This window comes from Lacinutrix sp. YIN62, from assembly GCF_057219185.1.
Map to the genome: position 1 here is coordinate 1 of NZ_JBXVVH010000025.1, position 48,165 is coordinate 48,165.

Here is a 48,165-nt window from a genome sequence, read left to right on the forward strand (position 1 = left end):
GATTTACTTGGAAAAATGGTTATGCACGAGAAAGAATAACTGAAGGAAACCTTAGTCTAGAAGAAGGTGCGAGAGTATTTGAAGGAGTTTCAGCATTAACAGGAGTTGCTGAAATTGCCCCAGCTTTACGTGCAATAAAAATCGCAAAAGGTAGTACAGGAATTGTTGAGCAAGCTATAAAAAGTGCCAAAAGAGTTTATAGAGGAGAAAGGGCTTCAATGGACCCAGCTAAAGTCTTTAAGGAAGGGTTTAAGTCAAAAGGGACACATGGAGATTTAGTGAAGCATACAACTAGTAATACAACGGCAGGTGATTTTGTTTCCTCAAGTTCAAGTATTGATATAGCAGAAGGTTTTGCAGGTAAAAATGGTTATTTATACGTAATTGAAACTAAAAAATCATTAGATGTTAATAAACTTTTGGGAACCAAATCTCCATTTCCAGAGCAATTAGAACAAGCAATACAAGGAGGAGTGAAATCTAGTGAAATAATAGGGGCTTATAAAATGTCAAAAGGTAAATTAACGGATGAGTTTATAGCAAATCCAAACTATAAAAAATAGTTAACATGATTATATGTAAAATTAAATATTTTAATACCCTAAGTGGTAAAGAGAATGTTTCTAAATTATTTATTAAAGAAGATGAAGATAAAGATATTGTTTCTTTAAGTATTGATATTGATGATGTGAAATTTAACGTTGAGAATGAATTTCATTTTCTAGCATTACAGGAGCTTAGAATAAAGTTATTAAAAAATAATATTGATTTAAAATGTTATGGAGCTTTAGTGAATGTTTATCCATCTCCAATGATGATGAATACTTCTAATGCATATTTTCTAAAAAATGGGCAACAGGCAAAGAATGAATGTGTAGTAAGTATTTTTGAATTTGTAGAAATGGACAAGAGTTTACCGCCTATGGAACAAGATTTATTTTATAATAATTGGATGAAAAGTCTTTAATATTATGGATGAAAAAAAATTTTATTTTTTTTATAGAACAACCCCCCCCTGCTCGGGTAACACGTGTCCCCCGATGTAGCATAGGCTACTGCTAAGCTTTGCTTAGTAGCGTTTAGAGTAAATACAGTATAAAACTAAAGAAATAAAAATATAAAGCTTTTACAGAGATGTAAGGGCTTTTTTAATTTTCAATAAGCAATTATTTAGCTTTAGTAATACGTATGGTTACTGTTAAACTTAGTTTAGTAGCATATTCAGTAATTATAAAAGCAGTAACAAATGTGAAAGTGAGGTATTGTTTTGTGAATAAAAGAGCTAGTTTTTGATCACTAAGCAGAGTTTAGCACTAGCTTTTAGCATCACGTATTACTATTCAGCTACGACGATTTGTTTTAATTATTATAGACATGCATTTTTCAATAGGTCTAAGCTTTATTAAAGTGTTATTATATCACAATATAAGTAAGGATTCCTTGCTCAAAGTTAAACATTTCAGTATTTTTGAAGTCCCCCGATGGGTGATCAGGTGTCGCTACTGCTAACTTTTAGTTAGTAGCGGTAAGAGTAAGAAATAAGAGTAATTAAAAAATAAAGAATAAAAAGCTTTTACAGAGATGTGGGGGCTTTTTATTATTGAATAGCTTTAAGCTTCACATTTTTAATTAGCGCATCAAGAGTATAAAGAATATGTGCTTTATCTTCATTATCCATTTTTTGAATCTCAATAATACGTTTTAATAGGGTGTTATCAATTTCCACATCAACTTTACCAATTAAAAAATCAAGACTTACTTCGAGTATGTCAGCTATTTTAGAAGCCACTTCAATAGAAGGCTTAACTTCATCCCGTTCGTATCTTCCAATAATATCCCCCGCTAGGTTATCACGTATCGCTACTGCTAAGCTTAGCTTAGTAGCGTTACAGATTGGTATAAGAATAAGAGTAGAAATAAAAAGAGAAAAGCTTTTACAGAGAAGTAAAGGCGCCATATGCATTTAGTGAGAATAGAGTTATTGATGGAATTGAATTAGAAGGGTTGGAATTTAAATTCCCTAGATTCTTATGGAATCCTCTTAGCGGTTACCCCTGCTCGGGTAACACGTGTCCCCCGATGTAGCATAGGCTACTGCTAAGCTTTGCTTAGTAGCGTTTAGAGTAAATACAGTATAAAACTAAAGAAATAAAAATATAAAGCTTTTACAGAGATGTAAGGGCTTTTTTAATTTTCAATAAGCAATTATTTAGCTTTAGTAATACGTATGGTTACTGTTAAACTTAGTTTAGTAGCATATTCAGTAATTATAAAAGCAGTAACAAATGTGAAAGTGAGGTATTGTTTTGTGAATAAAAGAGCTAGTTTTTGATCACTAAGCAGAGTTTAGCACTAGCTTTTAGCATCACGTATTACTATTCAGCTACGACGATTTGTTTTAATTATTATAGACATGCATTTTTCAATATGTTTAAGATTTATTAAAGTGTTATTATATTACAATATAAGTAAGGATTCCTTGCTCAAAGTTAAACATTTCAGTATTTTTGCAGCCCGAAAAACATTGCTTTTTCAATAAACTAGAGTAATAATACGTTCTCAATGTCTTGAGAATGAAATAAATTTTTTTAATGAGTCCAAAAGGAAAATTAACGTTCGACGTTTTAATAGAAATACCAAAAGGGAGTAGAAATAAATATGAGTATGATTTCGAATTAAAGAAAATTCGTTTCGACCGTATGTTGTTTTCTTCTATGATGTATCCTGCAGATTATGGTTTTATTCCTGAAACTTTGGCATTAGACGGCGATCCGTTAGATGTATTAGTCTTAGGAACACAACCAACATTCCCTATGTGTGTTATGGAAGTAAAGCCTATAGGTGTTTTTCATATGGCAGATGAGAAAGGTCCAGATGAAAAAATTATATGTGTACCAGTTTCTGACCCTATTTGGAATCAAAAAAATGATTTGGCCGATATGAATCCACACCTTGTTAAAGAAATAGAACATTTCTTTCAAGTTTATAAGGATTTAGAAAAGAAAAAAGTCGATGTTGGCGGTTGGGGAGATGCAAAAGAAGCATACGAGATTCTTAATAAATGTGTAGATCGTTACGATACAAGTGAGCATAAAGTTAAAGGTAATTTTACCATTTAACAGCAAACAAAAAAATAGTTAACCCTTCGAAATATTTCAATTTTGAAGGGTTTTTTTATTTATATATTTTATAAACTATTAAAAACAACTCACTATATTTGTAAAGTGATACAGTTAGCAACATTTTTATTTATTAGTGGAGGAGAAATAGGGATTATTGTCCTTATAATAATAATGGTTTTTGGGGCAGATAAAGTGCCAGAAATAGCGCGAGGCTTAGGTAAAGGCATGCGTACATTAAAAGATGCCACTAACGATATAAAAGGAGAAATAACCAAAAGTGTTGAACAACACGGCATCGATACTAGCATTTCTAAAGATGTTAACGATGAGTTGAAAAAAGTAAAAGATGATTTAGAAGATTTTACAGGGTCTATACGACGAAAAATGTAAAAAATAAGTCTTTATAGTTTAATTCCTTTTAAACTTGAATATTAGAATACGAATCAATAACAACTTCCAACCATTCTTTTAGAAGCTTAGATGATTTTATCTCATTTACTTCAAAATCCTGACTCTCATTTATTTAAAATAATTAACTTATAATATCTACGCTGTTTATTTGTTGATATTTAATATATTTAACATAATTATTAATTAACCGTTAATTTATTATGAAAAAACACCTAGTATTATCAATGTTGTTGTTTGTGCTATTTTCTTGTTCAGAAGACGATGGGCATCATTTTCAAGAGTTAGAACAACAAACCCCCTCAACCCCGTTAACTATTAGTGAAATCAATGCGAAAATTGAAGCACAATTAAATGCAGGCAAAACGTTTAATTGGTCAAACGAAAGTGACCATATGCTTTGGAGTGCTGTGTATCATGGGAATCAGATTCTAACTATTGGCTATGGCGATAGAGAAGAGAGTTTTAGTGAAAAACGCACATCCAAATTACAAAACATAAAACAAAACCTTTTAAAAATTGTAGAAAATAATGAAGATTATAAGCATTCTAAAGAAACCTTTCTAGAACATGACATTATAAATGTTGTAGATGTTAAAGTGAAACATTATAAAACCATAAAAGCACTTCGGGAAACGAAAGGTGTACGTTACTTAGAACCTAATGGCTATAATCATTTTAATACAACTGAAGTAGAACGCTCAAGTTCTGGATGTGATAAAACGGGAGACAATATTAGTGGGACGCATTACACGACAATGTCACCTAATAATGTACAGGTGTCATGGCATTTTAATGCACATAATATTCCTCAGGCATGGCATTATAGCACAGGCGCAGGTGTGGCTATAGGTTTAATAGATACAGGCATTTCACAATCACAAGCATTATTAAATACATCAGGGTTTAATGATGGAGATTCTAATGGGCGTTATGTTCAAAAATATGGAACTTTTATAGATTCTGCGTGGTGGTGGTCCAATAACTATGATGGGCCTCATGATAAATGTGGACATGGAACTGCAATGGCTTCTACTATGGTTGCACCAAGAAATAATAACAGTATGCCTGTGGGCGTGGCATATAATTCAAGTTTAGTGGCGTATCGAGCTACAGAAGACGTGGTCTTAAACGATTATCATGAACGTAAAGGCGTTTCTAGTGCTTTGGTAGAGCTAGGCAATAGGAGTGATGTTAAAATTATATCGATGTCTATAGGTTATATGTGGTCTATCGGAAATATTAAGGACGCTATAAAATATGCCAATAGTAAGGGGAAGTTAATTTTTGCAGCAGGCGGGACATCTACAAATTTTACCAATTGGTATGGGGTTACTTTTCCTGCAACTATGAGTGAAACGGTAGCAGTTACAGGTGTAACTGACGGTAATAATTATGAAAAATGTGATGTATGTCATGATGGAGATAAGATTGATTTTACCATAATAATGGAAGGAAACAATAATACAAGTAAGCATCCGCCAGTTTTAGGGTTTTATAATAACCAAAGACAATATACAGGAGGATCTTCTGTTGCTACAGCAACTACAGCAGGAATAGCAGCTTTGGTATGGGCAAAGCATCCTTCTTGGTCTAAAGCACAAGTTTTAAATAAACTAAAACAATCTGCCGAGTTTTATCCTAATAGAAACTCTAATTTTGGTTATGGGAACATCGATGCGCTTCAAGCGGTTCAATAAATGCATATAAATAATGAAAAGCCTTTTAAGATAAGATCTTGAAAGGCTTTTATTATTTTAAAGAGAATTATGTAAGTTTGTTGCAAAAAAATAAAATTTAACAAAGTGTTATTTGTGAATTTTTTGCTTTTTTATGAAAAACAACTAATATGAAAAAAATAATATCTCTAAGTGTTCTAGGTTTGTTTCTATGTCTAGGGTATTCTCAAACAGAAACCGACCCTTTAAAGGTGTTGTTTGTAGGAAATAGTATAACGTATTTTAATAATTTGCCACAAACTTTTGAAGCTATAGCCGAAGAGCAAGGGTATCAAATAGAGCTAGAGCAACATACGCCTGGAGGAACAGGTTTTGTACATCATGTTAATAATGAAACACTATACCAGAAATTTAGAGATAAAATCTGGGATTATGTAATTTTGCAACCAGGGTCTAATGAATCACCAGGTTTCTCCTTTCCTATAAATGAAACGATTGAAAGAGGCGCGCAGTTAAAAGACTCTATATTGAAATATAGCCCATGTGCTTCAATATATTATTACGAGATCTCTTATGGTATCGTAAATAATTCAGAGGCTAGTTTCCAGCAATATCTTGAACGTACAGCGCTTATAAAAAATAATATAACACAAATGTCTAATGAGACAGGAATTCCATTTAGTCCCGTTGGAGAATGTTTTAAAACATCTATGTTAACCGATAATACAGAGTTTTTATGGGGAGGCTATGGTGATATTCATCCAAATGCTAAAGGCTCATTTCTGGGAGCATGCACTTTTTATAATGCTTTGTTTAAGAAAACAATTATAAACTCTAATGTAAATGCAGGATTGAGTAATGAGCAAGCCGATTATTTTAGAACTATAGCGCAAGAGGTAACGCTAAATAATTTAGGAGATTGGAATATTTCTACATTAACAGCAACCGCACTTTTCGATATGGCTGTAGCTTTAGATGGATCTGTGAATTTTATAAACCAGTCTACAAATTACGATTCCGTACTCTGGGACTTTGGTGATGGACAAACAAGTACAGCGTTAAATCCTAATCATATTTTCGACTTTAATATAGCAAATTCTTATAATGTATTATTAACGGCATACAAAGATTGTAAAGCACATCATCATTTGTTTACTGTAACAGAAAGCCTTTTGGGATTAGAAAAGGGAGCTACTGTATTTAAAGATTTAACAGTGTTACCCAATCCAGCAATAGATTTTTTAACTATAACCCATACTACAAAAGCACATTTAAAATTAGAAGTATTTAATTTAGCAGGAAGTAAAATGTTGGATATGGAAGTTGGAAGTAACGCACGTTTAGATGTTACACATTTTCAGCAAGGCGTCTATTTGTTTAGATTTTATGACGAAAATAAGGCAGAAGAGGTTGTAAAGCGTGTTGTTGTTATGTAAAGCTTTTATTCAATAAGTTTTTAATGTTGTAATCTGTTAATAATAAGTTTGATAAGGACGTTTTAAATTTATAAAAGTATTTCCTTAAACCGATATTATAGCGATTTATTGTCTTAAGTCGCTGCGTTTATAACTTTGTTTAAATACAAGAATAATACAAAAATGAAAGAATAAAATGTAGAAAAGCATAAATTTTCTTACATTTGCACTTGTTTTATTACAAATTTGAATTTTTTTATTCTGTAATAAAACAAGTTATTAATCAATAAAAAACAATAAATTATGAAAAAATTATTTTTAATGCTATGCGTAAGCGCTTTAATTTTTAGCTGTGATAGTGATGACGATTCTAGCTCAGACGATGCATTCGTTGGGGTATGGAAATATTCAAAACTTATAGTTGCGGGCGAAGAGCAAACTATTAATGATTGTGAGAAGCAAAGTTCATTTACAGTTAATTCTGACGGAACACTTTCTGAGTCTTCGTATTCTTTAGATGACCAAGATGTTTGTGAATTGGACTATGAAGATTCGGGTACATGGGAGAGTCTCGGAGAGCAAGCATATAGAATAACAATAGAAGAAGAAGGGGGAGGCACATACACAGAAAATATCGTTTTGAATGATGATGATACTTTTTCGGTGGTTTATGACGCTCCTTATATTTATGTTTTTTCAAAAGAGTAGTCTGTAAATTAAAATTTTTAAAAAAAAGCCCTTTTTGAGGGCTTTTTTTTTAGCTTAAAATGTTTATAATTCCTTCTTTAAAAGAAGAGATTTATATTAGGTATGTTAAAAAAAGACTGTCGCAATGCTATAAAACGTAATTTGAAGCAAGTTTTAAAGCAAAAAATAGTTTTGATTATAGAAGGAGTAGTCTAGCTAGTCTTCAGGTTGGATTTGAGGATAGAGGGTATTAAACAACTAAAATTTATTTAAATTTAGGCTAGGATGCTTGATTTAATGTATATGAATGTAATAAAGCGAATATTTAAATGGGGAGGATTCCTTTTGTTAATACCATTACTGTATGGTATTCTTTCTTTAACTATTTCATTAATTACTATAGAGCGTGTAGAGAATACGGATAATCTAAATAAAGAAATCTATTTAACCACTAATGGCGTGCATTTAGATATTCTTATTCCAATAAAAAATATAGATAGCTTAGTGCTATCCGGATTAAAATATAATCCAAAAGAAAAATATTTGTCTTTTGGTTGGGGAGAAGAGAACTTCTATATTAATACGCCAACTTGGAGTGATTTAACTTTTGGTAACGCTCTTAATGCTCTGTTCTTAAAAAACGAAACGTTAATTCATATTGTTCGTTATCAACAAAAACGTTCCGATTGGATTGAAATAAAAATAAGTGATTCTGAGTTGCAAAAACTAAATACTTTTTTGTTAAATACATTTGATCGTGATGCTATCGGAGCTAAAATAATGTTAGAAAACAAAGGGTATTCTTCTAAAGATAACTTTTATAAATCTAAAGGGAATTATTCCTGCTTTAACACTTGCAATAGTTGGGTGAATTTAGGATTTAAAGAAAGCGGATTAAAGTCTTGTTTATGGACACCTTTCGATTTTGGATTATTAAACAAATACCAATAAAGCGTAATTGTTTTTTTGTTATTGAAATCGTTTTAAAGGAGGCGAACACGGCTTTAGTATGCATTTAATGAACAAAAATAGAAGGGTGCCTTATTTTAAATTTGGGCTGTTGCAAGTTATTTAATAAAAAAAGAAGTTATGAAGTTGTTTTTTTTTGTTAAATTTAATGTGTAAGTGTTTAATTAACAGTATTAAAAGTATGAGCGTTGCAAAATACCCAAGATCCTTTTCTCACATAGGAATAACTGTTCCAAATATTCAAAAAGCTGTTCAGTTTTATCAGGAAGTAATGGGGTGGTATGTTATTATGCCACCATCTAAAGTGACAAAAGAAAAAGAAACAGCTATTGGTATAATGTGTATAGATGTGTTTGGAGAAGATTGGGAATCCTTCGAAATCGCTCATCTTGCAACTTCAGATGGCATTGGAATCGAATTGTTCTCATTTCCGAATATGTCCCCGAAAAAACCAGAGTTTACCCCTTTTAATACTGGCTTATTTCATTTTTGTGTTCAAGATCCAAATATTGAAGATTTAACAAAGAAAATCGTTGATCATGGCGGGAAGCAACGTATGCCAATTCGTGAATATTACCCTAATGAAAAGCCTTATAAAATGGTTTATGTCGAAGATCCCTTTGGGATCGTTTTCGAAATTTATACCCATAGTTACGAATTAACGTATTCGTCAGGTGCTTATCAAGGCTAAACAATAATAATACAACCTACAAGTATCAACCTAAAATCTGTTTCTTAAAGGTGTTTTTATAGGTCGTATGAGTCTGCTTTTATTTTCTATTTAGTAAAAAAGTCCAAGGTTTTTGTTTTAAATCAATATGAGCAATACATACGCCTAAAAGAATAATATCTTTTAATAAGAACGCATTTGCGACTAAAAGCCCATCAACATACTTAAACATTCCAGGTGTCGAGAATAAAAAAGTAATAGTTACAAGAAATGTTCCCGCACCAAGAAAATAGCCGAGTTGACCTAATGTTTTAAATTTTAAGCCCAATATCATAAGTAAAGCTGTTAATATTTCAAGAATTCCAATACTATTAGATATGGTTTGAATGTCCCAAAAGGCTAATTGCCATGAGAAAAAAGGGCTATTTTCTATAAAAGGTAATATCGCTTGTGCCTCTGTAGGTGTAAATTTAAAGATCCCAATCCATATTAATATTATCCAAATGCCAACAGAAGCTATTTGTAGTCCTAGTTTTTGTGTTTTATTCATAACGATTCTATTATTTATTTAAAATATTTATTTTATTATAGTTGTTTTTTTGTGCGCTAATAAAATAGAATCTAAAGACCATTTTCCACCTCCTTTTATAATTAGGAAAACGCTACCTAAAAGCATAGACCAATCGGTTCGAGCTGCATGTAGCATTACCCAAAAACCATCATTTATAAAGAGTTGTGCTTTCGTTGTTAATAATGCGACTATCATTATTATAAGCGTTTGAATACTCGCAATTCTAGTAAATAAACCTATAAAAATTAGGGCTCCGAATACAATTTCTGATGTGCCAACAAAAGTCCCAAGAACCTCAGGAAAAGGAAGTCCTATTTTTTCAAATCGTCCAGCGCCTCTAATTGCAGGGAATAGTAGTTTTTGAATCCCTTCAGATAAAAATACAGAGCCAACCATAACTCTTATTAATAATGTTGTTTTTGAGCGATTTGTTTTAATAATTAGATCTTTCATTTTTTTGCTTTTTCTGTTAGTACTACAGGTTATAAATAGCTTTTTTAAAGGGATTCAGTTGCTATTGCTTGTAAATTAAAATGAATTAACCATTCTAATTCCTTTTCATCATAAGGAAGGCGTTTCGTTAATTGAATGCCATTCCAAAAATTTAATAAAATAGTTGCGCTTTGCTCTGGAGAGGTTTTGGATTTAATTTGATTTTTCGCTAATGCACATCTTATGGCTAATGCGAACAATGCTTTTAATTTAAGAAGGTAGCGTTCTGCTATTTTAGCTAATTCTTCATCATTATTTATAGATTCTATTAAGGTATTACCTAGTATACAGCCTATCTGTCGTTTTTCGGACGTTTCCATACATATTGTGAAAAAAAAAGTCGAGAGATCGTTAAAAGGATTTTTACTGGTCTTTAGTTGATTTTGCATCTGTATAAACCAATCCTCTTCTAAAAAAATAAGGCAACTCTTAAATAGCGCTTTTTTACTACCAAAGGTGTGATATAAAGTCCCTTTATTAATATCTAAGGCTTCCAGTAAATCTGCTGTAGAACAATTATGGTAGCCTTTCTTCCAAAACAAATCACTTGCTTTTTTTAGCAATAAATGCTTACTGTATTTAGGGAGTCTTCCCGCCATTTTATCTAGAGTTCTTGATTTTAATGTAAAACTATGTATAGTTTTTGACTAATTGGTCAATAATAGCGTATTTTAGTATTGTTTTAACGTATTAGGCGTTATATTTCAGTGAATTGCCTTTTGTTTGGAGAGCGGTATCTTAATAAGGAAGCTATTCACGACTAGAGTTAACATGTGTAAATGTTAACTCTAGTCGCTTTTAAAAGCGAATATTTATAATACATTGCGTGCAGACTATAAAAATAGCCAATAAAAAGCTGGTTTTAAAGTCCTGAGTAATGCTTGCTTTTGTGAATTTGTTTAAAACACAAAAAACGTCTAACATTATCTAAGCAAAAAAGAGAAATAATGATATAGAATTAAACTTTAAAACATTCTATTAATTTTATATATTCCTGTTATGTGATGTTTATACTACACCTCGATTCCATACAGGAACCTTAAACAAGCGACTAAGTTTTATCATGTCACTTAAAATATAATCTTTATCACCATGGTTTAATAAATTATGGCGATCGGCTTGTTTGGTGATTAAATTTAATTCGTAAGCATAATAGCCTCCCGAAGATTTTCCTTGTATAAATTTTTCCAGTACTTGTAAAGCATATATATCTTGATAAGTTATTATTTTACCGTCAATAACTATTTTTCTTTTTCTAGTATGTATAAATACTTTAGTTGAAAACATAATAAGCATAATAATTCCTATTATTAAAAAAGGACCGCCAGAAGTAAAGAATAATTTGCCTGCCTTCATAAACGTAAGGCTGCCTTGAATTTGATTAAATTCAATAAAAGAGAGCACAATATAGTTTAATCCTATTAAGAAAAAGCTCCAAGCAAAAACCTTTGTAAATGAACTTGAAGTTATTTTGTAGCCTTTTGCTGTTTTTTTTAAGACTTCACTAGCAAAATTACTTCCAGAACCTTCTAAAGCATCCCAAGTAATTTGAGAACCAATAGCATCTGTTTCTGGGTTTCCAAAATTAAATGCTATTTGGGTGTTCTTAGCCGATTTTTTTCTTCTAGAAGAAATGTAGCTAGTCCCAATCATACCAATACCCATAAATGCTAAAATAGCAAGCATACCACCTGTTTTGTAGTAGGTGAATTTTTCTCTTTCAAAAATTAGTTTATGAACTTTTACAGTGGTTTCTAGTGATTTTATTTTGTGTAAATCCCGTGTACTTGGGGTTTTTAATAGCCTTAAAGAATCTAACTTCTGGATATCGTGTTGAAGAGTTAGTTGTCTATCATTATAAGCCTCATATTTTTTTTGTATTTCTGGGGTAACTACAAAAAAAACAATTCCAATAGGAATCAAAAGGAAAAGCCACGATAACTTTATATTTAGAGATTTCATAATAGGGTTTTTAAAACAGTATGCAAATGTGTTAAAAAAAAAGAACAAAATATATTTTAATTGTAAGAAAAACATTAATAAATTATTCTCAGTTGCATATTGTACAGTGAATAATGTTTTACGACTATAATAAGAATCAATTAAAGAGATTCATACGGGCTTCTATTTCACGAGCGCCTTTTTTTATAATAGTGAGGTATTCGTCTATACTTTCTAATTTAAACCTGCTTGATGGGCCAGAAACACTTATGCTGGCAATAACTTCCTTTTTTTTATTAAAAACAGGAATGGCAATACAAATGAGTCCCATTTCAAGTTCTTCCATATCCAAAGCGTATTCTTGCTCTTTTATTTTTTGAAGCTTTTCAAATAGTACGCTTGGTGTTGTTATGGTATTTGCAGTGCACTTTTCTAAAACAACTTCAGAGAGGTAATTTTGGATTTGCTTTTCAGGTAAAAAAGCCAAAAGAACCTTGCCTATTGCCGTACAATATGCTTTTTGATAAGAACCTATTTGAGTACTTACTTTTAAGCCTTGCGGGCTTTCTGTTTTGTTTAAATACAAGACCTTATTTTTACTTAATACCCCAAAATGTACGGTTTCCTTAATGTCTCTGGCTATATTTTCTAGCGGCGTTATAGAGTATTGACGTAACGATTTATGAATGGAAACTAAGTTTCCCAGTTCAAATAGTTTAAGCCCTAAAAGGTATTTGTCTTCATTACTCTTCTGTAATACACCAATAGATTCTAATGTATTCAATAAGCGATATGTTGTACTTTTATTATAGCCCTTTTGTTTCGCTAATTCTCGCACACCCCATTCTTGTTTATTTTCTGTAAAGGCGTCTAAAAGGCTAAAAGCTTTTACAACCGATAAATTAAGCGCTTTGATATCCTCATTCATAAACTTACAAGTGTTTTAAATCTATTAAAAAAAATGGAAAATAGTCTAGGCAATCTTTTAATAAGATACATTTTATTATTCAATAATTATTGTTATTTTTGAAACAGTGTTTCAATATATGAAACGCTTTTGAATAAACTCAAATAAAAACGACCTTTTTTCAAAATGAACAAAGCCACCTTAAGCTATGCCAAAGAACAAGATGAATTAGACGCGTTATCAGAATATAGGGCGCAATTCCATATCCCGAAAGATAAAAATGGAAAGGATCTTATTTATCTCTGCGGGAATTCCCTAGGCTTACAACCAAAATCTACAAAAGATTATATAAACCAAGAATTAGAAGATTGGGCAAATCTTGGTGTTGAAGGACATACCGAAGCTAAAAACCCATGGTTACCATACCATGAATTTCTTACCGAAAGTATGGCTAAGGTTGTTGGTGCAAAACCAATAGAGGTTGTAGTTATGAATACATTAACTGCTAACCTGCATTTTATGATGGTTAGTTTTTATAAACCAACACCAAAACGGTATAAAATTTTAATAGAAGCCGATGCTTTTCCTTCAGACAAATATGCTGTGGAATCACAATTACGCCATCATGGTTTTAATGATAAAGAAGGTGTCGTTTTGTGGAAAGCAAGAGCAGGAGAAGAATTAGCGCGTTATGAAGATTTAGAAGCCATCTTAGCGGCGCAAGGAGAGGAAATAGCACTAATCATGATTGGAGGCGTAAATTATTACACAGGACAATTTTTCGATTTAAAACGCATTACCGAATTAGGACATAAAAATGGTTGTGTCGTTGGATTCGACTGTGCTCATGGTGCTGGAAATGTTAATTTAAATTTGCATGACTCTGGAGCAGATTTTGCCGTATGGTGTACTTACAAGTACATGAATTCTGGTCCCGGAAGTTTGTCGGGGTGCTTTGTGCACGAACGTCATGCACACAATACAAGCTTGAATCGTTTTACAGGTTGGTGGAGTCACAACAAGGAAACACGCTTTAATATGCGTGGTGAATTTGATGTGTTACCAGGAGCTGAAGGTTGGCAATTAAGTAATCCTCCAATATTATCTATGGCAGCCATTAAAGCCGCTGCCGATATGTTTAATATGGTTGGAATGGATAAACTTATAAAAAAATCTAAAAAATTAACAGGCTATTTTGAATTCTTGATCAATGCATTAGATAATTCTAATATAAATATAATTACACCAAGCAACCCAAACGAACGCGGATGCCAACTTTCTATTCAAGTAAAAAATGCCGATAGAACATTACATGATAAATTAACGGAAGCAGGTGTTATTACAGATTGGAGAACACCAGACGTTATTCGTTGCGCTCCTGTGCCGCTATATAATTCGTTTGAAGATGTGTACCATATGGTAGAAAAACTGAAAGCTATTTTAAATGAATAAAAAAGACAATATACTCATTATAGGAGCTGGGCTTTGCGGTTCTTTATTAGCATTACGTTTAGCACAACGCGGTTATACCGTTACTGTTTATGAAAGTAGACCAGATTTAAGAACTACAGAGATATATGCTGGGCGTTCCATAAATTTAGCGCTTTCAGATCGAGGATTAAAAGCTTTGCGTTTGGCAGGCGTAGCAGATAAAGTAAAACCATTATGTATTCCTATGTATGGCCGTTTAATTCATGATATTGAAGGGAATACATTTCCTTCAAATTACTCAGGAAGAGCAGGAGAATATATCAATTCTATCTCACGAAGCGAACTAAATGGCTTGCTTTTAACTGAAGCTGACGCCTATGATAATTTAACCATACATTTTAATACTAAATGTAATACCGTAGATATAGAAAAGAATACTGCTTCTTTCTATAATTATAAGACAAAAACCAATATCGATATTTCTGCAGATGTCATTTTTGGAACAGATGGTGCAGGGTCGTCCTTACGAAAAGGATATTATTTAGAACGTAAATTTTTGTTTAGCTATTCTCAAAATTACTTAACACATGGGTATAAAGAATTAGAAATCCCAGCATCGGAAAATGGAGAGCATCAAATAAGTAAAGATTACTTACATATTTGGCCAAGGGGAAATTATATGCTAATTGCATTGCCCAATCTTGATGGTAGTTTTACTGTGACTTTGTTTTTAAGTTATGAAGATGATGAATATAATTTCAAGGATTTAGACACAGAAAGTGATATTAAAGCCTTTTTTAAAACCCAATTCCCAGATGCCTTGGCCTTAATACCCAATATAGCTGAAGAATTTGCTAATAACCCTACGGGAGCTTTAGGGACTGTAAAATGCTCGCCTTGGCACTATAAAAATAAAACGCTATTAATGGGAGATGCTGCTCATGCGATCGTTCCTTTTTACGGGCAAGGAATGAATGCGTCTTTTGAAGATGTAACCGTTTTTGATAGCGTTTTAGAACAATATGAAGGCGATTGGGAAACTATTTTCAAAACGTATGAGAAATCTAGAAAAGCCGATACCGACGCTATTGCAGATTTGGCTATAGATAATTATTACGAAATGCGTGATCATGTAGCTAATCCTATTTTTAAAGAAAAGCGTAATTTAGAGATGGCTTTAGAAAAAGAATTTCCTAAAACCTATTTTTCTAAATATTCTATGGTAACATTCAAGGAGGATATTTCATACAGTCAAGCGATGATAAAAGGAAGGGCGCAAGATAAAGCAATCTTAAATATGCTTACAGATAACATTATAAGTAAAACGGATAGTTTGAGTCAGGTTCTAAAAAAAGTACAACAAGAAACCAATACTATTCTTGAAGAAGATAATATTGCAGGATTAAAATAAAGATATGGAAGAAAAAAAAGTAACACCAAGAGGGGCTTATCCACATGCAAAACGTGTAGGGGATTTTATTTTTGTGTCAGGCACAAGTTCTCGTAGGCCAGATAATAGTATTGCTGGTGTTGAAGTTATAGACGCTATGGGAACAAAACGGTTAGACGCTTATGTACAAACTCAAGAAGTTATAAAAAATATAGAACGTAACTTAGCAAAAGAAGGAGCTAGCTTAAAAGATGTTGTAGATGTTACGTCTTTTCTTGTTAATATGAACGACTTCGCAGGGTACAATAAAGCTTATGCAGAGTATTTTGAAAAAGCAACTGGTCCAACACGTACAACGGTTGCTGTACACCAATTGCCGCACCCAGACTTGGTGGTAGAGATAAAGGTAATGGCTTATAAAAAAGCCTAGTATGCTTAAATACAAATAAAAACGATAATTTGTATTCAATAAAAGCAGACTATAATAATATTAGTTCTTAAATTAAGAAACTAAATATTTAAAATTAAACAGTCAAATTTTAAAAAGCTCCTTTGCGATAATGATAAAAATATGAACATTCAAAACTACATAAATGGCAAATTCTATAATCCAATAGAGAATAATTGGATAAATAATTATTGTCCTGCAAATGGAGAAGTGTATGGGCAAATTCCTAATTCGACCACAGTAGATGTAGAAAATGCATATATAGCAGCAAAGGCTACTTTTCCTGTTTGGTCACAAACTACGCCAGAAGAACGTAGCAGAATATTAATAAAAATTTCGGAATTATTAGAAGCTAATCTAGAGCGCTTTGCAGAAGCAGAAAGTAAGGATAATGGGAAGCCTATAACATTAGCAAAGGCCGTCGATATTCCTAGAGCAGCGAGTAATTTTCGTTTCTTCGGAAATGCGATTACACAATTTGCTAGCGAAAGCCATGAAAGTGTCGGACAGCAAGCTATTAATTATACCTTACGTCAACCTATAGGTGTTGTAGGATGTATTTCACCATGGAATTTACCACTTTATTTATTTACATGGAAAATAGCACCAGCTATTGCCGCAGGAAATTGCGTCATAGCTAAACCCAGTGAAATCACTCCAATGACTGCTTATCTTTTGGGAGATATTTGTACAGAAGCGGGCTTGCCAAATGGCGTTTTAAATATTATCCATGGGTTAGGAAATTCTACAGGCCAAGCAATCATAGAACATCCAGATATTAAAGCGATTTCTTTTACAGGAGGGACTGCAACTGGGGGGCATATCGCTAGAGTAGCAGCGCCAATGTTTAAAAAGTTATCTCTAGAATTAGGCGGTAAAAACCCTAATATCATTTTCGCAGATTGCGATTATGATGATATGTTAAATACCACTGTACGGTCTTCTTTTGCAAATCAAGGTCAAATTTGTCTTTGCGGAAGTCGCATATTTGTAGAAGAAAGTATTTATACGCAATTCAAAATTGATTTTGTAGCCAAAGTAAAAGCCTTGAAAGTGGGACATCCTTCTGAAAAGAGTACAAACATAGGCGCCTTAGTTTCTAAATCTCACCTGGAAAAGGTAAAGGAGTACATAAATAATTCAAAAAAAGAGAATACGAGTACCATTCTTTGCGGCGGAAATGAAGTTATGGTACCTACAGCTGAAAAGGGATACTATCTAGAACCAACGGTTATAGAAGTTTCAAATAATGAGTGTAGTGTTAACCAAGAAGAAATTTTTGGCCCTGTAGTAACCATTATGCCCTTTAAAACCGAAGATGAAGTTTTGCAAATGGCAAATAATGTAAAGTACGGATTGTCAGCTACTTTGTGGACTAACAATTTAAAGCGTACCATAAGAATGAGTAACCAATTGCAAACTGGAATTGTTTGGGTAAATACTTGGATGCTACGTGATCTTCGTACACCATTTGGAGGTGTAAAGGCTTCTGGTGTAGGACGAGAAGGTGGTTTTGAGGCCTTACGTTTCTTTACAGAAGCTAAGAATGTTTGTATAAAATATTAAGGGACTTGTAAAAGTAAAACCTTAATAAGAAATTAGAATTAACAACTAAAAAAAAGCTCAGTTTTTTTACTGAGGAGACTATGAATCTAAATTTAAACAATAAAAACGCCTTGGTTTGTGGAAGCACACAAGGTATAGGAAAAGCAACTGCTATAGCATTAGCAGCAGAAGGCGTACGTGTAACCTTAATTGCGAGAAATGAGGACAAATTAAAACAGGTACTCTCCGAGCTTCCTGGAGAAGCTAATCATGATTATATTGTTGCAGATTTCTCTAAGCCAGAAGCATTAGAAACTTTGGTTTTAAATTACATATCAAAAAATAATGGATTTCATATTTTAGTTAATAATACAGGAGGTCCCAAAGGAGGACCTGTGTTTACTGCTGAGGTAAGCGAATTTGAGGCAGCCTTTACACAGCATCTAAAATGCAACCACATATTGGCACAAACGATTGTCCCTTTTATGAAAAAGGAAGGTTTTGGTCGCATTATTAATGTTATCTCTACTTCTGTTAAACAACCATTAGACGGATTAGGTGTTAGTAACACCATTAGAGGTGCTGTTGCGAATTGGAGTAAAACGTTATCTAACGAATTAGGCGCTTATGGTATTACTGTAAATAATGTATTGCCTGGAGCAACAGGGACAGAGCGTTTAAATGAAATTATAAAAAATAAAGCCGTAAAAACAGGGATTAGTGCAAGTGAGACGAGTCAGACCATGAAAAACGCTGTGCCAGCAAAACGTTTTGCTAAACCTGAAGAAATTGCAAGTGCCATTACTTTTTTAGCAAGTGAAGCCGCAGGTTATATTAATGGAATTAACCTTCCAGTTGATGGAGGAAGAACAAAGAGCCTTTAACGGTTAACGACTTGTGCTAATTAAAAAGTAATGCCTAACTTTAATCGAAAATATAGATTAAGGATTGTTTATTACTTCACATTTTAATAAGTGTTGTAATGTGTGATTTTTTAAGACAATAACTTTTTTCTGCATAAATTAAAAAATAATAATAGAAGCGGTATAGATAATTTAGCGAATGCCCCTTTTTTATATGATAATGCCTAAAATATATAACAATGAGTAATTTAGTATCTCCTTTAAACTTTAAAGCTTGGATTGAAGAAAATAGACACTTATTAAAACCTCCTGTTGGTAATAAATGCGTATGGAAAGATGGTGATTTTATAGTAATGGTTGTTGGAGGACCAAACAATAGAAAGGATTATCATTATAATGAAACACCTGAGTTTTTCTATCAAATAGAAGGGGATATTGTTTTAAAAATAATTGATAATGGCGTACCAAAAGATGTACACATTAAAGAAGGCGATATTTATTTGTTACCTCCCAAAGTACCACATTCCCCGCAGCGTGGGGCTAATACCGTAGGCTTGGTTATCGAATATAAGCGCCCTGAAGGAATGCGAGATGCATTACTTTGGTTTTGCGAAAATTGTGTTACAAAACTATATGAAGAAGATTTTATTGTAGAAAATATAGAAACCGATATGCCTAAGATTTTCGATAAATATTATAACGACAAAGGCAAACGTAGCTGCCCTAACTGTGGCGAGATTATGCAACCTCCAAATAAAGTGAAAATTAATTAATCGTTATTTGTGTAAACAAATTCTTCGAAAATACATCTATTTAGTTAACCTTAAATCAATTTTCGTGTAAGCGAAAAATACATATGAAACGCAAACTAAGAATAAACGGACATTCTCATTTACTACCTTACCCAGAGGAAATCCCTCAATTTATGAAGGATAAAGGTATTTTTTGGGTCGATGAAGATAAAAAATTTATGCTTCAAAAAGATTGGAGCCGTCCTGTTACAGATTCTAGTTTTTTCTTAAAAGAAAAACTGGAATGGATGGAGCGTTTTAAAATAGATCATGCGGTGGTTTTAAATCTCTCACAATTGTATGGTAATGGGTTGCGCTTGGAAGAAATGAAGCAAGCACTTCGTTTTCAAAACGATTTTAATGCTAGAGTGCAACATGATAATCCTAGTAAATTTACTTGTGGTTTTGTAGTGCATCCAGGTTTTGTGCGCGGTGCATGTTGGGAAATAGAACGTTGTGTTGAAGAGCTTGGTATGCAACTCTTATGCTTACCAACACATTATATGGATACTATTGGAACATGGCGTTGTATTTTTGATGAAGAAAATGAACCCATTTTTGAATTGGCAAATAAGTATAATCTAGCTGTAGAAATACATCCTTATGATGGCGAAAAATTTATAAAACTAGAAAATACAAGTTGGCGTTTTCATTTAATATGGATGTTAGCACAATGTGCAGATGCTTATCACTTTTTAACATTGAATGGCTATCCAGATAAATACCCAAATATGAGAACTTGTTTTGCTCACGGTGGGCAATTGGCTCAAATAAACCTAGGAAGGCGAATTCAAGGATTTGATGGTAGACCTGATTTGTTTGAAGGGAAAACCCATCCTCGAAAATCTGTTGGACACAAGAACATTTTTTTTGATACTTTAGTACATGATACGGGATCTCTTAAACTTCTAATGGAAAACCAGAGTTCCAAACAAGTCATTATGGGATTAGATGACCCCTATCCTTTAGGTGAAATGGAAAGTGAAAACCAAAGCTCTTACCCAGGGAAAATTCTGGATTTGGCTATGGAACGTAATATTATAGACCAAACACAATATGATAACATCTGGGAAGATAATGTGGTACAATGGTTGTGTGGTAATGATGAAGTAGCCAAACAAAAATTAATAAATAGGATCACAAAAAAATAGAAATGACTGGAGTTACTGAGTTTTACATCTTATCTCATATCTTCATTTCCTTTATAGGAGCCGTATTGTTAATTGCTATTTGGTACAATATTAGGCAACGTTTTAAACATATTCTTGAGGAAAATGATTCCCAAAAGCGTGTAGACAAAGGGCTGTTATATTTAAGTTTTGCAATGTTTGTATGGGTTGTTTCTGGAGGTTGGGCTTATTTAGGGCATTCCTTTTTATTTAAAAATACAAGTAGCTATCAATTTGGCGTGCATTTTTTATCTATAATGAACAATATGTTTTTATTGTTAGCCTTGTTTTACTTTTATTATGCGCCTAAATTCATTTATAATAACAAAAAGAATATCTATAAGATTTTAATCCTTATAGTTAGCACTGCATTCGTAACTTTTTTATTGTCTTACTTTTTAAAAGATAATATAATTATAAACAAGGTCAAGCTAAGTGGTATTCCCGATTTAATACTATCTGGTTTTTTATGCTACCTTCTTGGGGTTTCTTTTTACAGAACATTTGCATATAGAGGCTTGAAAATTGTAGGAGCTATTTCTGTTCTGGTGATTGTTTTAATGTTTTCATCACAACTTTCAGAAGTCTTTATTGATTACGCCAATGATTTTAGTAATAGCCTAATAAAAATCATTGCCAAAACCTCTTTAATTTCGGTCTTTTTAGTATTAGCTACAACTTGGGTTATTCGCTTGGCAAGCATGCCTAAACCTAATGAAATGACGATTAGCTTTATAGATTGGAGTCTTGTTAAAATAAGTATTCCAACCAAAGGCGTTTTTGATCAAACCATAGACTTTGGATCTAAAACGACCCAGTATAAAAATTTATTGAAATTTGCTATTAGGCGAAAATATGGAGAAGGCAACCTACAAAGTATTTCTGTTAGTGCATCGGGAGAAATAAAAAATCAAACCTACCTAACTCGAATTATAGAAAATATAAATACGATTTTAAAATTAGACAATACTCAAATATTAGAACGGAGAGATCTCTTTACCTTTATAGGCGAAGGACGTTATCGTTTGCGTATGATTCCTAATCATATTTCTATAGACCCTACATTATTGCAGGAGTTTAGTAAAGTTTCTGAAAATGAGGATTATATGTTGCTTTGTGACGTTTTGTAACCGTAATTACAAACACTAACAATTTAGTATATTTTAGTATATTTAATTACAGTTCTTCCTATTAATATCATCTGTAGATATATTGCTCGCCAATTATAATCTAAAACAGATGACTACTATTTCAAACTCAAATTCAAAACTCATTTTTGGACATCCTAAGGGATTACTTTATTTATTCTTTGCTGAACTTTGGGAGCGTTTTTCTTTCTATGGTATGCGCGCTTTATTGGTACTTTATATGACCAAACAACTTTTGTTTACAGACGATATGGCGTTTGGGGTTTATGCAGCTTATATGTCGTTGGTATATGTTACACCTATGATTGGAGGGATACTAGCAGATAAAATTTTAGGATTTAGAAAAGCCATTTTATTAGGCGGAGTATTAATGGCATTAGGACATTTTTTTTTAACTTTTGAGCTCCCCGTATTTTTTTATGGATCGTTAGGTTTAATAATAGTTGGCAATGGGTTTTTTAAACCCAATATATCTTCTTTTGTAGGCGAACTTTATAAACAAGGTGATGCGAGGCGAGATGCTGGATTTACCATTTTTTATTTAGGAATAAATTTAGGGGCTGCTATTGCGCCTTTAGCCTGCGCTTGGTTTGCCGAAAATTATGGTTGGCATTATGGTTTTGTACTTGCAGGAATAGGGATGGTTACAGGATTATTGGTTTTTAAACAAGGTTTAAAAAGTGATGTTTTCGAAGCTAAAGGAGGGATTCCTAATCCTGTTTTATATAACTCTAAAACATTAGGATTAAACAAAGGAAAGCTTATCACTATTGGCGCCTTTTTAGCGGTACCTTTGTTTGCATTGGTTATAAAGTTTAATGAGTTTGAACATTATTTGGTTTGGGTTGTTTCTCTCTTTTTAGTTTGTTATATCGCTTATATTTTTAAAACAGTAAGTCGTGTTGAAAAAAAACGATTGCTAATTGTGGTCTACTTTACAGCCCTTTATACTTTATTTTCAGCTATTTTTGAACAAGCAGGAAGTTCTTTAACCTTATTTGCCGATCGTAATGTAAACTTAATTGGCATGGATGCTGCTGGAACTAATAGTATAAATGCAGGATTCATTATTTTACTGGCAATCCCTTTTTCTTTACTATGGACTTATTTGAGTCGGGTTGGTCGTAATCCAAATTCGGCGATTAAGTTTGGACTTGGCTTATTATTTTTAGGCTTTGGCTTTCTAATTTTTGCATTATCTGCTCATAGTATCGATGCGTTTGCAAGGACGTCTATGTCTTATTTAGTTATAGGTTATTTAGTTTATACTATAGGGGAGCTCTTTTTGTCGCCAATAGGCCTTTCTAAAATGACAGAGCTTTCTCCATTAAAATATATAGCCTTTATAATGGGGGTTTGGTTTTCGGCTAATTTTTATGGTCATTTTTTTGCTGGGAAGATCGCTAAATTAACAACTGTTGGCCAAGGTGAAACCAATCTGCTTACAGAAGGTTTTTTTGGAGATATTGTAACTTTCATTACAGGAATTACACCAGCAATAGCCCATCAAAATAGTAATAGTTTTCAGCAATTATATTCTTACTTAGCTGTTTATGCTACTTTTGGTGTGATTAGCGTGATTGTTGGTATATTTGCAATACTTATTTCGCCTGTAATTAAAAAAATGATGTCTGGAATTCATTAAATAAATGTTTTGTTGAGGTAGAAATAAGCTAATTTTAGAACAAAATAGTTATGCATTTTTTACCTGAAGCACTTGATGATTATGTTGTGAAACATACTGAAAATGAACCGGAATTGTTACAACAGTTAACACGGGAGACTTTTCAGAAAATATTACAACCCAGAATGTCTAGCGGCCCATATCAAGGACGAGTACTCAGTATGATTTCAAAATTGGTTTCTCCAAAAAACATATTGGAAATAGGGACTTTTACAGGGTATTCGACCTTATGTTTAGCCGAGGGAATGCAATCTGATGGCGAATTACATACTATAGATATTAATGAGGAACTTTTTGACTTTCAACGGAAGTACTTTGATGCCTCTATTTATGGAACACAACTATTTCAGCATTTAGGAAATGCTCTAGATATTATTCCAGCATTAAATAAAACCTTTGATTTAGTTTTTATTGATGCCGATAAGGATAATTATGTGAATTATTTTAACTTAATTATCGATAAATTAAACCCAGGTGGTATTATTTTATCAGATAATGTATTGTGGAGTGGCAAGGTTATAGAGACACTTAATCCTAAAGATAAAATGACGAAAGCTGTATTAGATTATAATACTTTATTAAAAGAGGATAATAGAGTAGAAACTGTTTTGTTGCCCATAAGAGATGGCTTAACTATTAGCAAAAAGAAATAAAGGCCTTATTAAACGTCGTGATACATAAAGTTAGAGTTTTAAAAAGGCATTAAAATATTTTTTAATGGCTACAGCAATTTCTTTTGTTAATGGTGCCTGTTTTTTGATTTAATAGGGTTGGTTTTAAATATATAAGCAAAAAGTATTGCGAAAATAAAATAAACTGTAGCGAGAAAAATAACAATTTTAGAATGCATTTGTGTATTAAGAATCGCTTTAATAAAAGTAACAGACCCAACGCCAAAATGCATAAGGTTACCAATGGCAATAGGTCTATTATAAATGCCTCCAATATGCGTGCCTTTTGCCATCCAGTTTAAAAGACCAAAACCTAAGTATAATGCACTTAATATCTTAAAAAAGAGGAGTGTAATAGTATTGGGTTCAACTCTTAAATAGATTGCTATTTCACTTGGAAAAAAGGAAAGCAATAGCCCTATAATGGCCAAGAATAGAGCGCTTGATGTCATTATTATTTTTGTATTCATTTTTTCGATTACGAGTAATACTAACGAAATTCGTGGTTTTTAATTAAATATGGTACAATTTTATTTCTAAAAACAGGGTTGTAATAGATTTTTATGCCTATATGATATCGGTTATTTGATGTTTTTTATTTTTGTAACCCTTCTTTTAAAACATGTTCTATTCCTTCTAAGTGTTCACTAAATTGCATAAGCTGTGCAAGAACCTGTGTCATACCGTTTGAGTTTCCAAAGCCTTTGAGCTTGTTGTTTTTAGCAAATGTATCTTTAATCGTTTGCCAACGCTCTATTTCTGTGTGATCTATAGTGTCTGTAAGTTCTTTGTATTTTAACAGGTTGGCTTCGGCAGCATTGGTAAGGGTTTGCGATTCGTTTTCATAGTGTGATAATAAAATAATTTGTAGCTCTTGAGGGTTCATAATGGGCACTACTTTTGCCACTAATTTGTTCATGTCTCGATAGGAACCTTGTAGTTTAAAAGAAGGTTCTGTACGATAGTTATCATCCATAGCAGCCGATTTGATGTAGGTTTCATTAACTTTTAAAACGGTATTACGAATGGTGATAACTTTTTCTAATACCGCTAAGTATTCTTGTATTTCTTGTTTACTATGGTTCCCTTTTAAAGTTAAATTATCACGATTTCCAGATTCTACAACATTTATTAATTGATAGATGTCTTCAAAATATTTACTGCTTAATTGGTGTAGAATAGGGTTTGAGGTTAAGGCATTCTCAATTAAGCTTAATTTAAATAAATCTGCGGTATCTCCAATAATGTCTCCCAAATTATAAATATCTGCACGATTGGCTAACATATCAGGGATTTGAAATTTTTCTCCGCTTTCGGTGTATGGGTTTCCAGCCATAATTACACAAAACTTCTTACTACGTAAATCGTAGGTTTTTGGTTTTCCATTATAAACACCTTCTATTTTACGAGTGCCATCTGAAAGGGATATGAATTTTTGTAAAAATTCAGGGTTACAGTGTTGTATGTCGTCTAAATACAACATCACATTATTACCCATTTCAAAAGCAAGGTTGAGCTTATTCAGTTCTTCTCGGGCAGCGGAGTTATTTGCTGTTAGCGGATCTACAGAAGTAACTTCATGCCCAATAGAAGGACCGTTTATTTTCATAAATATAAGACCTAGGCGGTTTGCCAAATATTCCATTAAAGTTGTTTTTCCATAACCAGGAGGAGATATAAGTAATAGCATTCCCATCCGGTCAGTACGTTTATTACTACCTACACTTCCTAGTTGTTTCGCTAAGTTATCACCAAACAATGGTAAGTAAACCTTATCTATAAGTTTATTTCTCACAAAAGAGGATAAAACTCTTGGTTTAAATTCGTCAAGCTTTAGCTGTTCTTTTAATGTTTCGGTAACGGTATGTTTGGCTTCACGAAAGGTTTTAAAAGCAGGGACTTCTATTGAATAAAAATGTTGTAGTTGGTTTATAAAATGATGATAACTAAACTTGAAATGTCCTTCATTAATGGTTGTATGATTGCCTTTTAAGTTCTGTATCTCTAAAAGAGGACTAACGTGAATAATATTTGCGTTTGCTTCATTTTTAAAAAGTAGAAGTGCTACAATTTCATAAATGTACTCTCTGTATTCAGGGACTTGAGATTTAACAAATGAGCTTACCCATTGTGTTGCTAATTGCAGCGCTTCTGTTGTAATATTTTTAGTGTCTAGAGTTGTTTTAATTGCGGTATTAAAGCTTACAGTCGCATTTTTACTTTCTAAAACTTTTGTAAAGCTGTTACGTAGTTCGTGAGCTGTTTTACTTATGCAAAAAGTATTGTTGGTTTGTAATTCCTCAAATAAATAAGCAGCCGTTTCAAATTCAAGGGGATTGGGACTTGTTGTGTAATGTTCGGAAATGAGACTGTGAAATGTAGCGTGTTTTAATTCGTGACTTAGGGCTTTTATAATTATTTGGTATTCTTTACTATTCGGGAAAGCTTTTAAAACCTCTCCAGAAGCCTTTATTTTTTGATTCCAGATTATCTTGGATTCTGTATCTAATGCATTCCAAAAGAATTGTCCATAAGCTCTAACGATGGCAGGGTAACGCAATAGCCCTAAATCATGATGTTTATTAATTAAGGCTTTTAAAATTAGACAGGCATCCTCGTCATGAACGCCTTTTATATAGCCTTCTGAATAGTTTTTACTGCTTTCATTTTTTACAAGCTCAAGTAAAGCTGTTTCGTTTAACGTTTTTAAATCAATAGTGGTATCTGTAAATATTTTATATGCTAAATAAGATGCTCTGTAAACATTTTTGTTTTCTGATATTAATTCTTGATCCCAATATTTTTTGGAACTAATAAGCGTGTTGTCTTCAATAGTTTGATAAAAATCGGTTCCTGTTAAATGGTATTTTAACTTTTCATCTTTATATACAATGGTAAGATCTAAAGGCTGTTTGTTAACCCCAAACTTATGTTGTCCGAGTCGCATAACGTTTTCTCCATCTTCATATAAATCTTGGGTATCTTTTAATTTTCTAACGGCATCTTCTTTAGCAACCTTAAGTCCTGTTTCTATAGCTTCTGCTTTTCCTCCATCGTCTAAGTCTTTTAGATTAGAGATGATATCTCGAATTTTATTAATCATTAGATCGGAAGCAAAGTACCCGTTAATTTCAATAGTCGTTTTAAAGTGAAGTGCTTTTTTGGTGATGCCTTTTAAAATGCGATTGGCAGCGGTTTCAAGTGCTATGGCTTTTTTATTTCGGGCTTCTACAAGGCTGTTTTTTCTAGCTTCAAAAGCATTATAGACCTCTTCTCTTTTTTCAATAATAAGAACGATAAAATCTTCAAAATCTGCAAACCGTCCTTCTAAATCTTCTAATTGTACAGACACTTTATTTAATAATTCATCTGTTTTTTCTGGCGTATTAGCAATGTCTAAATAATTAATAATACTTTGATCTACTAATTTTAGTTGTGCTGTAAACTCTGCTGAAGCTTCTTTTTCTCCTAAGGTTTTTAGTTTGTTTTTTAAGCCCGCTTTTAGCTGATTAATAGTAGCAAATATTAATGAAATATTATCGATAATTTGAGTAGAATGGGAGGCGTCTTCTATGTTTAAGTTAGAGACAATATCGATAAGCATTTCTAAATCTGTAGCAATTTGATTGACTTCTGTTTCTAATGCTTTGGCAGCGATAACTTTTTTTATAGTATCTAAGGCTATTTTTTTTTCCGAGACACGTTTATGGTATGGTGTAAGTGCTTTATCGTCTAATAAAAATGAGACACAGCGTTGGGAAATTTTCTCATTTTGAGTCGCAATTTCTGCTTCTAATGTGATTATGAAATGATTATTGATATAGCGTATCTCGTTTAAACCAATAACTTCACCTCTAAGTGTGCGTAATTGCGATAATACTAATACAAAATCTTCAATAGATTTGAAGGTGCTACTTTTAATTTTTCCAAAAATACCATCTGCTTTATTTTGGGTGTCTCTGGTTATGTTTGCGGCTGTTTTACGGAGTTGTACTACTTTTTCAAATTCATCAACAGCTGCATTGGCTGCAGCATTTAATTCGGAAAGTGGTTGATTAATAAGAAATGTTTCGGGTGCTGTTATCCAATAATAGCTATTTAAAATATCGTTTGAAAATTTAGCAATATCATTATACAAACCATCATAACTATCTTCTTTATTTAATAGTGTAATTAAGGCTTGACATTCTGCCATAGCCTTAACAATGTCTTTGTTTCCTATTTTATATAACAGAGTGTCGGTATGCTCAGAAGGAAGGGTATTACCTTTTATAAACGGCGTTTGCCAAATCTGGATAACATGATGTTTGGTTTGCTCGTCTTCCGTTTTAAAATAACATAATTCACCATCCTTAAGAATGGTGTAGCCGTTACAAATAATAGGGGTTTTTACTTGTTGTTCTATCACATTGTATGACATGAGTACATACAAGCCTTTTTTACTTTCATAAAACACATATAAAAAGTCTTCCCCATTAGGAGAGCTTACTTTCTTTTTAAATTTAACGTTAGAAATACCTTGCTCAAACAACTTAAAATCTCCAGATTGCAAATAATAACCATTGGCAAAAATAATGCCTTGATCATCTGGTAATAGCAAGCAAGCATCTGCTATGCTTTCAATTTTTTTTACCTCTTGTATTTTGTGGTTGTATACAAAGTACCGTGGCGGTTCTTGAAACGGTTTAATTTCTAAAGCAATTAAATTCCCTAAATCGGCATACCGATATTGCCCATCATCTAAGGTTTGATCTGAGTGTACTACGGGTTCGCCATAAATGCCTTTACCATCCTCTGTATTGTCTTCTATTTTAATGGTTAAATCACCGCCTATAGTTTCAACAAAAACTTTATCTAAGATAGATACATGTGGGTGTTCTCCGTATACATGATGATCTCTACTAGGTTCTACCCAGTTAAATTCATGTTGATTTGGGAATTTAAATTCATGTTCGCTACGGTTATCAATGTATTGTAATTGGCCATCGTTAATAAGCCATTTAAATGTTTTGATATCTGTAATGCTTTCACTGAGCTGAAATACCATATGTAGATAATTTCCAATGATGGCAAATTTTGTAAAGACGGTATTTCTGTAATATTTATATAGATTGGTGAAATCGTTAATAAACAAGCTGTCTTCCAATACCGTTAAAGGTTGAATAATAAAATGGTCATCATTATAGATATAAATACTAAACACATCGGCAAGCGTAATGTCTGTACGAAGACCAAAATGAACATTATAACCCAATAGACAAATATTGTTTATGGTAACAATATCTCTGGCAATACAGTTGTTTTCGGTGTTAATACGATTATTAGCAATAAGTTTGGTTTCAACATTACCAAAAACGGTTTTACGAGCATCATTTAATTGTGATAGTCTTGAAAGAAGTTCACTTTTTTGCTTTTGTAAACGGCCTTGAATAATTTCATAGGTGCCGCCGTCAAGTTGTATCTTGTTATCTGTATTAGTTTGTTCCATAGTGAATATCCAGTGAATTGTATGCTTGTAATGTTAAGCGATTTGATTATTAATCTAGGAAATGAATGTGCTATAAATTCTCTGTATATGTTACCGAGATTTTATGAGATCCCTAGAAGTAATAAGTCTTATTGTTTTGGAAATGAGGTAGATGCTAAATTGTAATTGATTGATTGATTAAAGTTGTAATGTGGCTGCCTAAAAAATAAAGCCCTTTACTACGATTCGTAATAATTAGATATTTATTTTTTAGACAGCGGCATTAGATTATCTTAATTTCGTATCAGCTAGACCTAAACCGTTAGCTAGGTTTGCCAGATTATTAAATAGTGTTTCTTCATTTGTATTTGCTGTTTTAGATTTTAAATCCATGAGCAAATTAGCAACACTTAGATTTTTGATGTCTTCAGAAGAGATCCCATATTTAGTTGCAAAATCTTTAATTTTATTTAATAAATTTCCTTTAACATCATCGCTTCCTAGAATGGCGTCTTTAACTTCTGTAATGTTATTTGAGTGGTTCACAAGTCGGTCTATACCTTTAGATTTTGTGATTTGTCCAATAATTTGATCGAAGAACATCGTTTCACCACCTACAATATCAATATTAGCGGCTCTTAAAGCTTCCCCAATAACATTGGCTTGAGCATCAGCAATTTCTTTTTGAATATTAATTTCGGCTAAATCTACTTTTAGTTCTTTATCTAAGCGTAATTTAAACTCTTCATGCTCTTTACCAACACCGTCTAGCTTTTTCATAGCATTTGCTTTTTCTTCAATACCAACCGCTTCAGCAAGGGCTTGTTCTTTAATAACTTCGGCTTGGGCCACACCTTCTTCTTTTACGGCTTCTGCTTTGGCTAGAATACCAGCGGCTTCTGCTTTAGCTTTTTTCTCAATAATAGTAGCTTCAACTAAGCCTTGGCGTTCATGAGCATCAGCTTTTGCGTGCATTACTTGTGCTTCAGATAGTCCTATTGTTGCTTCTTCTTTAGCTTTAGCTTCTGCTAATGTTTTTCTAGCTTCTGCTTCTTTTTCACTAGCATGTTTTTTAGCTTCTGCTTCAATATTAATTTCTTCTGCTTTTTGTTTAGAGGCTTCTTTTTCGGCTTCTGCAGCTTTTATTGTTTTAATTAATTCTTCTTGGGCATTTGCTTCAGCAATTGTGATTTTTACTTGTTTTTGTCTGTCTGCCGTTTTAAATGCTTGAATATCTTTCATGTTTTCCTGCTCTTCTACAACGCCTTTTTCAAGCATAACGCGATCACGAATAACATCTTGAATGCTTTTTTTCTCAACTTCAACGACTTTTTCTTTTTCAATTTGTGCTAAAGTTACAATGCGTTCTCTTTCGGTGGCTTCTAGCATTCTATCTTTTTCTACACGTTCTGTTTCTACAACATCGGTACGTTGTTTGTTTTTGGAAGCGACTATAATTTGTCGTTCCATATTCTCTTCGGCCACTTTTACTTTTTCTTCGGTAAAAATTCTGGCACTTTCAGATTTTAGACGTTCTTCTTCAGCTACTTTTAATGTTTCTGCTTCTTCTCGAGCTTTTATATTAGCGATTTCTCTTTTTTGTTGTTCTTCTTTTTCTGCTAATTGTTTGTCTAATTCTAGAATGGCTTCGCGTGCTTCTACATCTTGTTTTCTAATAACTTTTTCTTCATCGCGTTTAATAAGGTTGGCCTTCATATTTTGTTCTGCCGTAAGCTCTGTAATTTTTTTAATCCCTTCGGCATCAAGAATATTATCAGACTTTAAAAAGCTAACAGGGGTTTGCTCTAAGTAATCTATGGCACAATCTTCTAAAGTGTACCCATTAAGGTCGGTACCAATAATATCGACAATTTCATCACGAAACTCTCTACGGGCTTCGTATAATTCTACAAATTGAAACTTTTTACCAACGGTTTTTAAGGCTTCAGAGAATTTTGCTTCGAAAAGCTCTTCTAAGGTCGCGATGTCTGAGGCTCTTTCACAGCCTACCGTTTGTGCTACTTTTTTTATAAAATCTACTTCATTATTTACTCTTACAAAAAAGGCTACTTTAATATCGGCACGCATATTGTCCTTACACAATAGGCCATTATCTCCAATACGTTCAATCTGGATTTTTTTTACAGAAATATCCATAATTTCTACTCTATGAAATACTGGTACGACGTACAAGCCTTTGTCTGTAGCAACTTTGGTGCCTTTAAAACCGGTTCTTACTAAGGCCTCTCCTTGAGGAACTTTTTTATAGAATAAGGCTATAATTGCAAAATAAATTATAATTAAGAAAAGAATAAGTCCAATGCCTATTCCAATAAATTGTGGGATGTGTTCCATAGTTAATATTTGGTTTTGCTTTTAATGAATTTAGATTAGTTGTTTTTAAAAATTAATGTCGTTTATATTGAATTGATCCTGATTGGCCTTTTCGAAAGGGAGTACCCAATAAAAATTCTTATCGTCAGATTGTTGTACAATTAGAATGTCTTGCTTGTATTTAAGGGGTTTACTATCGTATGATTTTGCATAAATAGACATTGGGTTTCCATTGGCTATTACCTCTGCAGAACCCATTTTTTCTCCAGAAATAGATGATAACATAATCCCTTTTTCTCCTGCTAAGTTTATTGGAAAGTCTCCATCTGGATTTAAGTTTTTAAAGAAATTTTTAAAGGGTGTTGTAACTATTTTAGTTAAAATTAAAGACGGTAATATGCCTACTAACAGTAGGGTGTAACCATAAGTTGTATTATAAGATTCTGTAAAGCTTGTAGCAATTACTGTACACAACCACCAAATAAAAATCCAGCTTGTAAAAGTGAACATAAATGGAAGGCCAACAAAATTAAAATAGACTAATACCAGTTGCCACCATTCTAATTTTTTTTGAGGGTTTTTGATGACATCGTCTTTATTTATTTCGGTATTGGTAAGATCGCTAAAGGCTGTTGTGCCTGTGTCAATATCTATGTCGGTATCTACATCGATATCGACGTCAATGTCTAAGTCAAAATCAATTCCAGAAATCATATTGAAAAACCAATAGATAATAAGTAAAATCACAAGGATACTTAATGTGATATTTACAGGGGAAAAAGCAATGTCAGCAATAGTTTTCAATAGCAAAGCGGTTTTAGTGACTGTTTTTTTTGAGAATAATTTTGGCAAACAATATTAAGTAATATTTTTCAGGTTACTATAATAGTATTCTCATTATATTATTTAACATTTTACAGTTATAGATCTATTTATATGTGTTTTAAAGCTTATAAATGTTACAGTAAATTTAAAATTTATTAGATTTTGAGAGGTAACGCTACAGCCCATATAACTATAAAGGGGCACAGCGGACTTAACCATTTTTAAATGTTAGAATCAAAAAACATAAAAGGAATAGTGCTAAGGAAACAATGCTACTTGAGATTTTTGTTGTATGTTTTTTTTTTTTTTTTTTGGTTTAGTGTGTTGATTTGTAGTAGGTTATTGTTTTGTACTCTTAGTGTGAGCTGTTATTTTAATCCCATCCAAGTGTTAAATGCAGCGGTGCTATTTTGACTCGTTTTTAAGAGGTGTGCTTTAATATGAATGGCCACCGTGTTTTTAGTGTAACGCGATATTTTTTCGATATAATTTTTATTAACAAGTTCGCTCCTGTTGATTTTAAAGAATATTTCAGGATTGAGTATTGCTTGTATTTCTTTAAGAGAGGTTTGATTTAATAGGTGTTTTTTGTTGGTAGAATCGTGGGCAAAAAGAACACCATAATCGGACTGAATAAAAAGCAGGTCTTTAACTTTTAAAAAATAAATTTCATTATTTGATTTCACTGGGATATAGGCCTTATATTCAGGTTTTACCACTAACTTATTCTGATAATAGGTCTCCAGTTTGTTGAAAAGCTCATGGTGATCAGGCTTCATTTTGTTTTTTAACGCGGTGTATTTTTGCCAAGCTTTCTCAAAGCGATTGTAGTTATAAGGTTTTAATAAGTATTCAATACCACTTGTTTCAAAAGCATGCATCCAAAATTGATCGTAAGCTGTAGCGAAAATAATGGGAAAACTGAGCGTTAATTGATTATAGGCTTCAAAAACATTACCATCTCGTAATTCTATATCCGAAAAAATTAAATCTATATTAGTCTCAGTTTTTAAAAAAGAGACTGTATCGGCAACTGTTTCAATTTCTTTTACGATTTTAATCGGTTCACCGAGTTTATGGATATAGTTTTTAAGCTTTGTTCTTGCAGGAGCTTCATCCTCTATAATTACGACTTTAATCATTGCCATTCATTTTAATAAAAGGTAGGGTAACGGTAAAACGATCTTCAGTATCTTTAATACTAATCGCAGCATGTGTTAACAACCAAAATTGTTTAGATAGGTTTTTTAAGGCAATACCGTTCCCTTTTTGTTTTTTATTTTTAGCGATTTTATTATTTGTTATTTTAATACCATCTTTAATTGAAATGCGTATAATAACAGGGTTTTGTGATGTGCCTAAATTATGTACAATGGCGTTTTCAACGAGCACCTGTAAGCAAAACGGAGGAACAATTGTATTGGTGTTTTTAAGTGTTTCTTCAATCTGTAATTGATAGTAGCCTTGGTATTTTTTTTCCATTAACTCAAAATAGTTTTGAGTAAAGCTTAATTCTTCTTGAATCGTAATGAGTTCGCTGTTAGCATTTTTTATAACATAACGATACAGTTCTGAAAATTGGCTTAAAAAACGAGACGCTTTTTCTTTATCTTCTTCGATGAGTTGATCTAATATATTTAAATTGTTAAAAAGAAAATGTGGGTTTAATTGCGCTTTAAGCTGCTGTATTTTACTTTTTGAATGACTTAATTTGTATGCGTTTAGTCTTTTTTTATAGTCTCTATTTTCTTTCGAGTATAAATAGGCTAAAGAAAACCCACCAAAAATAATAAAATCGATAATTTGTTTGAATACACGGTAGGTGATTTGATATGAGGAATTAAAGTTTCTGGAAACCGTATTAAAAGCAACCGATAGAAGACCTCCAAAAAGGTTAACAATAAGCAGATATCCTATAAAACTGATACCAAAAAATTTTAAATAAACCCATAGTGACGGGGTTTTGTTTAGCGTACTATTTTTAATTTTTATTTTAATAAAGTCTACAAATATAAAAATGAGGAATGCGTCTATAAAAACCCAAAAAGGGGCATCGGGGTGAAACACAAAATCATTCCATGAGTTTGAAAAGCCTATTTTATTTTTAAGGGTTAGAATCCAACTAAATAAAAATAAAAACAGAATGAATGCTTGATTGTCTTTTAGGTATTGAACAGCTTTTTTCATATTTAATAGGGGTAAATATATAGCATTTGCGATGAAAATTTTTAATAAACCATCATCGCAAATTTTTTAATTTTATTTGTTTGTTGGCCAGGAGTTTACTTTGTTCCCCTTTTGATCAAACATTTCTAATCGAACATTATTTTTTGAATCGATACAAAACATAGCTCTCATATTTCCTTCATCATCATAAAGAAATAGTCCGTTTGGACGTCCTTTACCACGGTTTCCTAGCTCTACTCTTTTTGTAATGCCTATGAGTCCCTTTTTTACATATTCATCATATTTTTGTTGCTTTAGTGTGTTGTCTTTTATCTCGTTTAATTCCGCCCAAATTTTGGTAGTATTAGATTGTGTGGCGTTTTCTGGTAAATCGTTAAAAACTAAAGAGCTACGTGATTTGTTTTTGCCATTGCGTTTTGCATCTGTATGTAGAAGTTGCATTGCTTGATCACCGTCGTATTTATCAAATGTTAAGGATAATCCTGAGCTATGTCCATTTTCTTTTTTGCTTCCATCGTAAATAAAACCACCACATTCAATGCCATCTTCGTTAAAAAATAACATTCCTGCGCGTTTTTTGCGTCCAATATTTGTAGCTCTATTGTTTATTGAATCTTTTCCGTTAGGAAATTCTGCAACATTGGTAATTATCATTTTTGTGGTGCCATCGTTTTCTACAATATTAATACGTTCTACATCTATGGTTTTAAATTTTTTATTACCAGATTGCTTAAACGCTACAGAAGCAAAGGTTAAAATGCCTAAAGCCGTTGTAATTGCAAATGTTCTTAAAAAGGTGAGTTCTCTGTTTGTATTTTTCATTATGAATAGATTTGATAATTAATAATACCTCAAAACTACAGGTTATAAGGGCCTTAAAAAATACGTTTCTTATGAATGCAGGAAAAATGAAATAGAACTAAGGAAAAATAGGGTTAAGGACTACATAACGTTATGGTTTATTATACTCTATCTATCATAGATATTGTGTTTAATACGCAATGGGCAATAATTAAAGGCCAGAGATTTCTGCCAAACTTAACATACGCTATCCCCATGATTAAGCCTATTAGTCCAACTCTAATAGATCTATCTGATATGTCATAAGAGTGTCTAAATCCAAAAATTAATGCTTGTAATATGACGGCAAGAACTGTTGCGATTGTTGTTGTAGAAAATAACTTTTCAAACCAATTTATTAAAAAGCCTCTATCTAGTAATTCTTCTAAAGTAGATTCAATTAAAACTGCAGGTATTATTGTAAAGAATAGTGTCCAATTTCCTTTTAGCGCCCCAAATTTAGATGCAGAATTTTCAGAATAATTTTTTTGTTCTACAGCAAAAGGGAGGTGTTCCTTAATTATTTCAAATAACATTATAGAAAGAATTATTGCAATTAAAATACCAATAGTTGTAAGTACCGTTTTTTTGAGATTCTCAGGTTTTTGTAGGCCTAAATCTTTCCACGTTATATTACGTGCTTTCATTCTCCAGATGGCTATGGTTAATGTCGAAAATGACCAAAAAAGACCATTTATTATAAAGCTTATACTTGGGAAATAAAGTTCTCGAATTAAGAACATTACAGCAATGTAAATAACCAAGTCAAAGAAGTAACCTTTATAATTAGTTTGATTTATTAAATGGGGTGCCGTTTTCTCTTGCTTTGTGGACATACAGATGATTTTTTAGGATTAATATTTATATGACGATACAATCTAAAAAAAAGTTGCATTTTAGTCTAATTATTTGTCAGTGAGTTTAATACAATTAAATAGAACGCTTTTAATGCTTGTTCGTATTAAGCGATATGACATAAATTATCTTGTGTTTTATAAAGCGTATTTAATGCGTTATTGTATGATGTGTGAGCTTGGTCTTGAGTCGTTTAACTCTTCGACTTAGATGTTAACGGTCACTGGATGTTATTACTGCTATTTATTTGTTTATAGGGTTTTGCCACTTTTTCCAAACGGGGCTTAAGTTAACTCCTGTAGCTTTGGAGAGTATGGCTTCGATGTCATCATATTGAAACGCCTTTTTATTAACTTCAGACCATTTTAATAAGCCCAGAATAGCATTTTTAAGTGTTTTTTTACCTTGTGTTTTTTGCTGTATAAGCATATCGAGTTCGTATGCTAAAAGAGCGCCTCTAGAGAACAGGTTTTTGCCTATTCTAAAGTCCATAGAATATTGCGTGGAGCCTAATATGGATAACTCTTTTAAGGATTTATTCTGAATATAAAGAGGGGCAGAATTAATAATTGTTTTGAAGACAGTTAAAATAGATTTAATCTTTAAAATCTTATAAAAAGTGATATACCAAATAAAGCCTTCGTTTAGCCAAATGGTTTCAATTATTGGAGCTGTTTGCCATTCAAAAGGTCTGTAGCCAGAGCCAAACGAACGTAGCGGGAGCCAAGCGTGTCCCATATGATGCATAATACTACCTATTTTAGCCTGTTTTTCTTTTTTTATAATTGCTTTAGAAACCTCTAAGCTAGCAGTCATACTGTTTAAATGTTCCATTGAAAAACCGTAGTTGTGGTGTTTTGAAATAGGATTTAAAAACTCGTAACATATTGTATAATGTGGCATAGGAATATACCCAAAGTAATGGGCTAACGCGTTAAGCGATAATACCCCTCTTCTTCCAATTTCCTCAATATTAATTGGTGTTTCGGCATAGGCCGCGATAAATAAAGGGATTTTGGATTGTTTTACTTGAAAAACCTGAACAGAATCTCCTAATAGAAATTGAGCATCTGCTAATAATGCAAAATGCTTTATTTTAAAAAATGCTCTGCCTTTATTTTTGTGAATTGAAGGGTTTAAAGTACTAAAAATGGGCCAGTCTTTAGTTGTGTTAACTGTTAAAGTGAGCGCTTTATTTTCAAAACCCTCAATAAAACCAAAAACAGAATAACCTAAAATACCGAGGTAGTGTGCTCTTATTTTTGAACTCGCATAACTACCTAATAGATTTAATTCCATTTGTTTTATATCGACATCATAGCTAATTTTTTTTAATGTTTCATCTTTTGCATTAAATATAAAATAAGAACCATCACCAACAGTTCCTTGCAAAATGTTACCAGTAGTCGAATAGCCTTTAATATTATTAATAAAGCTTAAATAGTTTGTTATTTCGTATGTTCCAGGCGCACTTCTTGGAATTATAAATTTTAGAGTATTAGTACTAATAGCATCGAATTCTAACTTAATATTAATTTTTTGTGAATTTGGCGTATGATTAAGGGTATATCTTATTTTGTCTTGCGTGAATGCACTATTAAAACAAAGAAGTATTAGTAATAATACTATAATCTTTTTCATATTGTAAAGCTCAGCATATAAAATATAATTAGAGTAAAAAAGGGACTTTAGGTGCATAATTTAAGCTAATATAGATTGTTTAGTCTCTAAAGATAGGCTTATATAATTAGGTCTGCTGTGTCAATGTATTTATAATAAATGTCTAATATAAAGAGACTTATAAATATATATATATAGTGAATGTTTAATAAAGGGAGTAGTAAGTAAGGTTTTTTAATTGAAGTAAAATTTGGGAACTGTTTTTTAAACTTTAGGAATACTAAATATTAGCTCTGTTTTTTTAGCTCTGTTTTATGTTTTCTTGTTATAACTATAATAATTGTAGTTATTATAAATAAAATTATTTTGCCAGCTAGATAGCCGTATCCATATTCGGTAAGTCTATTTAAGTCATACATAAGTATATTTAAAATATTTATAAGAAGTGTAATAGAAATTCCTATTGCGATGTAAAAAATAATTTTTTTCATATAAAAGAAAAAGAGAGTTTATTATTTTTATAATAAACTCTCTTTTAAGAATGTTATCTGGTTACTGTAGTTGTAGTAGGAGTGTATATTCCGAAAGTAACTGCAGAAAGTAACCCATTTACAAAAGATTGTCTAGTGTGAACAGTATAGTTTTCTGCTCCATCAGCCATTTGTTTTGCATCTGAAACTCCAACAGGAGCCAATCCATAAACTACGTAGTGATTCCATTTTGTGGTTTGATTATTACCTTTAGCTCCAGATCCAACGACATTAGTGTAAGAATAACAAGAAGTTAATAGCATTGACGCAGCAAATACTACTGACATCATTTTCATTGTTTTTTTAATCATTGTTTAAAATTTAAATATTTATTAGTAATACTTATTTTTAACTAACAGTTTGTAGTGTTTAGTGTAGTTATTATAGTAGGTGATTCTTAGTTAAGAAAAACGATTAAAGTTTTTATTTTATTAGTAGGGGTTAAAATGGTTAGTGGGTTTTTATTTTTTGCCAAATATATTTAAATAAATGAATTAAGACTAAAAAAAATGTGAAAAAATAGAAGGTTTTTGTTAAAACTGAAAATTTAATATTTATCTTGCGAGAAGTAATTATCAATTTAAACAGTCTTTAATCAGTTATTATATTTAGAGAGTACATAATAGGTTGTTAAAACTAATGTTAGTGATTGTAGAGTTAAAATTTATTTATAATATATGTTTTAAAAATTATATTGAATAATACCTTTCATGAAAAAAGGTGTTCCTGGTGTAAAGTGTATTTCTTCCACAGGAGCAGATTCATTTTGTAATCTGGATTCGGTTGCAAATTGAGTTTCATTCCATTCCGTATCAAATAAGTTTTGAATTTGAATACCAAGACTAAGTTTTTTCCATTTATAACCTGCGTTTAAATCTGTAATAGTGTAACCTTTGGCTACTATGGAATTATCTTCATTGGCCGGGCGATTAGCTAAATGTCGAACGGTTGCACCGCCATAAAATCCAGATTTAAATAATAAGTTTATACCACTTACCAAAGTAAAATCGGGTGCTAGTGGGATATAATTTGCTTCCTCGGGTTCGTCAATAGCACGCGCATAAGTATAGTTGGCATCTAAATTCCAAAACAGCCATGGTAAGGGGTGATAGCGGTAACTTAAATCGATACCTTGTCGTCTTGTTTTTCCACTTGGTTCTACGATTCCAGCATCTCCAATATATACAAATTCTTGCTCCAAATATAAATGCCAATATGCCATATTTAATACCATTTTTGGTGTGGGCTTCCAAATGTAACCGAGATCGAGGCTGTATGCGGCAGGCAGTATTTTTTTACCTGCTTCGGCTATTACCACTCTGGTGTCGTTAGAATGAAAACCTTTCCCTGTTTTTAAATACAGTTGTAAGTTGGAGGTTGGATTGTAAAGTACATTAAACTTTGGACTTAAAATCGCTTTCGTCTCATTCTGTGTTTTATAGGTAGGAATCAATTTGTCATTGTATTGAAAATCAAAATGGTCAACTCGAATAGAAGGGTTAAATGTCCATTTTTTTATGTCAATACTTGTTCCTAAATAAGCTCCTAAATTGGTTTCGTTAATAGTTCCTAACTGAATTTGCTCTAAGGTTTCATTTCTGTTTACGGTATGTGAAAGTGCGTTGTCTTTACTTTGATCATTTCTAAAACTAATGCCTGCTTGCCAACTTCCTTCTATGGTTCCATTTGAAAATGATTTGTTGTATTCGCTGTTTAAGCCATAAATGGATCTGTGTTCTTTTTGTTTTATTTGGTCTCCATTTATAGGGTCTTCTAAGAAGAAGGTGAAGTTAGAATACAATTCAAAGTCGTATTTACTTATATAAACAGAACTTTTTAATGTTGATTTTTCATCAATAATTTTATCGTAATTTATTAAAGCGTTGTTTCTTGAAGTGTTTCCACCTTCGGTATCATCAATAGCGCCAAATCTAGAGATTAAACCACTGTCAATTGCTCTTTGTGGAATTTGGCCAGAAGCATCCCATTTACTGCTGAAATGAGAAAAAGTAAAGCCAATTTTATCTGTATTAGATACGAATCCGGTGTATTTTCCAAAGAGGTTTACTCTATTAAAATTCTGAGGGCTATCATAAGGGCCGTCTAATGACAAAAATTCGGTAGCCACATAAGCGTTGTGTTTGTTGTTTTCAAGTAAATTAAACATTCCTAACAAACGATGCGTGCCAAATTGGCCAGCTTCTAGTTTTATAGAACTGTTTTTCAATTTTTGCTTGGTCATAAAATTTATGTATCCTGCGGTATTAAAATTGCCTTTATTTTGATAATAGGGGCCTTTGCCAAAGTCAATTTTTTCTATGGTTTCGGGAATTACAAAATGTAAATCGGCATAGCCTTGTCCGTGAGCATGTGATACCATGTTTACAGGAAGTCCGTCTACTGTTATGTTAATATCTGTACCGTGGTCAATATCAAAACCACGTAGAAAAATTTGTTCTGCTTTACCACCTCCAGCATGCTGCCCTATAAATAAGCCAGGCACTTTTCTTAAGACATCTTGTGAAGAGTTTACAGGGGTTGTTTGTATGTCAATATCTGTTATTATATGAAGGGCATTAATTTTTGGAGAAATTACGACTTCATTTAAATTGATTGTATTTTGGTATAATATAATGTTTAAAGGTGTTTTTAAATCTACTACAACTACTATTTCGCTTTTATAGTTGGTGTGATAAAATTGTAAAGAATCTCCAACAGAGCTATTTTCAAAAATAAATTCACCGTGTTCATTTGAATGGGTGTGTTGCTCTGTATTTTTATTTAAAATAGTGATTTCTGGTATTGGTTGTTGGTATTCGTTAACAACTATTCCTGTAAGCGTTTGTGCTAGTATAGCCCCTTTAATAAATAGGGAAACGAAGGTCAAAAGTTTTAATTTCATTTTAATTTCTGGTAATAACTTTTTTGTATGGTGTTTATTTTTAAGGTCTTGTATTAAAATAGGGTGATAGGTTAAAAAATAATGCGATGCCATTAAATGGGATCCCATATTCCCTGTTTTTAAAAGCTAAATATAAGAGTAATCTTATAGGATTATAGCATTACATTGTGTTTTTTGTAAGGGGTTTTATATGTGTGTTTTTCAGAAGGGTTTATTTGAGATAAATTTGTTTTTTTACTGCATTTTGTAAGGTGAAATCTGGATGTTTTTATGATGATAATTATAATCGTTATTTATTTTTAATCCAGTTAGTTTTTGTTGCGCTTAGTTTGTTATTCTGCGCTCAAATTTTATTTTTCTAATTCTGCATTCAGTTTGCTATTGTTTAACTTCTTTAAAATCAAATTTTTTATATAATGCAGTAGCAGGTTCATTTTCCAGTCCAGTTTCTACAACAAAAAGATGTGAATCAAATGTATTTAAAACGAATGTCATTATTTTTTTGCAATTCCTTGTCTAAAAAAGGATGGATTAACAACTAAACTATGAATGTCTGTAAAGTTATTGTTATGCGCGATTTCGATTATTCCAGCGAATTCTCCATCTTTCAAGTATCCGAAAAAGGCTGTGTTACTATTGATATATTTTTTAAGAGGTCTTTTTAAAGGAGGGAAATTAGTAACATTTAGTAATTCTGCTTCTATTTTATATGATAATTGAAAAAGTGAACGTATTTTTTTAGATACTTCTATGTCACTGTTTTGGAGCCTTTCAATCATTTATGCTATGGTTTATTAATGTGTGTTTACCTCGTTTACACCAATTAAAGGTTAGGGGTTACACTATATTAGTTTTTAACCTTGTTAATTGTTGTTTATTTCTTATGTGTTATCAGTAGTAAAGCAACTCAAAAATAAGATTCTATACAAGACTGTCAAAATGTCACTAGTTATAGCTTTTAATAGTGTTGGTTTTAACAGAGTAAAAGCTCCTATAAAGGAGCTTTTGGGTTTTTTTAATGTTTTTAGATATTTGTGCAATAGTTATCATTGTTACAAATATTTTATTCATAATATTCATAAGTAATTGTTTCTGTTCCATCAGTTCTTGAGATCGCATAATCATCATTATCATATGTATATGTATAGTTTTTTACTGAAATTACAGAATTGGTTGATAAGTCAGTTATAATTTCTGAAGTTGGATTATTTACAAATGAGAAGAAATCATCGATTAGAATAATATTAGGCTCAAAGTTTAAAAATGGACTTTTTTTAGTGTCATAAGTAAATGTTAATTTTTGGTTAGAAATAGCAGTATTTAAGTAATCGTATTTTTTTGAAATTACATTGCTATTTGAATCATATTCAAAAGAAGATTCTTCTGAGTATGTGGTTTGACCATGACCTATATATTGAATATTGTCTATATTGGCATTATTAAATGAATATAGGTATCGTTCGTCAAGAGTTGTAGTATCATAAAAATCTTGTCTTTCTATAAGTAGCCCGTTATTATAAAGGTACTGTTCAATTGAACCGTCAGAAACTCCGCTTAAATCTTGAAATTCTGCTCTGTCTAAAACACCATTGTCGTAATAGAATTGTTTTATGAAACCATCTTCTGCTCCAGTGCTTTCTATTCGGTCAATTTTTTCGTCTGTGTTATAGAAAAAAGATATGGAATAATTATCATATCCGCTAAAGGTCATTTTTTTGAGTAATTTAGTTGTTTTCTCGGGTGTTTGGTCGTTAGTTGCATTATTGTCATCTGATGAACAGGACAAAATTGTTAATCCAATAAAAAAAATAAGTGTTAATTTCAGTTTTTTCATTTCGTAATTTTTAGTTTAAATTGTTGGTAACGGTTTCGTATAAGATTAGTGTGGGATTTTGATAATCTGTGGAGTATCTGTCGCGTAACTAAGCTTATACTTAAATGTATGTTTTTATCGGTTTAAAAGTAATCAATTAAGGATGAGTGACATTATAAAAAATTACAAAATTTGGAGTAAACCTAAAAACCACATTAATTATAGCTATTGTGCCTGTTGCTCAACTTTGTCGTAAAGGGATTTAAAAGCGATTTAGTTATTTCTTAACTTTAGTTATGCTAGGCAAAAAAGACTCGCAATAAAAATTGGTTTCTCATTTTTAATGGAGCGAATGCATTCCAATACACCATTTTTACCGCAAGTTAAACGGGGGATTACATTTAGAATATGCTTTAATCTAGCCTTTTTATGGCCAAAGTGGTTAGAAAAATATTGTCTCTGTTGTTTTCTTTAAATTATGTTTGGTGGGGTGATTTGGATAAGATTAATTATATTTTTTTATGTATTGTAATGGCACACTGTTTTTACGAAGTGGCGTAGAAGTGAATTGAAATGTGTGTAACACGGAAGTTTTAGCTAAAAAGGTTAACTAACCGCAACTATATAGGGCTTTAATAGGGCTTTAACGTGGAGTATCTATGGCGTAAACATTAACTAAGCATCTGCATGACCTAGTTTAGCCCCAAAATAGATCGGAGTGGTATTTTAAATTTCATTGTAAAAAATGTAAAAGTAGATGCTAAAACAGTGAGGCATTTGTTTTGTGTTCTAAAACGCTTGTTTAGACCTCAAATAAAACTGTTAGAACTAATATAATAGGCATCCTAAAATTTAAATAGTGTTGGTTTTAATAAAATAAAAGCTCCTGTATAAGGAGCTTTTGAATGTTTTTTTTGTTTTTAGAGAATTTTGCAACGATTAGCTTTGTTGTAAAACGTTTTTTACTCAATTTCCAATTTTAGCGAATCAAACGAATCAGATTTAATTCCGATTAGGCCATATTTTGTTTCCCCCTTTTTAATCAAAGTTCCATTAATATTATATTTCAACATTTCAGTTTTGAATTTTTTATTAGCAGAACCAGCTGCAATCATATTACCTCCAGCCAAACCTGGACCAACTACAAGTCCAATTGGTGTTGAGCTCGTTTGTTCTCCATTCGAGTCTGATGTATATAGATTTAATGGTGTTAGAAGTAAATACCACAGATAGGATGCAGGGCTTTGTTTTAATGTTTTAAATACTTTATCATTTTCCATCACATAAATCTGAGTCCCATTTTCGTATGTTAATTTAGCATCTCTGCCGAACATTATGTCTTTTTCAGAGTTATTAGTTATTTTAATTGCAACTAATTTCACTCCTTTTTTCTCTTCTTTTTTCGCGTATTTTTTGTCAAGTAAATCATACCTATATTCAAGTTTTACATTATCAGTTTCATTCGTTGAAACATAATTGATTGTTTTAGGCTCAATCATTTTGTAGCCAGATGCACAACTCGTCAAGGAAACTATTGCAATAAATAAAAAGGGGATTTTAATAATTCTCATTTAGTTTAATTTGATTGTTAATGTTTTTTTAAATGTTTTATAACGTTTAAATATATGTGTTGTTTGGTTATAATCGTTTACGTAGCGAAAGCGAAGATAAACTATTTTGCAAATGACACATATGGTTTAATGTAAAATGTGTTTTAATGCATTTTCACATAGTGTTGTAGAGTGTTTTTTATTTCTTTTTATATTTCCGTTTCTAAATTCAATTTCTATTTTTTTCGTCATCCCATCCTCGCTTTAAAGCGTATGCTATTGATTCACTAACAAATTTAGGAGTCACAATTTTAGGCTCGAAATCAGGAGGTCTATTTTCTTTATCATTTACATAAAGCCAGACATCATACCATCCAAAATCTACTGTCAATAAACTGTTTTTAGCTTCATCTGAAATCACAAAAATCTTTTCGCTAAACCACCAGTAGAACTCCCGATTGTCAACTCTTATTTTCCTTAAACTCTTTTTTAAAATCGCCATATAAGAAGTTGTTTAAAATTTGAATTCCAACCCAAGATATTCTTCTGCCATGGTTTTAATTAATAACTCAAAGTCGTCAAAAATTCTAATCTTCTCATCTTTGTAATTTGACTCGTCAGATACATCATTACCATCAAAATTGTATGTATGCAATTGAAATGAGTCTCTCGTTGGGTTTAATCGAATAGTATAAGAGACATCATTTTGTGTTAGATAAAATGCTTTCAATCCTTTTCCATTTTTCAGCCTTTTATATGTTCTTTTATTGTCCATTTCAATACTCTACAACAGTCTTGTGTCTGGTGGCGTAGTATCCCGTAGGGTGCTATGAACTATACATTTTGTGGCTGTTGCACAAGTTTGTTGCTAAAGATAGTAAAGGGATTTAAAAGCGATTTAGTTATTTCTTAACTTTAGTTATACAAGGCAAAAAAGAGTACCAAGAAAAATTATTTTCTCATTTTTAATGGAGTGAACGCATTCCGAAACACAACTTTTACCGCAAGTTAAAAGCGGTATTACATTTAGAATATGCTTTAATCTAGCCTTTTTATGGCCAAAGTGGTTAGAAAAGTATTGATCCTGTTGTGTTCTTTAAATTATGTTTGGTGGGGTGATTTGGATAAGGTTAAATATATTTTACTTAAAATAATCTCTTAAAAGTTTTTTATGTATTGTAATGGCACACTGTTTTTACGAAATGGCGTAGAAGTGAATTGAAATGTGTGCAACATGGGGTTTTAGCTAAAAAGGTTGACTAACCGCAATTAACCGCAACTATATAGGGCTTTAATAGGGCTTTAATAGGGAGTATCTATGGCGTAAACATTAACTAAGCATCTGCATGGCCTAGTTTAGCCCCAAAATAGATCGGAGTGGTATTTTAAATTTCATTGTAAAAAATGTAAAAGTAGATGCTAAAACAGTGAGGCATTTGTTTTGTGTTCTAAAACGCTTGTTTAGACCTCAAATAAAATTGTTAGAACTAATATAATAGGCATCCTAAAATTTAAATGGTGTTGGTTTTAATCGATAGAATTCCCCGAGGCTCTGCCTCGAGGTAGTTCATTAAAATAAAAGCTCCTGTATAAGGAGCTTTTAAATGTTTTTAGAGGCTTGTGCCACGATTACCAGTGTTGTGCAACGTTTTTTATTTATTTTTCAGGTCAAATCCTAAATTCAGTTGTAACATAATTGGCCAAATATTTCCATTTCTGTTTGTGTCAATATAATATTGAGGTCCAACGTCAAAAAGTAAATGGAAATTTTTTCCATATTTTCTTTGAATTCCCCAAGTTGGTCCAAAAGCAAAATCAAAGTCTGAAGTTCGGTTTACATTTTCCGCTATTGAATTCCCACGAGCTATAAATCTTAATGACACAAAATTCCCAGAGTTATTTTCCGTATTTCGGTTTTTCCCGTTTCTCTTATTTATATTATAAAACCATTTTTGTTGAAAATCAGCGAATGGACTAATTATATAAATAAATCCACTTCCTCCAAAAGTCAAATCAGGATATCCTCCTCCGTAACCAATTCCGAGAGCGGAAGAAAAAGCAGAGTATTGTCCTGTCGGAATTTCCAATTCAATCGCAGGATTCAAAAAATTCACACGCCAAATTTTTTCAGTTCCAATGTCATTTTTTTCTTGAGCATAATTTAATGTCACTATAAGTCCAAAAATTAATGTAAGTAAGATTTTTTTCATTCAATGTTATTTTTGAGATTTAATTATTTGAGAAATTTAGTCAAGAATTATGCCGTTTCCACAACGTTGCACAATGTCCCCGTATATGATTAGTGTCCCGCAGGGCATTAATTATATGCGATGTGCCTGTTGCACAAGTTTGTTGCTATGGCGTAAACATTAACTAAGCATCTGCATGACCTAGTTTAGCCCCAAAATAGATCGGAGTGGTATTTTAAATTTCATTGTAAAAAATGTAAAAGTAGATGCTAAAATAATGAGGCATTTGTTTTGTGTTCTAAAACGCTTGTTTAGGCCCCAAATAAAGCTATTAGAACTAATATAATAGGCATCCTAAAACTTAAATAGTATTGGTTTTAACAAAGTAAAAGCCCTTGTAAAAGAATATTTTTTTATAGACTTGTGCAACGATTACTGTTGTTGTGCAGCGTTTTTATTATCCCATTGTTTTTTGATATAATTCTTCATAAATGGGATCTTCCGTAATATTACTAAGCTTTTCATTTAGATATTTTATTTCGTTAATTTTATTTTTTATCATTTCTGTTGAAACCCCTTTGTTTTTGATTAAATCAACAATTCCACCAATTAAGTATCCAGCTGCAAAACTAATAAGACTTCTTTCTTTATTTTCCTTTGAGATGAAATGATCTATTTCGTTTTCTAATATCGAAGGATATTTATTGATTAAACTTAAAGTAAATTTTGAGTTTCGTTCATTTGCAATTTCTTTAAGAGTCGATATATTTCTTTCGTGTATTCTTAGAAACTCCCTACCATTTGAAATTAAATTGACATTTTTATCAAATTGAGAAATCAATTGTAATGATTTAATTAATATTTTTTTTTCAGAATCATTCATTGTTTAAAAGTCAGTTTAATTATGTGGGGTTGAGTTTAATATATTACATCATTTAATAATCCTATTTCATATGTTCGTTAAGGGACATAGTTTACACAAGTTAAAGATTAGGGTTTACACTAAATTAGTTTCTAACCTTGTAGATTGTTGTTTGTTTCTAAGCTGCTTT

General features: G+C 31.9%; 43 protein-coding genes. 19 read left to right on the forward strand and 24 right to left on the reverse strand.

Annotation, left to right across the window (positions count from 1 at the left end):
- Both AC2D8I_RS14160 and AC2D8I_RS14165 read left to right on the forward strand, forming a co-directional pair.
- A partial coding sequence (locus AC2D8I_RS14160; RefSeq protein WP_484706677.1) for a scabin-related ADP-ribosyltransferase occupies positions 1–563 on the forward strand: 563 nt, incomplete at its 5' end.
- 5 nt (positions 564–568) lie between these two features.
- Complete coding sequence (locus AC2D8I_RS14165) at positions 569–967, forward strand: hypothetical protein (protein ID WP_484706678.1); 399 nt, start codon at positions 569–571, stop codon at positions 965–967.
- A gap of 630 nt (positions 968–1,597) precedes the next feature.
- Here AC2D8I_RS14165 and AC2D8I_RS14170 read toward each other — a convergent pair.
- Complete coding sequence (locus AC2D8I_RS14170) at positions 1,598–1,957, reverse strand: helix-turn-helix domain-containing protein (RefSeq protein WP_484706679.1); 360 nt, start codon at positions 1,955–1,957, stop codon at positions 1,598–1,600.
- 634 nt (positions 1,958–2,591) lie between these two features.
- On the opposite strand from AC2D8I_RS14170, the gene AC2D8I_RS14175 reads away from it, so the two are divergent.
- The 7 genes from AC2D8I_RS14175 to AC2D8I_RS14205 all read left to right on the forward strand — a co-directional run bounded on the left by AC2D8I_RS14175 (position 2,592) and on the right by AC2D8I_RS14205 (position 8,971).
- Positions 2,592–3,119, forward strand: coding sequence for an inorganic diphosphatase (locus tag AC2D8I_RS14175; RefSeq protein ID WP_484706680.1), 528 nt, complete (start codon positions 2,592–2,594; stop codon positions 3,117–3,119).
- 105 nt (positions 3,120–3,224) lie between these two features.
- Entirely contained in the window at positions 3,225–3,512 is a 288-nt protein-coding gene (locus AC2D8I_RS14180) for a Sec-independent protein translocase subunit TatA/TatB (protein WP_484706681.1), read from the forward strand.
- 221 nt (positions 3,513–3,733) lie between these two features.
- A complete protein-coding gene (locus AC2D8I_RS14185) occupies positions 3,734–5,230 on the forward strand; it encodes a S8 family peptidase (RefSeq protein ID WP_484706682.1) in 1,497 nt (498 codons plus the stop codon).
- A 149-nt stretch (positions 5,231–5,379) separates the two neighbouring features.
- Positions 5,380–6,645 carry a T9SS type A sorting domain-containing protein gene (locus AC2D8I_RS14190; protein WP_484706683.1) on the forward strand — a complete coding sequence of 422 codons (1,266 nt, stop codon included), beginning with the start codon at positions 5,380–5,382 and terminating at the stop codon, positions 6,643–6,645.
- A gap of 282 nt (positions 6,646–6,927) precedes the next feature.
- Positions 6,928–7,332 (forward strand): lipocalin-like domain-containing protein, encoded by a 405-nt coding sequence (locus AC2D8I_RS14195; protein WP_484706684.1) that lies wholly within the window; start codon positions 6,928–6,930, stop codon positions 7,330–7,332.
- A 264-nt stretch (positions 7,333–7,596) separates the two neighbouring features.
- Positions 7,597–8,262, forward strand: a complete 666-nt coding sequence (locus AC2D8I_RS14200; protein WP_484706685.1) for a DUF2459 domain-containing protein — start codon at positions 7,597–7,599, stop codon at positions 8,260–8,262.
- A gap of 199 nt (positions 8,263–8,461) precedes the next feature.
- The gene (locus tag AC2D8I_RS14205) at positions 8,462–8,971 is read left to right on the forward strand and encodes a lactoylglutathione lyase family protein (RefSeq protein ID WP_484706686.1); all 510 of its coding nucleotides are present in this window, start codon (positions 8,462–8,464) and stop codon (positions 8,969–8,971) included.
- 79 nt (positions 8,972–9,050) lie between these two features.
- Here the strand turns inward: AC2D8I_RS14205 and AC2D8I_RS14210 are convergent, their stop codons facing one another.
- The 5 genes from AC2D8I_RS14210 to AC2D8I_RS14230 all read right to left on the reverse strand — a co-directional run bounded on the left by AC2D8I_RS14210 (position 9,051) and on the right by AC2D8I_RS14230 (position 12,882).
- Positions 9,051–9,500, reverse strand: coding sequence for a DUF417 family protein (locus AC2D8I_RS14210; protein ID WP_484706687.1), 450 nt, complete (start codon positions 9,498–9,500; stop codon positions 9,051–9,053).
- Between the two features lie 27 nt (positions 9,501–9,527).
- Positions 9,528–9,974: a DoxX family protein gene (locus tag AC2D8I_RS14215; protein ID WP_484706688.1), complete on the reverse strand. Its 447-nt coding sequence runs from the start codon at positions 9,972–9,974 to the stop codon at positions 9,528–9,530.
- 44 nt (positions 9,975–10,018) lie between these two features.
- The gene (locus AC2D8I_RS14220) at positions 10,019–10,612 is read right to left on the reverse strand and encodes a TetR/AcrR family transcriptional regulator (RefSeq protein WP_484706689.1); all 594 of its coding nucleotides are present in this window, start codon (positions 10,610–10,612) and stop codon (positions 10,019–10,021) included.
- 409 nt (positions 10,613–11,021) lie between these two features.
- Complete coding sequence (locus tag AC2D8I_RS14225; RefSeq protein ID WP_484706690.1) at positions 11,022–11,975, reverse strand: hypothetical protein; 954 nt, start codon at positions 11,973–11,975, stop codon at positions 11,022–11,024.
- A 136-nt stretch (positions 11,976–12,111) separates the two neighbouring features.
- Positions 12,112–12,882, reverse strand: coding sequence for an IclR family transcriptional regulator (locus AC2D8I_RS14230; RefSeq protein WP_484706691.1), 771 nt, complete (start codon positions 12,880–12,882; stop codon positions 12,112–12,114).
- 165 nt (positions 12,883–13,047) lie between these two features.
- Between AC2D8I_RS14230 and kynU the strand changes: the two genes are divergently transcribed.
- The 10 genes from kynU to AC2D8I_RS14280 all read left to right on the forward strand — a co-directional run bounded on the left by kynU (position 13,048) and on the right by AC2D8I_RS14280 (position 23,983).
- Positions 13,048–14,313, forward strand: coding sequence for a kynureninase (gene kynU / locus AC2D8I_RS14235; RefSeq protein ID WP_484706692.1), 1,266 nt, complete (start codon positions 13,048–13,050; stop codon positions 14,311–14,313).
- Positions 14,306–15,703: an FAD-dependent oxidoreductase gene (locus tag AC2D8I_RS14240; protein WP_484706693.1), complete on the forward strand. Its 1,398-nt coding sequence runs from the start codon at positions 14,306–14,308 to the stop codon at positions 15,701–15,703. Before kynU ends, AC2D8I_RS14240 begins: the two co-directional genes overlap by 8 nt.
- Positions 15,704–15,707: 4 nt before the next feature.
- Positions 15,708–16,112, forward strand: coding sequence for a RidA family protein (locus tag AC2D8I_RS14245; RefSeq protein ID WP_484706694.1), 405 nt, complete (start codon positions 15,708–15,710; stop codon positions 16,110–16,112).
- Positions 16,113–16,253: 141 nt separating this feature from the next.
- Positions 16,254–17,696 carry an aldehyde dehydrogenase gene (locus AC2D8I_RS14250; protein WP_484706695.1) on the forward strand — a complete coding sequence of 481 codons (1,443 nt, stop codon included), beginning with the start codon at positions 16,254–16,256 and terminating at the stop codon, positions 17,694–17,696.
- An 80-nt stretch (positions 17,697–17,776) separates the two neighbouring features.
- Complete coding sequence (locus AC2D8I_RS14255; RefSeq protein WP_484706696.1) at positions 17,777–18,559, forward strand: SDR family oxidoreductase; 783 nt, start codon at positions 17,777–17,779, stop codon at positions 18,557–18,559.
- Between the two features lie 218 nt (positions 18,560–18,777).
- Positions 18,778–19,311, forward strand: coding sequence for a 3-hydroxyanthranilate 3,4-dioxygenase (locus AC2D8I_RS14260; protein WP_484706697.1), 534 nt, complete (start codon positions 18,778–18,780; stop codon positions 19,309–19,311).
- A gap of 83 nt (positions 19,312–19,394) precedes the next feature.
- Entirely contained in the window at positions 19,395–20,480 is a 1,086-nt protein-coding gene (locus AC2D8I_RS14265) for an amidohydrolase family protein (protein WP_484706698.1), read from the forward strand.
- A gap of 2 nt (positions 20,481–20,482) precedes the next feature.
- Positions 20,483–21,628, forward strand: a complete 1,146-nt coding sequence (locus AC2D8I_RS14270; protein ID WP_484706699.1) for a hypothetical protein — start codon at positions 20,483–20,485, stop codon at positions 21,626–21,628.
- A gap of 109 nt (positions 21,629–21,737) precedes the next feature.
- Entirely contained in the window at positions 21,738–23,291 is a 1,554-nt protein-coding gene (locus AC2D8I_RS14275) for a peptide MFS transporter (RefSeq protein WP_484706700.1), read from the forward strand.
- A 50-nt stretch (positions 23,292–23,341) separates the two neighbouring features.
- The gene (locus tag AC2D8I_RS14280; RefSeq protein ID WP_484706701.1) at positions 23,342–23,983 is read left to right on the forward strand and encodes an O-methyltransferase; all 642 of its coding nucleotides are present in this window, start codon (positions 23,342–23,344) and stop codon (positions 23,981–23,983) included.
- A gap of 86 nt (positions 23,984–24,069) precedes the next feature.
- Here AC2D8I_RS14280 and AC2D8I_RS14285 read toward each other — a convergent pair whose 3' ends face one another.
- The 18 genes from AC2D8I_RS14285 to AC2D8I_RS14370 all read right to left on the reverse strand — a co-directional run bounded on the left by AC2D8I_RS14285 (position 24,070) and on the right by AC2D8I_RS14370 (position 47,996).
- Positions 24,070–24,471, reverse strand: coding sequence for a hypothetical protein (locus AC2D8I_RS14285; RefSeq protein ID WP_484706702.1), 402 nt, complete (start codon positions 24,469–24,471; stop codon positions 24,070–24,072).
- A 125-nt stretch (positions 24,472–24,596) separates the two neighbouring features.
- The gene (locus AC2D8I_RS14290; RefSeq protein WP_484706703.1) at positions 24,597–29,489 is read right to left on the reverse strand and encodes a DNA repair ATPase; all 4,893 of its coding nucleotides are present in this window, start codon (positions 29,487–29,489) and stop codon (positions 24,597–24,599) included.
- A 267-nt stretch (positions 29,490–29,756) separates the two neighbouring features.
- Positions 29,757–31,823 (reverse strand): flotillin family protein, encoded by a 2,067-nt coding sequence (locus tag AC2D8I_RS14295; protein ID WP_484706704.1) that lies wholly within the window; start codon positions 31,821–31,823, stop codon positions 29,757–29,759.
- Positions 31,824–31,868: 45 nt separating this feature from the next.
- Positions 31,869–32,606 carry a hypothetical protein gene (locus AC2D8I_RS14300; protein WP_484706705.1) on the reverse strand — a complete coding sequence of 246 codons (738 nt, stop codon included), beginning with the start codon at positions 32,604–32,606 and terminating at the stop codon, positions 31,869–31,871.
- Between the two features lie 389 nt (positions 32,607–32,995).
- The gene (locus AC2D8I_RS14305) at positions 32,996–33,769 is read right to left on the reverse strand and encodes a LytR/AlgR family response regulator transcription factor (RefSeq protein WP_484706706.1); all 774 of its coding nucleotides are present in this window, start codon (positions 33,767–33,769) and stop codon (positions 32,996–32,998) included.
- A complete protein-coding gene (locus tag AC2D8I_RS14310) occupies positions 33,762–34,814 on the reverse strand; it encodes a sensor histidine kinase (protein ID WP_484706707.1) in 1,053 nt (350 codons plus the stop codon). Before AC2D8I_RS14310 ends, AC2D8I_RS14305 begins: the two co-directional genes overlap by 8 nt.
- 72 nt (positions 34,815–34,886) lie before the next feature.
- Positions 34,887–35,636 carry a hypothetical protein gene (locus tag AC2D8I_RS14315; protein WP_484706708.1) on the reverse strand — a complete coding sequence of 250 codons (750 nt, stop codon included), beginning with the start codon at positions 35,634–35,636 and terminating at the stop codon, positions 34,887–34,889.
- A gap of 140 nt (positions 35,637–35,776) precedes the next feature.
- Complete coding sequence (locus AC2D8I_RS14320) at positions 35,777–36,490, reverse strand: CPBP family intramembrane glutamic endopeptidase (protein WP_484706709.1); 714 nt, start codon at positions 36,488–36,490, stop codon at positions 35,777–35,779.
- A gap of 262 nt (positions 36,491–36,752) precedes the next feature.
- A complete protein-coding gene (locus AC2D8I_RS14325; RefSeq protein ID WP_484706710.1) occupies positions 36,753–38,150 on the reverse strand; it encodes a M61 family metallopeptidase in 1,398 nt (465 codons plus the stop codon).
- A 523-nt stretch (positions 38,151–38,673) separates the two neighbouring features.
- Positions 38,674–38,949, reverse strand: coding sequence for a Bor family protein (locus AC2D8I_RS14330; RefSeq protein WP_484706711.1), 276 nt, complete (start codon positions 38,947–38,949; stop codon positions 38,674–38,676).
- A gap of 392 nt (positions 38,950–39,341) precedes the next feature.
- Positions 39,342–41,669, reverse strand: coding sequence for a TonB-dependent receptor (locus AC2D8I_RS14335; RefSeq protein ID WP_484706712.1), 2,328 nt, complete (start codon positions 41,667–41,669; stop codon positions 39,342–39,344).
- 386 nt (positions 41,670–42,055) lie between these two features.
- Positions 42,056–42,340 carry a GNAT family N-acetyltransferase gene (locus AC2D8I_RS14340; protein WP_484706713.1) on the reverse strand — a complete coding sequence of 95 codons (285 nt, stop codon included), beginning with the start codon at positions 42,338–42,340 and terminating at the stop codon, positions 42,056–42,058.
- A gap of 284 nt (positions 42,341–42,624) precedes the next feature.
- A complete protein-coding gene (locus AC2D8I_RS14345; RefSeq protein ID WP_484706714.1) occupies positions 42,625–43,395 on the reverse strand; it encodes a hypothetical protein in 771 nt (256 codons plus the stop codon).
- Between the two features lie 941 nt (positions 43,396–44,336).
- A complete protein-coding gene (locus AC2D8I_RS14350) occupies positions 44,337–44,945 on the reverse strand; it encodes a hypothetical protein (protein WP_484706715.1) in 609 nt (202 codons plus the stop codon).
- Between the two features lie 208 nt (positions 44,946–45,153).
- A complete protein-coding gene (locus AC2D8I_RS14355) occupies positions 45,154–45,426 on the reverse strand; it encodes a hypothetical protein (protein ID WP_484706716.1) in 273 nt (90 codons plus the stop codon).
- A gap of 12 nt (positions 45,427–45,438) precedes the next feature.
- Entirely contained in the window at positions 45,439–45,654 is a 216-nt protein-coding gene (locus AC2D8I_RS14360) for a hypothetical protein (RefSeq protein ID WP_484706717.1), read from the reverse strand.
- Positions 45,655–46,576: 922 nt separating this feature from the next.
- On the reverse strand, positions 46,577–47,134 hold the full coding sequence (locus AC2D8I_RS14365; protein WP_484706718.1) for a hypothetical protein: 558 nt from the start codon (positions 47,132–47,134) through the stop codon (positions 46,577–46,579).
- 436 nt (positions 47,135–47,570) lie between these two features.
- Positions 47,571–47,996 carry a hypothetical protein gene (locus tag AC2D8I_RS14370; protein WP_484706720.1) on the reverse strand — a complete coding sequence of 142 codons (426 nt, stop codon included), beginning with the start codon at positions 47,994–47,996 and terminating at the stop codon, positions 47,571–47,573.
- Positions 47,997–48,165 lie beyond the last annotated feature (169 nt).

What these genes read in the sequence shown, in the direction of transcription:
- AC2D8I_RS14320 (WP_484706709.1), bottom strand. Translation starts at nt 36,490, where the DNA reads ATGTCCACAAAGCAAGAGAAAACGGCACCCCATTTAATAAATCAAACT.
- AC2D8I_RS14295 (WP_484706704.1), bottom strand. Translation starts at nt 31,823, where the DNA reads ATGGAACACATCCCACAATTTATTGGAATAGGCATTGGACTTATTCTT.
- AC2D8I_RS14355 (WP_484706716.1), bottom strand. Translation starts at nt 45,426, where the DNA reads ATGGCGATTTTAAAAAAGAGTTTAAGGAAAATAAGAGTTGACAATCGG.
- AC2D8I_RS14175 (WP_484706680.1), top strand. Translation starts at nt 2,592, where the DNA reads ATGAGTCCAAAAGGAAAATTAACGTTCGACGTTTTAATAGAAATACCA.
- AC2D8I_RS14370 (WP_484706720.1), bottom strand. Translation starts at nt 47,996, where the DNA reads ATGAATGATTCTGAAAAAAAAATATTAATTAAATCATTACAATTGATT.
- AC2D8I_RS14165 (WP_484706678.1), top strand. Translation starts at nt 569, where the DNA reads ATGATTATATGTAAAATTAAATATTTTAATACCCTAAGTGGTAAAGAG.
- AC2D8I_RS14365 (WP_484706718.1), bottom strand. Translation starts at nt 47,134, where the DNA reads ATGAAAAAAATCTTACTTACATTAATTTTTGGACTTATAGTGACATTA.
- AC2D8I_RS14260 (WP_484706697.1), top strand. Translation starts at nt 18,778, where the DNA reads ATGAGTAATTTAGTATCTCCTTTAAACTTTAAAGCTTGGATTGAAGAA.
- AC2D8I_RS14280 (WP_484706701.1), top strand. Translation starts at nt 23,342, where the DNA reads ATGCATTTTTTACCTGAAGCACTTGATGATTATGTTGTGAAACATACT.
- AC2D8I_RS14340 (WP_484706713.1), bottom strand. Translation starts at nt 42,340, where the DNA reads ATGATTGAAAGGCTCCAAAACAGTGACATAGAAGTATCTAAAAAAATA.
- AC2D8I_RS14240 (WP_484706693.1), top strand. Translation starts at nt 14,306, where the DNA reads ATGAATAAAAAAGACAATATACTCATTATAGGAGCTGGGCTTTGCGGT.
- AC2D8I_RS14210 (WP_484706687.1), bottom strand. Translation starts at nt 9,500, where the DNA reads ATGAATAAAACACAAAAACTAGGACTACAAATAGCTTCTGTTGGCATT.
- AC2D8I_RS14250 (WP_484706695.1), top strand. Translation starts at nt 16,254, where the DNA reads ATGAACATTCAAAACTACATAAATGGCAAATTCTATAATCCAATAGAG.
- AC2D8I_RS14230 (WP_484706691.1), bottom strand. Translation starts at nt 12,882, where the DNA reads ATGAATGAGGATATCAAAGCGCTTAATTTATCGGTTGTAAAAGCTTTT.
- AC2D8I_RS14215 (WP_484706688.1), bottom strand. Translation starts at nt 9,974, where the DNA reads ATGAAAGATCTAATTATTAAAACAAATCGCTCAAAAACAACATTATTA.
- AC2D8I_RS14225 (WP_484706690.1), bottom strand. Translation starts at nt 11,975, where the DNA reads ATGAAATCTCTAAATATAAAGTTATCGTGGCTTTTCCTTTTGATTCCT.
- AC2D8I_RS14255 (WP_484706696.1), top strand. Translation starts at nt 17,777, where the DNA reads ATGAATCTAAATTTAAACAATAAAAACGCCTTGGTTTGTGGAAGCACA.
- AC2D8I_RS14325 (WP_484706710.1), bottom strand. Translation starts at nt 38,150, where the DNA reads ATGAAAAAGATTATAGTATTATTACTAATACTTCTTTGTTTTAATAGT.
- kynU (WP_484706692.1), top strand. Translation starts at nt 13,048, where the DNA reads ATGAACAAAGCCACCTTAAGCTATGCCAAAGAACAAGATGAATTAGAC.
- AC2D8I_RS14185 (WP_484706682.1), top strand. Translation starts at nt 3,734, where the DNA reads ATGAAAAAACACCTAGTATTATCAATGTTGTTGTTTGTGCTATTTTCT.
- AC2D8I_RS14195 (WP_484706684.1), top strand. Translation starts at nt 6,928, where the DNA reads ATGAAAAAATTATTTTTAATGCTATGCGTAAGCGCTTTAATTTTTAGC.
- AC2D8I_RS14345 (WP_484706714.1), bottom strand. Translation starts at nt 43,395, where the DNA reads ATGAAAAAACTGAAATTAACACTTATTTTTTTTATTGGATTAACAATT.
- AC2D8I_RS14200 (WP_484706685.1), top strand. Translation starts at nt 7,597, where the DNA reads ATGCTTGATTTAATGTATATGAATGTAATAAAGCGAATATTTAAATGG.
- AC2D8I_RS14220 (WP_484706689.1), bottom strand. Translation starts at nt 10,612, where the DNA reads ATGGCGGGAAGACTCCCTAAATACAGTAAGCATTTATTGCTAAAAAAA.
- AC2D8I_RS14335 (WP_484706712.1), bottom strand. Translation starts at nt 41,669, where the DNA reads ATGGGATCCCATTTAATGGCATCGCATTATTTTTTAACCTATCACCCT.
- AC2D8I_RS14190 (WP_484706683.1), top strand. Translation starts at nt 5,380, where the DNA reads ATGAAAAAAATAATATCTCTAAGTGTTCTAGGTTTGTTTCTATGTCTA.
- AC2D8I_RS14265 (WP_484706698.1), top strand. Translation starts at nt 19,395, where the DNA reads ATGAAACGCAAACTAAGAATAAACGGACATTCTCATTTACTACCTTAC.
- AC2D8I_RS14305 (WP_484706706.1), bottom strand. Translation starts at nt 33,769, where the DNA reads ATGATTAAAGTCGTAATTATAGAGGATGAAGCTCCTGCAAGAACAAAG.
- AC2D8I_RS14205 (WP_484706686.1), top strand. Translation starts at nt 8,462, where the DNA reads ATGAGCGTTGCAAAATACCCAAGATCCTTTTCTCACATAGGAATAACT.
- AC2D8I_RS14270 (WP_484706699.1), top strand. Translation starts at nt 20,483, where the DNA reads ATGACTGGAGTTACTGAGTTTTACATCTTATCTCATATCTTCATTTCC.
- AC2D8I_RS14170 (WP_484706679.1), bottom strand. Translation starts at nt 1,957, where the DNA reads ATGGCGCCTTTACTTCTCTGTAAAAGCTTTTCTCTTTTTATTTCTACT.
- AC2D8I_RS14350 (WP_484706715.1), bottom strand. Translation starts at nt 44,945, where the DNA reads ATGAGAATTATTAAAATCCCCTTTTTATTTATTGCAATAGTTTCCTTG.
- AC2D8I_RS14330 (WP_484706711.1), bottom strand. Translation starts at nt 38,949, where the DNA reads ATGATGTCAGTAGTATTTGCTGCGTCAATGCTATTAACTTCTTGTTAT.
- AC2D8I_RS14245 (WP_484706694.1), top strand. Translation starts at nt 15,708, where the DNA reads ATGGAAGAAAAAAAAGTAACACCAAGAGGGGCTTATCCACATGCAAAA.
- AC2D8I_RS14290 (WP_484706703.1), bottom strand. Translation starts at nt 29,489, where the DNA reads ATGGAACAAACTAATACAGATAACAAGATACAACTTGACGGCGGCACC.
- AC2D8I_RS14285 (WP_484706702.1), bottom strand. Translation starts at nt 24,471, where the DNA reads ATGAATACAAAAATAATAATGACATCAAGCGCTCTATTCTTGGCCATT.
- AC2D8I_RS14315 (WP_484706708.1), bottom strand. Translation starts at nt 35,636, where the DNA reads ATGAAAAATACAAACAGAGAACTCACCTTTTTAAGAACATTTGCAATT.
- AC2D8I_RS14275 (WP_484706700.1), top strand. Translation starts at nt 21,738, where the DNA reads ATGACTACTATTTCAAACTCAAATTCAAAACTCATTTTTGGACATCCT.
- AC2D8I_RS14310 (WP_484706707.1), bottom strand. Translation starts at nt 34,814, where the DNA reads ATGAAAAAAGCTGTTCAATACCTAAAAGACAATCAAGCATTCATTCTG.